The sequence below is a fragment of the Winogradskyella psychrotolerans genome, from assembly GCF_018860565.1.
GTDB lineage: Bacteria > Bacteroidota > Bacteroidia > Flavobacteriales > Flavobacteriaceae > Winogradskyella > Winogradskyella damuponensis.
Genome location: NZ_JAHKPS010000007.1, coordinates 1 through 57,671, shown reverse-complemented (window position 1 = coordinate 57,671; position 57,671 = coordinate 1). Strand labels below are relative to the sequence as shown.

The window sequence follows — 57,671 nt, the reverse complement described above, 5'->3', positions numbered from 1 at the left end:
TGTTAACACCCAAAGCTCTACTTCTTCAGTCTCTCTATACTGTAAGCTACGCTTTGTTTTTTCTGATCCTTTTTTAACGTTTTTCTTATAACACTTTTCTAACTGAAACCGTCCACCCTTAGCTATTTCTTGTTCAATAGGATTGGATTTGGCTACACCTGTAATTTGTGCAAAATTAGAGAAGATAAGTACCAACTTTCCATCTGGCAATAACATTTGCTTTGCGGCTTGAAAAAAGTCTAAAACAAAGTATCATTATAATAAATAGCTGCATCTAAATTATTTAAACCTCGTGTTTCGGCTAACCAAGGCGGATTAAAAACAATGAGTTCTGTTTTATTTTTCCATTTGCCAAAAAGCGATCCAAAGTCGAGTTCTATTTTTCGAGACAGTTTGGTATCTCCCATCATTTCTGTTAAACCAATTATAGCATTAGGATTTGTATCTGTTGCAAAAACCTTTTGAAATCCATGCTTTACCATTTGTAATGCTAAAATACCACTACCAACTCCAACATCTATTGCAGATTTTTTAGGACCACTGTAACGTTTTAACCAATTATCAAACAATTCTAAATGTTCAAAGCGTGTTGGAAAATACGTTCCATAATACGGATGAATTTTATTTCGCAATCCTGGTATTGTTATCCCGTTTGTGTACCACTGCCAAGCACTGTTTAAACCTTGTACTTGTGGAAGGGTTAATAAAAAATCGCTCGTTTCTGGATATAATTTTTTAAACCAGCCAACAACAGGAGCCTTCTTTGCTACTAGTTTATGATTTTCAATTTCTACAATTATAAGATTGGAAAGCTTATGATAAACTGCACGATATGCACGTTGCTCCTTAAATGATGTATTAGGTAATGTTCTGTTTAGATGTTCTTGTAAACCACTTAGCAATACAGATCCGTTATTATAAAACTCGGTAATTAAAACAGGATTACCTGCTTCTAGTACATTAATAATACTTTTTATGTCTTCTCCTCTATTATTATATATAGTGACATCTTTTAGCGGTAAAAATGGTTATGGTTTATTTATTTTAAGATCTATCATTATAGTTGGTTTCCCTTTTGGGTGAAGGTAGGTAAATGCTTCTGCCAACTATGATGAATTAAGAAGGAAATAACATTGAATCAATTACTATTAAATTGAAAATAAAGCAAATAGTGATGATTAGCCCTTTCAAAAGGGGGTTAAACAAAAAAATCCTGATAATGAAATCAGGATTTTTTTTATATAATGAGATTCCTGTCTTCGCAGGAATTTGTTAATCGATGTAACCCATCTCACGCATCCAATCGTCATTAAACATTTTACCAACATAACGACTTCCATGATCATGAAATAAAACCACAACAACATCGTCTGGTTTAAAATGCTCTTTTAATTGCAATACTCCTTTTATAGCAGAACCTGCAGAATTCCCTAAAAACATCCCTTCTTCCTTAGCTAAACGTTGTGTGTAAACACAAGCATCTTTATCGGTTACCTTAGTAAAGCCATCAATAATATCAAAATCCACATTTTTTGGTAAGATATCTTCTCCTATACCTTCGGTAACGTAAGGATAGATTTCATTTTCATCAAAAATTCCGGTTTCATGGTATTTTTTAAATACCGAACCATAAGTATCTACTCCCCAAACTTTAATATTTGGGTTTTGTTCTTTTAGGTATTTTCCAACACCAGAAATAGTTCCACCAGTACCAACACCAACCACAAAATGAGTGATCTTGCCATCTGTTTGTTTCCAGATTTCTGGGCCTGTACTTTCGTAATGCGCTTTGGCATTACTTGGATTGTCATATTGGTTTACATACCAAGAATTTGGTGTTTCTTCTCCTAATCGTTTTGATACAGAATAATAACTTCTTGGATCATCTGGTTCTACTGCAGTTGGACATACTATAACTTCTGCTCCAACAGCACGCATAATATCTACTTTTTCTTTAGATTGTTTATCTGCCATTACAAAAATACATTTGTAACCTTTTACTATAGCAGCTAAAGCCAATCCCATGCCTGTGTTTCCAGATGTCCCTTCAATGATTGTTCCTCCAGGCTTTAATCGTCCATCTGCTTCTGCATCTTCAATCATCTGCAAAGCCATACGGTCTTTAACTGAATTTCCTGGGTTAAAAGTTTCGTATTTAGCAAGTACTAAACAAGGTAAATCTTTCACTAGTTTATTCATTTTAACTAATGGTGTATTTCCTATTGTACCTAATATATTTTCTGCGTAGTCCATAGTAATTTTTCAGATTGCAAAAATAAGTGAAAAGTTAAAAGTATAAAGTTAAAAGTTCGTTATTATAGTGATTAGTCTTTAATAAAACAATTATAGCTGTACCTCTCTAATGCTTATAACTGAATATTAATCGAATCGTATAGCTTTAACTGGCGAAATCTTAGAAATAATTACTGAAGGAATTAATAGCATTAATAAACAGACTATAAATGTGCCAATATTAAGTAGTATAATATAATCCCAACCAATATAAACAGGAGCAGTACTTACATAGTATGTGTCTGGATTTAGAGGAAATAATTTTAAATACTTCTGAGCAAATAACACTCCTAAACCAATAATATTTCCCCAAAGTAAACCTAAACCAATTAAGTAAGACGCGTTATAAAGAAACACCTTTCTAATTGTCCAATTTGAACTTCCTAAAGCTTTTAAAATCCCTATCATGGCTGTACGTTCTAAGATTAGAACTAATAAGGCTGTAATCATATTTATACCAGCAACAACAATCATAATAACTATGATACCGTAGGTATTGTTATCAAAAATCTTAATCCATTCAAAAACGGTATAATATTTTCGTGTAATAGATGTTGCATTCAATACTGAAGGAACCGATTTAAATACCTCAATTGCTTTTTCTTCGACTTGAGAAAAATCATCAATAAAAACTTCAAAACTTCCTATTTCGTCAGCTTTCCATTTATTAATACGCTGTATGTGTCTTAAATCTGCAATACAAAATTTGGCATCTAATTCTTGAAATCCAGAATTATATATGCCCACAATTTCATAATTAATAATACGTGGTCTATCATTTAATGGGTTTCCAAATAAGGTTTGAAATTTATCTCCAACTTTAAATTCTAAACGATTTGCTAGGTATTTAGAGATTAAAATTTCCTCATTTTGCTTTTGTGTAAAATCAGGTAATCGTCCTTCAACTAAAAATTCTTTAAAATAGTCCCAATTATAGTCGGCCCCTACTCCTTTTACAACAACACCTTCAAAATTGGTTTCAGTTCTAATTACAGCAAATTTTGTAGCGACTCCTTGTATATGTTTTACTCCTTCTACATCATCAAAATTAGGATAAAACTCTTGGTTAATTGAAATTGGTACTTGAGATTCGTCCGAAGCGTTTGTATCATAATTAGTAATTTCTATATGGCCGTTAAAAGCCACAACTTTATCTCTAATTTTTTGCTGTAAACCCAAACCTGTTGCAATAGCAATAAGCATTACAATAATACCAATAGCAATTGCTGCGATACCAATTTTAATTATTGGTGCCGAAACACTACTTTTATACGTTTTATTACCAATTATACGTTTAGCTATAAATAACTCAAAATTCAAACCTACTCTATGCTTTTAAAGGATGTCAAAAATACAGTTTTATTCTCGATAATTATTGGGATATGCTTCCTTACATTTTCTTGTGGAAATAGAATTAAGTCTGAAGCAGGCGACTCTAAAGGTAAAATGTCAGTAAACACAGATACTTTAACTGCCTTTACTCAAGCTCAGCATGGCACATTCAATACAACAATGCAGGAGGAAAACATTATTGTAGCAGCAAATAGAACTGAGTTATACCTACCTTTATTAAAAGATAAACGCGTAGCTGTAGTTGCAAATCAGACAAGTGTTATTTTTAAAAATATTGAAACTCCCCATGATTTTTCTTATACTCATATTGTAGATTCTTTACTACATTTAAATATTAATATCAAAAACGTTTTTGCTCCAGAGCATGGTTTTAGAGGCACAGCAGATGCTGGTGAATTAGTAAAAGATGGTATGGACACCAAAACAGGGCTACCTGTTTATTCGTTACATGGCAAACATAAAAAACCAACGACGTCACATCTTAAAGATGTAGATATTTTGGTTTTTGACATACAAGATGTTGGAGTACGTTTTTACACTTATATTTCTACATTACACTATATAATGGAAGCTTGTGCCGAGCAAAATATTCCATTATTAATTTTAGATCGGCCTAATCCAAATGGCAATTATATAGATGGTCCTGTTTTAGAAAAAAAGCACAGTAGCTTTTTAGGAATGCACCCTATTCCTTTAATTCATGGTATGACCATTGGGGAATACGCAAAAATGATTAATGGTGAAGCTTGGCTTACTAACGGTAAAACTTGTGACATTACAATTATTGAAATGAAAAATTACAAACATGATAGCACATATAGCTTACCTATAAGACCTTCACCAAATTTACCTAACGACCAATCAATAGTATTATATCCTAGTTTAGGTTTGTTTGAAGGCACAAATATTAATGCAGGAAGAGGTACAGAATTTCAGTTTCAACGTTTTGGCGCACCATTTTTAGACAAAAATCATTTTAAATTTAGCTATACACCTGTTGCAAATTTTGGTTCTAAGTACCCAAAGCACCAGAATGAAACTTGTTATGGTGTTGATTTATCTGAAATAAAAGTAGAGCGCAGTTTTACTTTAAAATATGTTATAGATGCTTTTAACCATGCTTTAGATAAGTCAAAAGTTTTTAATACCTCTAACTTCACTACGCATGCAGGAACCGATAAATTACAACAACAAATTGAATCTGGCTTAACAGAAGATGAAATTAAAGCCACTTGGAAAGACGACATAAATGCTTACAAAAAAATGCGCCGTAATTATTTGATATATAATTAAACGAACTATTAATTAGTTGCAAATACAATCTTTTTGGGCTTTAAGTTAACAATACCTTCTGGCTCTTTTTTAGGAATATCCTTTAGTATTTTAACAACAAATACAATTCGCTTTGGAGATTGTATTGCTACAAAAACATGCTTCCCTTTAGATAATTTATTTAGTGGTAATCTATACTCCGTTGTATCAATTTCAAAATCGAGTTCACGTGTGTAATTTTGATTTATAGTATAAAGTGAATTTATGATTTTATCACTTCTTAAAATCAGAGTATCTTTAGTTGTATTTAATTGATGAATGAAATCTTTAGCTTGAATATTTCTATTTTTTTCAAGCTTGGCATAAGATTCTTGCGCTTGTAGTGTAAAACCTAATAAAAATAAAAGAATGAGGACGAGGCAAATGCGGATAAAATTTTTCAAAATAGAACTTACTTTAAGTTATAAAAAAGCATGTGTTAACTCAATAGTAATTAATTAATCCGCTTTAAACATAGGTGGTTTTAGGATTAAATGCCATATAACTTACATTATCTGCTCTAAATACTCGACGAACTGCATTGTAAAGACATTTTCTGCTTTAAAAGTTTAATTAAACGATCTGGATAATCTGTAATAATGCCATCTACATTAAAAGATAACATTTGTTCCATAGCTTGATCTTCGTTAATTGTCCAAGGAATAACATAAAAACCTTTATTTTGATACCTTCTAACAGATTCTGCCGTTACTAATTTAAAGTACGGACTTATAATCTCTGGTTTATAAGACAATGCTTCTAATTTGTCTTCAATTGTTTCATTCTCATCAATAAGTAAAGCCACTTTCATATTTGGTAATTGCTTTTTGACCTCTTCAAGAATTGCTAGATCAAACGATTGAAGATTAACACGATTAAGCATGTGGTTGTCTTTAATTTCATCTAAAACCAATTTCACATAAGGTTTTGGTTTTGGTGTAAAAATCGCATAATACTGAGGTTCCGATTTAATTTCGATATTAAATTTAACATTTGATTGTTTTGCTTTTACTAAATCAAATACTTCAGACAATAAAGGCTTATATGTTTTTATCTTTGTTTGATTTGGAAAGCTTGGATGAAATTTTGATCCACAGTCAAACTGTATAATTTCATTATAATTCATCTTAAACAAATTAAATTTTGTTTTTAATGCATCTGGAATATCCATTCCTTCAGTATCATAACAAATGTTCGGATTCATATAGGCTTCATGAGAAACAACCACCTTTTTATCTTGAGAGATAACAATGTCTAACTCTAAAGTGGTTACACCTAAATCAATAGCTTTTTCAAAAGCAAGCAAGGAATTTTCTGGAAATAAACCTCTACATCCTCTATGACCTTGTATGTCTAATTGTTTTTGTATTGGATTGCAACTCACGCTACATAAAATTAAAAATACAACTATACTAGTTTTCGAGATCTGCTGAAAGCGTAGGTTTTTCATAAACTTCAAATGGTTGTTTAAGTAAATCTTTGATATTACTATTCTTAACTTCATCTGGAAAAACATCTACTCCATAAACTAACTTTTCACGCTCCATATATAAGAAGGTTCCAAACATACGATCCCAAATACTAAAAATATTTCCGTAATTAGAATCTGTATATGGTAATCTATAATGATGGTGAATTTTATGCATATCTGGCGAGACAATTACACAACTCAATGCTTTATCTAAGCCTTTTGGCATTTTAATATTGGCATGTGTAAACTGTGTAAAAATTAAAGACATCGCTTGATAAATCATCACCAAAGCAATAGGTGTACCAACCACAAATACACCTACAAGCGTAAACACAAATCGAATTAAACTTTCAATAGGATGATGTCTATTAGCCGTTGTTGTGTCTACTTTGTGATCTGTATGATGTACTAAATGTACCATCCAAAGCGGTTTTACCTTGTGCTCAACAAAATGTGCTAAATAGGCCCCAAAAAAATCGAGTAACAATACTCCAAGAAAAGCATACAATCCCAATGGCATGTCTGGTAACCAATTAATGATACCAAAATCGTTGACTTTTACCCAGTCTGCAGCACCTAAAAGTAAAAAGGCTAAAGCAAAATTGATAACAACTGTTGTTAACGTAAAAAAAAGATTTGGAATGGCATGTTGCCATTTATTATATTTAAACTTAAATAATGGCAAACCACTTTCTAGCAGCCAAAAAAAAGTGAGACCTCCAACTAAAATAAGACTTCTATGTAAAGATGGGATGGTTTCAAAATAACTAATGATGGTTTCCAATACCTTTAAGAATTAAGATTAATAATCATCTGTGCTTTCTTCAAATTTACAGAAGATATTTGAGATTCCCATAATGCGGCATTAGTTTCGTCATTTAAAACCCTATAAGCTGTGTAATACAAAAAAGCTACAAATGCTTTGTTATTAATTTCAATATCTTCTGCATCTATCCTTTTTAATTTTCTTAGTACTTTTTTGGGAGACTTTGTAATTAGAAGTTGTTGCATCTTTAAAAGCTCTACTCGCTGTGATAATGTGAGCTGCTCTTCAACAGGATTTGTACTTATAAATTCAGAAGCTTCATCTAAATAAATATTACCAAGTTTAAGCAGCTCTTCTCTAATATCTGCTTTCATATACATTGAAAAATCAACATATTTTGAAGCTAAATAATAAGCGGAATAAAAATCCTTTTTATTTTTATAGCCTTTTAATTCAGGCGCTATAAATTCGGTATTTAAGGCGTAATTTTCAATTAACTGCGAAATGTTCTCATAATTATTAGGATTGCCAGAAAGGTTTAAGATATTACCATTGACATCCATAATTTTAATAGAGTCTTCGTTGAACTTATCTATATATGCTTGGGTGCGCTTTCCCTTAATTTGCATATATAAATCTGCATACTTATTTTCATTAACAATTACAGGTACAAAATACTCCCAAATTAAAGGGCTTACAGTTTCGTCTTCAAACAAGTTTTCAATAAAAATAGTCTTACCATCATCTGTATTAACTAAAACCGGATAAGGATATTTTGTTGTTTCTTCCCATACCATCAGTACCATTTTATTTTGTACTGTAGCTAAGCTTTTAGCGATATCCAAATTAGTCATCCACGGCTGAGCGTTAGATAGATTCACAGTAAAAAAAAACAATAACGCTACTATAATTAACTTTTTCATATTATAATTTTAAACAATTGGATATCAAAAACTATTCCGAAGCACAATACGATTACAACTGAATTCGTTTTTTCATTGCTTCAACAATATTATAAGCTGCAGGACAAATGGCGACATTCTTCATTGTTAAATTAGAGATTTGCTGAAACTTTTTTCGATCGGTATGTGGAAATTCTCGACACGCTTTAGGTCGTACCTCATAAATAGAACAATAATTATCTTCACCTAAAAATGTACACGGAACCGACTGCAACACATAATCGTTTTCTTCATCTAATCGCAAATAAGTATCAATAAATTGTTGCGCTTTCATTTTAAAAGATTTCGAAATTCTTTGAATATCTTTATCTGTAAATAGAGGGCCTGTGGTTTTACAGCAATTGGCACACGTTAAACAGTCGGTTCGTTCAAACTCTGTTTCGTGCAACTCTTGCATCAAATAGTCCAATTGCTTTGGTGGTTTCTTTTTTAGCTTTGTAAAAAAGGTTTTATTTTCCTTATGCTTATCTTTGGCGAGCTTTGGAAGATTATTAATTTGGTCTTGCATAAAACAAATTTAACTAAAGTTATCTTTACATTTTCTATAAAAATAAAAATCACTCGAACCCACAAAAAAATATGACTAAAGATCTCTTCGGAAAAGCATTATTAGATTACCAGAATGGAAATTATTCTGAAGACATTATCACTTCTACTCATATTTCGGATGCAGACCCTTTACCACTTCCCTATTTATTTAGAGATTATTCTGAAATGCCAACATTGGAACAAAAAGCACTTCAACTTAGTAAAGGTAATATTTTAGATGTTGGCTGTGGCTCTGGCAGTCATTCGTTGTGGTTACAAGAAAAAGGCTTTCATGTAAAAGCCATTGACAGCTCTGAAGGTGCCATTAAAGTAGCAAAAAAGCGCGGTGTTTTAAATGCTGAATTAAAACCACTTTTACAAGAAACTCAAACTTTTGACACCATCTTGTTATTAATGAATGGTACAGGAATTTTCCAAGAGTTAACGCATGTTTCTAGGTATTTGAAACATTTAAAGTCGCTTTTAAATCCCAATGGACAAATTCTAATTGATTCTTCTGACATTTCATACATGTACAAAGATGAAGATGGAGGTCTATGGTTAGACCTTAACCAAGGCTATCTTGGAGAATTGGATTATTTTCTGTCTTACAAAGGAGAAAAAGAAACACCAATGAAATGGTTATATCTTGATTTTGAAACCTTAAAAACAGCCTGTATAACGGTTGGTCTAAAATGTGAGAAGGTAAAGGATGGCGAGCATTTTGATTATTTGGCTCGTATATTTTAAGTTACTTATCACACAGAAACACTGACAAAATTTATAAAAAAACAATTAGAGTTATACTTTTTTTTAGTGTTAAAGCTTTTGCGTGGTAGACCATTAATTTACTGCACTTCTCCGCCAACCACAGTTTTTAATACTTTAATATTAGGAATTTCATTAGCATCTACCGTCATAATATCGTTGTCTAGAATAATAAAATCAGCAAATTTGCCAACTTCAATACTTCCTTTTTCATGATCTTCAAAATTAGAATAAGCAGCCCAAATAGTCATTCCTTTTAATGCGTCTTCCCTACTTAAAGCATTTTCCATTTGAAAACCACCTTCAGGGTATTGTTCTAAATCTTGTCTGGCAACGGCAGCATAAAATGTTAAAAACGGACTAACACGCTCTACAGGGAAATCGGTTCCTAATGCAACTTTTCCATACGCGTTTAATAATTGTTTGTATGCATAAGCTCCTTTTATACGTTCTGATCCTATTCTATCTTCTGCCCAATACATATCGCTTGTTGCATGTGTTGGTTGAATAGACGGCATAATATTTTTATAAAAATCGAAATCTTCTGGAGACACAATTTGTGCATGTTCTACTCTCCAACGTCTATCGTTCTTTCCTTTAAGAACTTTATTGTACGTTTCTAAAACAGCTCTATTAGCAGAATCACCAATGGCATGAGTATTCATTTGAAACTCTGAGTTTGCTATACGTTCTGCAGCTGTTTTTAAGGTTTCTAGATCTGTTACCATTAAACCTGAATGCTTAGGTTTATCTGAATATGGTGCTTTTAACATTGCTCCTCTAGATCCTAAAGCTCCATCGGCATAAAACTTAAACGAACGTACATTAAGTTGGTCAGTTTTTGTAATACCTTTATTTAAGAAGTAATCTAAATTTTCTTCAGAATGAGAAACCATAGCATAAATACGCATTTTTAACTCTCCTGAATTTTGAAGGCTTTCTATTAATTCTATTTCATCTTTATTTAATCCTGCATCATCAACCGTTGTTAGACCTAAATCAAAGCATACTTTTTGAGCGTCCAACAATGCTTTTGTTTTTTCCATTTTGGTTGGACTAGGCCAATGGCTCATTACTAAACCTATAGCATTATCGATTAAGATTCCTGTAAGCTCTCCGTTTTCAATAACAACTTCTCCTCCTTCAATCTTGCTATTCTTTGTCACATTCCCTAAATCTAAAGCGGCTTGATTGGCTAATATGGCATGTCCATCAATACGAGATAGAGCAATTGGTGTATTAGGATATAATTTATCTAAAAGTTTTTTGTTTGGAAATTGTTGATCTTCCCAATCATTCTGGTCCCAACCTCTACCTAAAATGAATTTCTTATTATTTTCATTTTGAAAATCCAACACACGTTTCATTAGCTCTTCAAAACTCGTTGTACCAACTAAATTTACCGTTTGTTTATTAAAACCCAAGCCTAAAAAGTGACAATGAGCATCAATAAAACCAGGAACAATAGTTTTTCCATTTGCATTAATAGTGTCAACAGCTTTGTATTTATTATCAATTTCTGAAGTTGAACCAACAGCAATAATTTTTCCGTCTTTTACAGCAAACGATTCTGCTTTATTGAAGTTTTCATCTACGGTATAAATATTCGCATTTGTAACGATTAAGTCTGCTTGTTGTTTGTCTTTTTGACAAGCAAAGATTGTAAGCAACGTTAGAATAGGTAATAATTTCTTCATATTAATTGGTTTATAAGCATTGTAAAAATAAGAAAAGCGTTCCAAATTGGAACGCTTTATTATATAACCTCTTAAAACTCGTACTTATGTAAGAATTTTAAAAGTCGAATTGATATGTTGCGCCAGCCAAAAACTGAATGCCTTGGATTGGAATGTTTAACCAGCGTTCGTAATTTTGATTTGCAATATTGTTTGCTTTAGCAAAAACAGATAATTGTTCGTTTATTTTGTAACCAACATGGGCATTTAAATCAAAATAACTATCTAAAGTTACTGTTTTTATTGTGGTAGCTATAGGATCTGAAATTTCATCGGTAAAAATATCTTGATCTTTACGTTCGCCTACAAAATAAGCACTTGCTCCTGCAAACCACTGTTCTGAAATCTGATAGTCCATAAATACTGACGCTTCTATATCTGGTAAGTTCCATGCGTGTGCTTGGTCGTCTGTATTGTAGGCAAAATATTCTCCTTTAACTCCTAAAGTAAAATTTCTATTAAAATCTACATTTAATTCACCTGCAATAGAAAACGTTGTCACGTCATCGTAAACCATACCAAACGAGTTTCCGTATTGGTAATCTTCTGGCAGAAATGTTAATGCTTCGTTAGCTTTAAATAGGGCCTTTTCTTGTTCTGACGTATAGTTTCCGCTCACATTATAACTAATATTATTAGTTAACTTCCCCTTGACACCTACAAAAGCTCTAAACTGTTGATCTGTTGGTGCAATAAAAAGTGTTGGAGACACAAAAGGATTTACATTAGCAAAATCGTAATATGAGTTCTGAACTAATCCACCTGTTAAACCTCCATAAGCGATTAAAAGTTCATCTACTAAACGGTAAGACGCTTCTATATTTGGGTGGATAAAGAATTCACTCTCGCTTAACTCGGTGTCATTATAATACGTTAACCTTAGACCTAAGTTTATTGTTAAGTCATCTCTATTTAATTGGTAAGACGGTAAAACACCAAACATAAAATTACCGTAATTAATTTCGCCAGATCTGGTATAATCAGTATCAAAACTTCCTCCTAAATAATCTACAAACACCTCAGTATCTATATAAGCATCTCGTACAGGTACATCAAAACTGGTTTCTGCCATAAAACGATTTTCTCCTGAATCTTGATCATCACCAAAGCGTCTAAAGCGAACACTTGCATCTTTAACAATGGCATCATCAAAATTAATTTTACCGCCAACATTAAAGCTATGAAAACTATGCTTTGGATTTATAGTATCTGCTGTCGTTTGTCCATAATATTGTTGTGGCAAACCATACCAATTATACGTTTGTAAATCGATACCTCCATCTACTTTCCAAGTAAAGTCTCTTAAATTTTTAGAATAATGTGCATTCAATTTAGTCTTTGAAAAATTATCATCTAATAACAATTTATCAATACCTCCTTGTGAGGAATGATGACTAAAATAACCACCAACATTTTCGTCTTTACTCAGCTCATGATTCAAATACACTTCTCCCAAAATGGTTGTGTATGTTCCTACGCCTAGTGATGCGTAATTATCGTATAATTTTACTGCTTTTGCTCTATCAACTGTTGCTGCCTTTCCTTTTGCAGGTGTAAACGTTGAAGCTACAGGAATAGAAAAAATGTTGTATTTTATTTCTTTTTTCTTAACTGTATTTGAGTCTCCTAATTTTGGATTATCTTTAATTTTAAAGGCATCTGATATTGTAGGAGTATATGGTTTTATAACGTTAACCGTTTGGTCACCAATAGTATCTTTTGTGCGTTCTTGAGCAACAACAAATGTCCAACTGCTTGCTATGGTTATTATAAAAATTAAAAACTTGATTTTCATTTTATGTGTTTTGATTTGATGTATCTAATTATTTTAGTTGTCATCAGTTTCAACGGATGAATTCGTCTTCGCTTCCTCTGCTTTTATTTTATTCAATTCTGCTTGTGCTTCAGTAACTACATCTGTAAAATCCGGAAAATTACTAATTACACTTTCTAAAATATAAGTAGCCTGAAATGCATCTCCTAAAGCGTAAAAGTTCTTTGCCATAACCACCAAGCCTTTGGCGCTATACAATTTATAACTACCGTAATCCTTTGCCAATTGTTGAATAACAGTGTTTGAGGCTTCGTACTGACCTTCTTTATTTTTAAAATACCCATTATAGAATAAGGCTTCTGCAGCGACGCTTCCGGTTGCTAATTTTTCAACTTCGGCATAAGCTGTTTTTGCTTTAGCTTCGTTTCCTGTTTTAATGGCTGAACGTGCAATAATTAATTTGGCATCACTCTTAACTTTGTTGTCTAGTTTTAAATTGCTTAAAACTTTTTCAGCATAGCTTTCTGCTTTAACGTAATCTTCAGTTTGATAATAGGCATTCATTAAGTTAGATTGCGCGTAAACCACATTCTGAGGATAGTCTGCTTCTAGCTCTAAATCTTTTAACTCAAGAATAGCTTGTTCCCAATTAGATTTGCTCAAATAAATCTCACAAAGCTTAACCGTTGCTTGTTCTGTGTATTCCGATTTTGAGGCGTCTACAACAGCTTTATAATGTGGTTGTGCATTATCAAACAACTCTTTTTTATAATACAATTGTGCTAAATAGAAATGTGCTTTTTGATTGTGAAGTCCCTTTGGAAACTCGTTCAAGTATTTATTAAACTGACGAATAGCTTTATCGGTTTCGTTATCTAGATATGGTTTCTCTGCTGCTAAATAAGTAGCATTATCTAAATCCACATCAGTAACCTGAACATAATCTAAAGTTCTTACCCAATTTGCGTACTCATCTACACGACCTAAATCGATATAAATTAATCGTACTGTAGAAACCGCTTGAACCGCTTCTCCTGAGCCAGGAAAATCTGTTGCTACTTTTTTAAATTTCGTTAATGCACGATTGTTATCATTTCCGTTATAATACACCAAACCTTGACGTAATAAGGCTTTTGATGTAAACGCACTTGTTTTGTATTCTGAATTTAAACGGTCATACATTTGCATCGCTTTATCCGACTCGTTGGATTTTACATAAGAATTTGCCAACTCATACATGGCATCGTCACGTAAAGCTGATTTTGGATAATCGTCTATAAACGATTTTAACTCTGAAATTTTAGCTGAACCTTTACCTAAATATCCTTGGCTCATTGCTTTTTGAAAGGCTGCATAATCCGTTTCAATCTCATTTATTTGAATCGCTTTATTGTAAGCATCAATAGCATCTTTGTAGTTACTAGAAACAAAATAGCCATCTGCTAATCTTAAATAGGCATCGTTTTGACGTAAGTTGTCATTTTTTGGTTGAGCTATAAATTTCTCAAAATAGTTAGATGCATTATTATAATCTTTAAGCTTAAAATATGTGTATGCTAAATTGTAATTAAGATTTTCGTTTTCTGGTAAATTTGAAGACTCGCTAAACCCATTAAATTGTTTGAAGTCAATTAAAGCATCGTTATAATTGGTTAGATTATATTCTGTTTCTGCTTTCCAAAATGTTGCTTTTGCTACAAAAACAGGATCTCTTGGTTCTTTTAAAGAACTCTTAAATAAGTTTAAAGCGTCGTTGTATTTGTTTTCGTTATACAATTCTACGGCTCTAAAAAAAGCTACTTTTTGGTAAGCGGCTTTATGCTCAAAACTATTTTTACCCTTTAACAATTCTAGAGCTTCCTTGTAGTTTTTAGAGGTGATATATGAATCAATTAATAAAGTTTCAACTTCATTTTTAAAACCTGAATTAGGATATTGCTTTAAATACCCTGTTAATACTTGTGGTACGGATTGGTATGGGTTTCCTATTTCGTAACTAATTTTTGCGTAATTTAACCAAGCATCTTCCTGAATTTTTAAATCAAAATCCATTTGTGACGCATTTCTAAAAGCGTTTAAAGCTTCTTGTTTTTTATCTAAATTAATACAACTTTCTCCTAAATGGTAATACGCATTTTGTGCTACAGAATTATCTCCTCCAATAATTTTATTGAATTCTGAAATGGCACTGTTGTAATCGTTTTGTTTGTAATACGCATAACCTAATTGGTAATAATCTGTATTGTTCCACTTTCTGTTTTTGCCTTTGTATGCTTTTAAGTATGGTATGGCTTCAGCATATTTTTCAAGATTAAAATAACTCTCGCCAATGATTTTTGATAATTCAGATTTTTCTGCTGCATTACTCTTTGGTAATTGTTCTTGGGCAAGTTCTATTGCCTTTTCAAACTTTCCTAGTTTAAAATTTAAATCGGCTTGATAATACGATAACTTTTCTTTGTACTTTTCGTTATCACTAACTTGGTCAAAATACTCATTTGCCGTATCGTAATCATCTCCTTGATACGCCAAGAAACCAATATAATATTTAGCTTGCGAACCGTATTCTTCAGAATTTACAACTCTATTTAAATATTTGGTTGCTTGCTTTTCATCTTTAGTAGAATACAAAGAATAGCCGTAATTAAAATTGTAACGTTCTTTTTCTGATCGCGCAATACTTCTTTCATCTACTTTCTCATACCATTTACGAGAATAAGCATATTTCCCATTATCAAAATAATAGTCGGCAACATCTAAAAAAGCCGTATTTCTTTTGGTACTTGTTGGATACTCTTCAACAAACGCTGTAATTAAATCGTCTGCATTTTTCTGATTTAAACGCACAGCACAATTAGCGATATAATACGCACAATCGGATTGTATGGTAACGTCGTTTGTTTCATCTTTAACATCGTCAAACAAAGACTGAGCAGCCTTATATTGCTTATTATTATATAAAGCCAAAGCCTTTTGATAGTCTTGTAAATCGCTGGTATAAATGGCAGATTTTTGTGCCATTACTACTGAAGAAAAAACTAGAAAAACGATGATTAACTGTTTTTTGAATAACATCATTTAGTTATGTGTTTAATTGATGATTTAATTTCGGTTCAAATATAATTCAATACCAAATCTATAACGATAGAATTTGTTTATAATTATAAACGGAGTTATTAAAAAATAGTTTTTAGTTCTTAAAACAACCATCCGAATAAACGTTTAAATAAACTTTCTTTTTTTGGTTGCTCAAATTCAATTCTAAAGACTCCAAAATTATTAGCAGATTTTGTAGCTGTATTGTTGTGTAATGGTTTTTCAAATCTTGTTAATGCCAATGGGAATTCTATTTTTAAATTTTTTGAGATTTCACCAGATGTAATAACAACAGTTCTGTTTTCTATATCATATATTTTGAAAGTTGAGCCTTCTTCAATTTCAAATTCATTAAAATTGACTTGAACAGCCGTTCCATTTTTATTTAAAATAGCAATATTAAATTCTGTCCCATCATTATTAAGTTTATACACTTTTATAACAGGAGTTGTTTTAAAATCTTTGAGTTGTTTTAATTCACTTTTAGATTCAATTTTAAATTCATTTTGCCAAGCTTTAATATTATAATCTTGCTGCTTCAAAATTCTAAACCCTTTGAGTGATCTTGTATAGTATGAATTATTATCCATTTGTAACCCATTATTATTTAAAGCTAATAATACTGAAGAATTAAAATGAATATAACCAGTGTAAATAATGTTGTTTTTAAAAACTAGAGACTTTGTATGCAATATATTTAAGGCATTATTTTTTCCGATAATAATATTATTTTGAACCGAAACATCTTCAACGGGTGCATTAGCATTAAAACCTAAAGCTAAAGATGTACCATAACCATAATTTTTGCTATCGTTAAAGTCTACATTATGATAAAGGACATTATTTAATACGTTAATGTGCTTGGCTACGTTAATCCCTTCTGCATCTTTGGATGCTATAATAACATTATCTACATGCTTTCCTGCAGGAGAACCATTATTAAAAATGATGTTGTTAGTGAGATTAACATACTTCACAAACTCTAATTTAGAGCCTGAAGTCGCTGACCAAACCTCAATACCTTTATAGTAATTATTAAAAATAATATTATTATTTATCTGTCTGATTTTATCACTTTGATTTTGAATATAGATACCAACTCCATGACCTCTTTTACCTTGATAACCGTTGTTGTAAATCATACAATTTTCAATTACTGTACCTCCTGTCGCTTTCCACGACCCAATTCCTGAACCTGGTATATTGTGTATAATTAAGTTTTGAAACATACAGTCTTCACCTTTTTGATGATTAATCCCAACTGCAGCTTTAAAATCTGCATCAGAGTCTAAACGCGAAAAATCTCCTAAATATGTGACTTCAAAATTTTTGTAAATCACATGACTACCATTAACCTGTAAAACATAATTTACTTTGCCTTCTGTATTTCCATTGAGAATAACCTTATCGTTCTTAAAAGCAGAAACTATAATCTTTTTATTAGTTTTTGTAGATTCTAATACGCTTCTATAACGACCTGTATATATACCTTCATGAATCCATATAACATCACCTCCATTAACCTTTTCTGAAGATTGAGACAATGCTGTTTGTAAATCCCATGGGCGCTCAATACTACCATTACCATTTGGTGTCCCGACAGTTGTACTGCCATTTACAGGAAAAACATGAAACTCTTTTTGAGCGAATGAAATTGCTGAAATAAATATTAATAATAAGCTTATAGAATACTTCATAAAAGTAAAAATTCAATTATTGTGCCAATGTTATTTTTAGTTTAAAAAACTAAAATCAATTACAAATATCGAACATTCAAGTGCTGTAAAAGAAAAAAATAAGCTAATTACATAATAGTAAACTTTCGTTTTTAAGTTATATTTTTACAGTAAAATTTCCAAAATACAATTAAGACAACATATCTATTTTGAACAGAATAAACGAAAAACTAAAAGAAGACAAAAAACTATTGTCAATCTATTTTACAGCAGGTTATCCTAACACTAATGACACGGTTACTATTATTGAAAATCTCGAAAAAAGTGGTGTAGATATGTTGGAAATAGGATTACCATTTAGTGATCCATTAGCAGATGGCCCAACCATACAAGCCAGTTCTACGGAAGCTTTAAAAAATGGAATGACTAGCGCATTGTTATTTGAACAACTTAAAGACATTAGAAAAACGGTTTCTATTCCGTTAATTATAATGGGTTACTTTAATCCGATGTTACAGTATGGTGTTGAAGCCTTTTGCAAAAAATGCCAAGAGGTTGGAATTGACGGACTCATAATTCCTGATTTACCTGTCGATGTCTATCATTCAGAATACAAATCAACTTTTGAAAAGTATGGTCTAATAAACGTGTTTTTAATTACACCACAAACATCAGATGAACGCATTCGTTATATCGATTCTGTATCTAACGGTTTTATTTATATGGTAAGTTCTGCAAGTGTAACAGGAAGTAATTCTGGTTTCGGTGAGGAGCAAACCAATTATTTTAAACGTATTGCAGACATGAAATTAAAAAACCCTCAAATTGTAGGTTTTGGCATTTCAAATAATAAAACCTTTAAACAAGCTACAGCATATGGAAAAGGTGCTATTATTGGTAGTGCTTTTATCAAACATTTAACTGAAAACGGAATAGATACTATTGATGATTTTGTAAGCTCAATCTTATAATATGAAATTGCTCAACGACTGGAAAATAATACTCTTACTTTGCTTAACCTTAGGCTTAGCTCCATTTTTTCCTGAACCACATCTTTTAGGTAAAATACGATGGATTGCAGGAGGAGCAAACGGAATGGCTTTAAAAGATTGGTTTGATGTGGTCTTCCACGGCTTTCCTTTTGTATTATTAATACGATTAATTCTTATTAAACTAACACGAAAAAATGCCGCTTAACATCGTACTCATAGAACCTGAAATACCAAATAACACTGGTAATATTGGTCGTTTAGCCTTAGCTTCAGGCTCAAAACTACATTTAGTAAAACCATTTGGATTTGAAATTGATGACAAACGTTTAAAACGTGCAGGACTCGATTATTGGCAACATTTAGAAGTTATATATTATGATAACACCGAAGACTTCTTCTTAAAAAATAAAGATGCTAAAATGGTGTTTTTATCCAGTCATGGCACAAAATCCCATTGGGATATTAACTTTACAGATGATCTATTTTTGGTTTTTGGAAAAGAATCTGTTGGATTACCAAAACCATTAGTCAAAAAATATGACACTCAATTATTTAAAATTCCGCTATACAGTAAATCCATTAGAAGTCTAAATTTAGCAAATGCCGTAAGCATTATTGTTTATGAAGGATTACGACAAATCAAATAATTTTATGGAGATTAAACTTTTTCGCTTATATTGGTCTAAATTTTAAACAATACCTAAATCGTAATACAATGATTACTAAAACATTAAAAATAGGTTTTTTTATTATTACCATTGCTTCATTTTCATTGGTAAGTGCTCAAGAAAAGCTTAATACAAAGAAAGATAGATCAGTAAAAATGTTTAATTATCTTGACACCAATACGGATGACAAGATTAACCTTGAAGAGTTCAAAGTGCGCTATGAAAAAGAATCTACAGAAAAAATAACAGTTGAAAAACTTTTTGCTAGTGCAGACACTGACGCAAATGAAACATTAGATAGAGCCGAATTTAAAATCTTTTACGAACAAACTCAAAAACCTAAAAGAATAGAAAACCAGGTACATAGACCTAAAAAAAAGGTTGAAAAAAAAGGATAACCCTATTAAAAAGAAAAAAAGATTTTAAAGCTTACAAAAAAACCTCTAGATATTCTAGAGGATTTTTTTTGTCTAATTGATAAATAAATGATTTTGGTTTTGTAACTTTTCCTCAAATAAAAACAAAACTTGAAACACTCAAAAACACACAATTTTTTATCAGAATATGGTCAGATTGCAATAGGTATAGGATTAGCCAGCATTGGATTGAAAGCATTTTTACTTCCTAACGGATTTATGGACGGAGGAGTTACTGGCATTGCCCTATTGGCTAACAGACTTATTGGTGTAGATATTTCATTGTTGCTAGTTATATTTAGTTTACCATTTTTAATTCTAGGCTATTATACCGTTTCTAAACGTATTGTTATAAAGTCTATTCTTAGTATTCTCGCCTTTGCTTCATTAATTCATTTTGGAAATTATGGAACAATTACAGAAGACAAACTACTAATTTCCATCTTTGGAGGCTTATGTTTAGGAGCAGGAATTGGTATTGCGATTAGAAATGGATCCGTTTTAGATGGGTCAGAAATTTTAGGAATCTATCTCAATGACCGTTTTGGATTTAGTATCGGTCAAGTTATACTGCTTTTTAATGTTGTATTATTTAGTATTACGGCCTATGTCGTCTCTGTTGAAGTTGCGCTCTATTCTATCTTAACCTATATTATTACAGCAAAAGTCACAGACATGACTATTGAAGGTTTTGAGGATTTTATTGGTGTCACTATTGTGTCTAATGACTATGCCGCAATTAAGCATGCCATTATGATTGAATTGGGAGTAGGCCTAACCACCTATAAAGGCTCTAAAGGATTTGGAAGCAATGGACCTCAGCAGGATTTTGATATTATTCACACCATTATTAATCGTATAGACATCAAAAAAATGCATCGTATTATTGAAGAAATAGACGAAAATGCTTTTATCGTTGAGTTTGATGTAAACAATGTTAAAGGTGGTGTATTACGACATTATCTCGATAAGAAAAAAGGTAAAACATTACCTAAAATCTAAGGTTTGATGCTACCATTTTAACTTTAATATATAGAAGAATTATTTTTTATTCTTTTTTAAATAGTCCAAATACATATTTTCTACCTTGGTTCTTGCCCAAGGTGTACGTCTTAAAAACTTTAAACTCGATTTTACTGAAGGATTATCCGTAAAACAGCGAATATTAATTTGATAGCCCATGTATTCCCAGCCATAATGTGCTTGCAGTTCTACTATGATCTGTTCTAATTTTATTCCGTGAAGTGGATTATTAGGTTGCGTTGACATAATTCTGTCATTCCTGCAAAAGCAGGAATCTAATATTATTTATAATTAAAATGGATTCCTGCCTACGCAGGAATGACAACAAATGTACAATTTTATCAATACTATTGTGATAGTAAAAGATAGGAGTTACTTCTATTATATATCTTTAATCAGAGCCTTTATCTTAACCGCTTTTTCAAAATGATCTAATTGGTGCGTTTGAATCCACCACGTTGCAGCTTCCATTAATAACTCTGGATTATCATTTTTATTTTTAAAAAATGCATAGAATGAAATACCCACATTGGTCCCTTTTTGCGCAATCTTTATATCGCAAACCGCTATGATTTTATCTTTTAATGCTGAAGTCATTACTTAAGGTCTACTATCATTATTACGATTGCGGCTTCTGCTTTTGTTTCGGTCTGAATTTCTATTATTAGACTTTCCTGAATTTCTATTATTAGAATTCTTACGACGACCTTGGTTTCTATTCTGACCTGGTTTAATTGGTTCTGTTGAAGCATTAGGGTCTGGCTCAAAACCTTCAAGGATTTCAACTTCAATCTTCATCGCAATCAACTTCTCAATACCGCGCAAATACGTTGTTTCATCTGCACTTACTAAAGAAATCGCTTCTCCACTGGCTCCTGCTCTACCTGTTCTACCAATTCTATGCACGTAATCTTCGGAAATATTAGGCAATTCAAAATTAATAACATGTGGCAACAAAGGTATATCTAAACCTCTTGCCGCAATATCTGTAGCGACTAAAACTCTAACAGCCCCATTTTTAAATCCCGCTAATGCCTTGGTTCTTGCTCCTTGACTTTTATTTCCATGAATCGCTGCGGCTGTAATGCCTTGGCTAATCATCTTTTTACAAAGTTTATTGGCTCCATGTTTAGTTCTTGTAAACACTAAAACTTGTTTCCAGTTTCCTTCAGAAATTAACTTTATAATCAGTCCTGTTTTTTTTCCTTTCGCCACACGATAGACTTTTTGCTGTATAACCTCTACAGCTGTGTTTTCTGGTGTGGCTTCAACTTGAACAGGATTATTTAAAATAGAATACGCTAATTTCTTAATATCTTTAGAAAAGGTTGCCGAAAACATAAGGTTTTGACGTTTTGCTGGAATCAACTTCATAACGCGCTCTATATCGCGTAAAAAGCCCATATCTAACATACGATCAGCTTCATCTAAAACAAATATTTCTACTTTGCTTAAAGATAACAGACCTTGGTTTTCTAAATCGATTAAACGTCCTGGTGTTGCCACCAAAACATCGACTCCTTGACTCAATTTATTAACTTGTGGTTTCTGATTGACTCCACCAAAAATAACCGTACTTCTAATATTTAAAAACTCACTGTACTCTTTAACATTGGCATAAACTTGCGCTGCTAGCTCACGTGTTGGAGTTAATATTAAAGCTCTAATTGGTCTGTGCCTTTGCTGAGAACCATTAGATAATAGGTGAAGCAACGGCAATGTAAAACCTGCTGTTTTTCCTGTTCCGGTTTGTGCTGATGCTAAAACGTCCTTTCCTTCTAATACAGGAGGAATGGCTTTTGCTTGAATTGGCGAAGGTGTTTCGTATCCTTTTTTCTGGATAGCTTGAAGTAAAGGCTCAGATAGCCCCAATGATTTAAATGACATAAATAGTGTTTATGAAGCAAACTCTATTTATTTAGGTCACTCCTTTAATTTTGCGCGAAGTTACAGCTATTTTATGCCTGACTCTAAAAAAATGCCTATAATCTTCTAAATACTATGAATTCTTTCCTTCTTTAAGCTTTACTAGCGGACTGGTATCGCGGTTTTTAAAACCATGTATCGAACTGCTTATTATTAATATAGCCGCACTTATAAAGGCAATATACATTAGTGTTTCGTTGTTTAATTTATTAGCATTTCCTATACCAATTAAGGCCCAAGCTCCTACAAGTGCAAACTCTCTCATATTACGTTTCCAGGTAATTATGACATTTATAAACACGGCAATAGCGATGAGTATAATAGCCCAAGTCAAATCAGACAGCCCTATACCACCCCAATCAATTTTCACTAAATACGTTGAAACATTAGCAATACTAGCCACGGTTACCCAACCCGAATAGATCACAAAAGGCCACCAAACAAAAGCAATAATGGGTAAGGGCTCATCGTCTAATTCCATTCTGTTGTTGAGTACAATTTTTAATAATGAAAACAGTAATAAGAAAATAAAAATACAAGACACTCCTGTATATTCATAGATCCAAGCAAATATCCAAAGCGAATTAAATAAACATGAGAGTATAAACCACCAACCCGTTTTTAGGACAACATCGTCATTTTTAACGTCTTTAAACAAACCGCGCCCTTGATAAATAACAAAACCTATCAGCAGTAAATAAATAACTCCCCAAATGGCAAACGTATAACCTGCAGGTGTAAATAAAGACCTATAACTATTGGAAACTTCACCAATAGTGGTATTATTTAAGGTTCCTGTATTAGAAAGATAATTGATGAATATCGTTATAAGTAAAGCTATTATATTTCCTATTTGAAGCGTCTTTTTCATGGTTTAATTTTTCTCTAATTTAAGACTTATAACGCATAAGATTAACTTATTCTCGCCATTCTTTAACCTAAATGAAAATATATAAAGCTTGTTAAGTGCTCTTTTTCAAGTTTAAGATCTACTAAACTATGAGATACTCTATCAATCCGTCATGGTTTTAGAAATTATTTAACTTCAAGAATTCATGTATATTAGCTGTTAGAGAAACGCACATTAACAAAATTCAACTATGAAAGCACTACTCTTTTTTTTACTTGTATTACCACTACACCTTTTTGCACAAGAACAAACGAGTTCAGAGAAGTTTTGGGAACAACTCAAAGCACATTGTGGTAATGCTTACGAAGGCGAAATTATTGAAGGTGGAAAAGCAGGTGATGGCTTTACAGGTGAAAAATTAGTCATGCATGTGCGTTCTTGTGATACTAATGATATTAGAATTCCATTCTTTGTAGGTGACAACAAATCGCGTACTTGGGTGTTACATATGAATGACGAAAAAATAATACGATTAAAGCACGATCATAGACATGAAGACGGATCGGAAGAAGATTTAACCCAATATGGCGGCACAAGTGCTAATCAAGGTTTAGCCAATTTACAAATGTTTCCTGCCGATGCTCATACGGCAAAAATATTACCGGCGGCCTCAACCAACATTTGGTGGTTTACCATAGACGAAACAAGTCTAACCTATAACTTACGTCGTTTAGGTACTGATCGTTTATTTACAGTGCGTTTTGATTTAACTAAAACTATTGAAACACCAGATGCTCCTTGGGGAACTGAAGATTGAATAAAACGACCTTAGTGAGTATTATAAATCGTTGGTTTAGATTTTAAAATAAAACCTTATAATGCAGACAACATACGTTCAACCTCAGCAATGGTTGCGCCGTAAAGTTTTCTGTTGGGTTTTGTTAAACGTTTAGATTCTGTTGCGATTTCTTCTAATAGCTCCTTCCCTTCTGACGTCCTATTGTTTTCTAAATAAAATTTAGCCAGCGCTAAACGTTCTGCATAATTTGAGTATGGCCTGTCTATTTGTATTAATTGGGCTTCGGCTTCATCCGTTCTTCCTAGTGCATTTAAAGCTAAACCATAACAGAATTGTTGTTTTGAACCTTTAAATTCTGATTTTTCTTTTATCCGTTCTGCCTGCTCAATTACACCTGCATAATCCTTAAGTTGAAAATAACACAATATCAAATTCTGCCTTGCATACAAATCATCTTGAACTGTATCTTCTAGCGTTTTCTTATAATTGATAATCGCATTAGGAATATCTCCATTTATAAAATAAGCATCAGCTAATTCAATTCTGTTAGTGTAGGTATCAACAAATTCAAGCTTCTTTTCTAAATCTTTTATTTTTTTAGTCGGATTAAGAACCGTTGTGATTTCCTCTTGAATTTTTTCTGCATCACTTTTGTTAAACATCTGAGTCACGATATAAATCAAAGATCCAATGGCAGGAATAAAAAAGATGAGAAAATACCAGTAAAAAGGTTTATTGTTTTTATAGACGTGATATAAACAATACACCTGAACAACTATAAGTAAGTAATACATATATTGAGTTTAAGGCACTACGGATTTATTTATCTTGTAAACACCAATTCATTCTCTGAAGATAATGTTTCGCTAAAACCATAGTTTTCATAATTAAAACCTTTAATATCATCAATGGTTTTTGCATCCGTATCAATAATATATCTCGTCATTAATCCTCTAGCTAATTTTGCAAAGATGGCTATGATTTTATATTTATCGTTTTTAAACTCTTTGAAGGCTACATTTACAACAGGCACTTTTAAAGCTTTGGTATCTATCGCTTTAAAATACTCGTTACTTGCCAAGTTAAGAAAGAGCTCATCATCCTCTAGCTCTTCGTTTAAAGCTTTCGTCACTTTCTTCTGCCAAAATTCATAAAGGTTTTTGTTTTTACCAACTGGCATTTTTGTTCCCATTTCCAATCGGTAAGGCTGAATTAAATCGAAGGGCTTTAAAACACCATATAATCCTGATAAAATCCGAACAGTGTCTTCAACCTTATCAAGTTTACTAGAGTCTATAGAATAAGCATCTAATCCTCGATATACATCACCACTGAATGCATAGATTGCTTGTCTTGCATTATCTTTTGTAAAGGGTAATTTCCATTCTTGATTACGCTCGTAATTCAGTTGCCCCAAATTATCTGAGATATGCATCAGTTGAGATAAGCTCTTAGCCGATTTCTTTTTTAATACCTTATTTAAACGCTCTGCGTCACCTAAGAAAAGACCCTGACTTGATTTTGTTGTTGGCAATTTGGTTTCGTAATCTAAAGATTTTGCTGGTGATAGTACTAGTTTCATAACTCGTGCCCGTGAAAATGGGTGTCTCTTTAATTTAAATCAACACTTACAAGAGTAAGAGTATCATTAAAGGTTAAACATTTTTTTTCTTTCTAATGTAAAAGTACAATGGAAATAAAAGAGTTTCAAATATTAGTGAGAACTAATCTTGATAGTGATATAACGAAAGTCTATTTAAAATTTTGGTTAAGATATTAATCCATGTGCTTAGCGTAATGCCTCCATTTTTCTACACATTTCGCAATATCTTCAGGAATTTTAGATTCAAACCTCATAAACTCACCTGTCGTTGGATGAACAAAACCTAACGTTTTGGCATGCAAGGCTTGTCGTGGTAAGATCTTAAAACAATTATCTACAAACTGCTTGTATTTTGTAAATGTTGTACCTTTTAAGATGCGTTCTCCACCATAACGTTCGTCATTAAAAAGCGTATGGCCAATATGCTTCATATGCACACGGATTTGGTGTGTACGACCAGTTTCAAGCTTACAACTCACTAAAGTAACATAACCTAAACGCTCTATCACTTTATAATGTGTTACAGCTGGTTTACCTTGTGCTTCTTCATCATCTAAAAATACCGTGTTTTGTAATCTATTTTTTGGGTGGCGACCAATGTTACCTTCAATAGTGCCTTCATCTTCTTCCATGTTTCCCCAAACAAGAGCAACATACTCGCGCTCACTTGTTTTTTTAGCAAACTGATTTGAAAGGTGTGCCATGGCATGTTCGGTCTTTGCCACCACTAATAAACCACTAGTATCTTTATCTATTCTATGAACCAAACCTGGTCTCTCACTTGAGTTATTTGGTAGGTTTTCGAAATGAAAAATAAGTCCATTTATTAAAGTCCCTGAATAATTACCATGTCCTGGATGCACTACCATACCTGCTGGTTTATTAACAACTAGCAAGTCATCATCTTCGTACACCACATCTATAGGAAGATCTTCAGCAATTAAAAGATTCTCATGAGGTGGGTGCTCAAATTTAACGGTAATATAATCATTGGGTTTTACCTTGTAATTAGATTTTACAGGAACATCATTTACAAAGATGCTACCATCTTTTGCAGCCGCTTGAATTTTATTACGCGTGGCGTTTTCAATAAAATTCATTAAGTATTTATCGATTCGTAGTGGTTGTTGACCAGCAACAACTCTAAACGCGTGATGTTCATATAATTCGTTTTGTTCTTCGTCTGAAATATCAGGAATATTAGCCATATCTTAATTGCGCTTACCGTTACCTAAAACCAAATCTATTGTAGATGTTAGTGGTAAAAGTGTTCCTGATTTTAGAGTTTCGCCATTATGCCTCATACCTAAAACTACATCCTTTCCGATATTGTCTATATATGTAATCTCACCTACCTTAAATTCTAAGGCTTCTAATTGAGGTTTAGCTTGTCTAAAAGTACGTTTTAAGATGTTTGGCACTTGTACTTTTCTATAACCAGAAGGGTTTAGTATTAAATAAATTTTTCGATTTTCCTTAACCTTTGATCCTGCTATTGGGTTTTGTTCAATTACAGAATACTTAGGATATTTAGGATTATAATTCGCAGAATCTTGTATTTCCATTGCTAAATCATGATCCTTAAGCTCAATCCCTACCGTTTCTAAAGATTTACCTTTTAAATCTGGTACAATTACAAATTCTCCATGATTGGTAGATATGTTTAGCCATTTTAGCACAATAAAACATAATACGACTACAGCAACAATGGCTAATGCCAATTGTTTAAAAAACACTTTACTGGTAAGAAACTTCACAAAACTCATAAGCAAATAATTGTTGGCAAAATTAAGAAATTCTAATGGTATAATAACGTTGTACTAATAAAATACGTATCATTTCTGAATATAGATTATTAAAAATAAATGATACTTTTACGCTATGGCTTTTTAAACTTAAAAGATACCCGCTTTTGTGGGCGTTAAAGATGAAGAAAAATATTGCAATTATAATGGGCGGTTATTCTAGTGAATATAAGATCTCCCTTAAAAGTGGCAACGTGGTTTACAACACGTTAGACAAAGAAAAATATAATGCTTATCGCATTCATATTTTTAAAGACAAATGGGTTTTTGTTAATGATATGGAAGAAGAATTCTTAATAGACAAAAACAATTTTTCGGTATTAGTAAATGAAACTACAATAACTTTTGATTGCGTTTTTAATGCCATTCATGGGTCTCCTGGCGAAGATGGATTTATGCAAGCCTACTTTGAATTGCTAAATCTACCCCAAACTAGTTGTAGTATGTACCAAGCTGCGCTGACTTTTAACAAACGTGATTTACTAGCCACCTTAAAACCTTATGGTATTAAAACCGCTGAGAGTTACCCTCTTAATCTTGGAGATGTAGTAGATGAAGATGCCATTATTGCCAAAGTAGGCTTACCGTGTTTTGTAAAAGCAAATAAAGCTGGAAGCAGTTTTGGAATATCTAAAGTCTATAAAAAAGAAGATTTACAAGCTGCAATAGACAATTCTTTTAAAGAAGACAATGAAATTATAATCGAACAGTTTTTAGATGGTGTCGAAGTTTCTGTTGGTGTCATCTCTTATAAAGGCGAAACGCTTGTTTTACCAATTACAGAAATCATCTCTGAAAATGATTTCTTTGATTACGAAGCTAAATACGAAGGAAAATCACAAGAAATTACTCCAGCTCGAATTTCTGAAGATTACGCAACCAAAGTGAGAACAGAAGCAAAAAAAATATATGAAATCCTTGGAATGAAAGGTTTTTCACGAAGTGAATTTATCGCTAAAAATAATGAGCCTTATTTACTAGAAGTAAACACAGTTCCAGGTTTAACTAAGGAAAGTATTTTACCTCAACAAGCCGCCGAAGCTGGAATAAGTTTACAAGATTTGTTTAGCAATGCTATTGAAGAAGCCTTGAAAAATTAATAGTTATATTTGAAATTAATACGTTTTCCTATTCTGTGGAAAAAACAAAAATTAGTCAATGAAAAGAGCACTATTTCCTGGGTCATTTGATCCCATAACAAACGGTCACTACGATATTATAATGCGTGGCATTAAACTTTTTGACGAAGTGGTTGTGGCTATTGGTATCAATGCTGAAAAAAAATATATGTTCTCTTTAGAAGAACGAAAAGCTTTTATAGAAGAAACATTTAAAAACGAACCTAAAGTAAAAGTGGTAACCTACAAAGGCTTAACTATCGATTTCTGTAAAGACATTGATGCACAATTTATCTTAAGAGGTTTAAGGAATCCTGCTGATTTTGAATTTGAAAAAGCCATAGCACATACCAATAGAAAATTATCAAAAATTGAAACCGTATTTTTATTAACAGCTGCTCGAACATCTTTTATTTCATCTTCTATTGTAAGAGATGTTATTAGAAATAATGGTGACTATACCGTTTTAGTTCCAGATAGTGTTAGAGTTGATGATAAGTAAATTGAATTTTATCATAACCAATGTCACAAATCTATTATAAATGGAAGACGATTACTCTATATTTAGAAAATTCCCAAGTTTAGAACAGGCTACAGAACTAAAAACATTACTAAACAACAATGGTATTGAAACCGTTCTTGGTGACAATGTGCCACCTGTTGATGTTACCTTCTCTGGAAATACTTTACAAAACGAAATTGAAGTTAGAATTAAACAAACGGACTTTAAAAAAGCGGAACTTCTTCTCGAAAAAGATGCAGAAGATTTAATTGAAAACATTGATAAAAATTATTACTTATTTGATTTTACAAACAAAGAGCTTTATGAGATTTTATTAAAATCTGATGAATGGAATGCCTTTGACTATACACTTGCCCAAAAAATATTAATACAAAGAGGAAAATCTATAGATAAAGATTTACTCAATTCTTTAAAAGAGGAACGATTAAAACAATTAGCAAAACCTGAAGGAAACCAAAAACTTTGGATTATTGCGGGTTACTTTTTTATGCTTTTAGGTGGTTTTTTAGGATTAATAATAGGTTATTTTTTGTGGACATCTAAAAAGACCTTACCAAACGGTCAAAAAGTTTATTCCTATGCTGAGAGTGATAGAACACACGGAAAATATATCTTCATTATAAGCTTAATAATTGCACCTACTTCAATACTTTTTAGAGTAGTGAGTCAAATTTTAAATTAACTAAAAAAGCCTTATCGCATAAAAAAACTCAAACCTATAAGATTTGAGTTTTTTTATTTTTAAAATTTATCTATTCTATTAATAGTACGACAATTCTACAAAAATATCTTCTTCATAATCTGTACCTGGTACATATGTAATAGTACTACTTGTTGGGTAATCTGCATTATTATAAGAATATGAGCTGGTATATGCATCAGAAATATCAGATGATACTCCACTAGTATTAACGTATGTTAGCACATTATTTTTATAAGTACTGTGTCCCATTAATTCAAAAACTTCACTTTGATGAATGTTTTTAAAAGGGTTATTCTTAGTATCATAAGTATAAACATAGTCTTGATTTCCATTAACATCCTCCTCTTCAATACGGTTACCTAGGGTATCGTAGGTATATATATACGTGTTCACTCCAGCTTCAAGCATAGTAACAGTACCATCAGCGTTATAAGTATAGGTATTAACCTCTCCAGGACCAAAATCATACATGTAAGTCTCAGTAACTAAACGATTATTACTATCGTATTCTAATTCTATTTCCGTATCTAATTCACCATCTATATATTCTTTAATAGAAGTTAAAAGATTATTGGTATAGTTAAAAACTTCATTGTCTCCACCAGAATAAGAGATACCAACTAACTTATTATCAGAATAGGTATAATTAGTTACAAAAACGCCATCTTCATAAGTTTCAGTAGTTGATTTCAACAAAACAGTATCTGGATCTCCAGTATCATCAGTAGAATCATCGCTTGAACACGAGTTAAATGTTAAGCCAAAGGCGCAAAAAATAAAAATTAGTTTTTTCATGTTTGTTTTTTTAGATTACGAATGTAGTACTATTTTTCCTATCATTATTAACATTTAGACAAACTCAACCTTCTCATAAAGTTTTAAACCTACTAAATAAGATTATTCCGTCTCGCTTTTTGAACCGCTTCGAGTTTATTGTGCACTTGTAATTTTCTGTAGATATGCTCAATATGTTTTCTAATTGTTCCTGTAGAAAGTATAAGATTATCCGCAATGGCATTGTAGCTCAACCCCTTGCTCAATTGTTCTAAAACATCGACTTCACGGTCTGTTAACTTTATAGTTTCTATAGCTTTCTTATCTTCTGCAACAAACGGGTTTCGCAATAATTTTAAGGTTTTTAGTGCAATTGATGGATTCATTGCAGCTCCACCATTTAAGGTTTCTAGGATCCCTGAATGTAAATCACCAGCATTAATTTCTTTTAGTAAATACCCATCGGCACCTGCTTTTATGGCGTTAAAAATATTCTCGTCATTATCAAAAACAGTAAGCATTATAATTTTAACGTGTGGATATTTTTGCTTTACTTTTTCAGTAGCTTCAATACCATTCATTATTGGCATTTCTATATCCATCAAGATTAAATCGAGATTATGATTATTCTCTAATCTCTCTAAAGCATCAGCGCCATTTATGGCACTAAATTTCACTTCTAAATCTTCAAAGAAGGACAGCTTCTCTTCTACCGCTTTTATTAGAAACGTATTATCATCTACTATAGCAATTTTTATTTTCATAGGTTTAATATCATTCATTAATAAAAAAGGTAAACAGTTTATTCTTAATTAGAGAAAAAGCGTAATCGATGTACCTTCATCCGGCGCAGACTCTATACTCAAATTTCCTCCAAGATCATGAGCACGTTTTTTCATATTTCTAAGCCCATTGCCTAAGACTGTATGGGTTATATCAAATCCTTTTCCATCATCTTTTATCAAAACTCTGATATGGTTATTAACCTCATATATTTCTACGTTAATATGAGATGCTTCTGCATATTTTAAGGTATTGTGTATGGCTTCTTGTGTTATTCTATAAATATTCATGCCTTCTACTGAAGTAAAAACAGTAGCATTATTAATTGTTCTATCTACATTAAATTGAAACGTTATATTTTGTGCTGCTAGATTGGCTTTTTCTATAAAATTTGAAATTCTGATTTCTAAATCTTCAAATGTAATTTCGCTTTTATTCATGGCCCAAATTGTGTCTCTAAGCTCATAAATTGTACTAGACGCAAAGTCATTAATGGTATCAAGCTTTGCCGTTAATTTTTCGTCTTTAATTTTAAATGCATATTTCAAATTATCTATAGACGAAATTATAAAAGTAAGTTGAGCACCAATATTATCGTGTAAATCTCTACTAATTCTTAAACGTTGTTCTTGTAGCTTATTCTGTGTTTCAATTTTTATTAAAGCACTTTTTAATTCGTTTTCTTTTTGAAGTTGTTTGTTCTTTAACTTTTGCTGATTATAAATGAAATATCCTAAAACACTTAATACGATGGCCAAACCTATAAGTCCAAGTATTTGGTAGTTTCGTCTTTGAATGACAAGGTCACTTTCCGCAATTTTTGCACGATGCAATAGTAACTCTGTTTCTTTTTTCTCCGTTTCGTATTTAATTTCTAAATCCGCAATTTTTTCGGCATTAGTTTCCGAAAAGATCGAATCTTTTAAGCGGATAAATTTAATTTTATGTGCTCTTGCGGTTTCAAAATCATTGAGCATATAATGACTTTCTGCACTTGTTAAATAAAGGTCAGCCGCAATTAGTTCAATTTCTGGATACTTGTCCACTAAGGCCAACCCTTTATTGAGATATTTTAGGGCCTGTTTTGGAGCATCAGTTTCGTTATATAGAGTTGCAATATTATTATAATTTGACACCAACCTTTTCTCATCTGCATTGTAGTTCTCTGGTCTTTCTAAAGCAGCCAAATACGTTTTTAAAGCCAATTTAATATTTCCTTTTGTATTATAGGCATTTGCCAAATTGTCTAAAATCCTATAATAATCAAGTAAATTGTTTTTACGTTTAGCTAAATCTAAACCTTTCTTATATATAGTAATAGCTTCATCTACTCTACCCAAGTCTTTTAAATTGATACCAATATTATTTAATGAGGCTATTTGGTCGTTCTCTAAGTTATATTTTTCACGAACCACTAATGCTTTTTTATGATATTCCAATGCCTTTTCACTAAGGTTCATCTCTTGGTAAATAAGACCGATATTATTTAATGGGGTCGCAGACGAGCGCTCATTTTTTAGATCATCCACTTTTTTTAAGGACTGAAAAAAGTAGTCTAAGGCATTATCATAGTTACCTCTGTTCCAATTAAACATACCAAGGTTATTGAGGCACATGTTTTCAATAGTTTTAAAACCATATTGATGACTTAATTTTAGCGCTTTTTCAAAATAATATTTAGCAGAATCGGTTTTTCCCATAACATCCATATAAATGCCATGAGTATTGGTAAGTTCTGTTAATCCGAATTGAAAGTTTGAAGCCTCCGCTAGCTGCTTACCTTCTTTAATAACTTGGATGGCTTTTTTTGAGTCATTAAAAATATAGCCGAAGCCTATTTTATTATACATTCTAATTTTAACAGAATCATTAGATGTATTTTTTGCTACTACTAATAAGCTGTCTAAATTTTGAGCGCATAAAATACTTGAAAAGAAGCCGAAAATAAAAAGTCCTATAATTTTATTCATATAGTAGAGTCTATCCGCGATATTGTCGCTATTTAAAATATCATTGTAGTATCTTAATTAATACTGTGTTAGTTAAAGGTAATATTAATTACCATGAAACTAATTTTCTTTTCGATAAATCAAATTGATAAAAAGATTAAGCGTAATTTTTCATTACGCTTAATCTGCTATACATATATCTGTTTTTGATTATTTTAAATTATATGTATGAATAGATTTATCAGAAGCTTTATAAAACAAATAGCCACCATAATCATCCACCTTATATTCTGGCTTTTTATTATTTAGCACGATTTCCGTTACCACTTCTCCTGAATCCTTGTTCACTTTTACCAAACCAACGTTTTTGTCTATTTTGGTTAAAATAAACTGTGCATTTTCGGTAGCGGAAGAAGCTTTAAAACGCTCAGACATCATTTTAAAAGATGCGTCACTAATAGAAGCAAACATCTCTGAGGCACGTTTAGCTTCCTTACCATAATCATTATAATTACGTAAATTATTGGCACCAATACCTCTATTATTAGCACCTGCAGCTAATGAAGTAGAAGCTGTAGCGACTAAAGATGCTGCTGCAACCACACCGCCTACGACTTTCATAAAACCACTTTTTCCTGGTGATTTATAATAACTGTGATATAGTTCATTGCCTTCTTTGTCTAAAAGCATCATGTTCTGAGAGGCTGCTAAAAAGATATTTTCTCCACGCATACCAAGTGTAGTTGCGGTCTCTTTTTCTTCAAACTTTACTTTTGCCAATTCTGATACATCTCCAGAATTAGCATCAATAGCGTAAATTTCATTAGCTGCCGCTATTAAATAGCGGTTATTTCCAGCATCAAAAGTAGAAGCAACCGAAACAGAGTTTTTATATTTTAATGGTTTTTCCCATACCGATTCACCAGTATCTAAATTTACAATATTAGCATCCTCACTAGTAATATATATTAGGCCTTGAGGCGAATGCGCCATGGTTAAGATATTTTCTCCTGTTTTTAACGGTTTTTTAAATAGTGGTTTACCATCGAACGAAATTTTATTAATTCCTCCAGATTGAATTCCGAATAAAATACCATCTTCCATAACATAAAAATGCTGCACATAGCCTTTGGTCTTAGGTGCCTTTTCCCACAGATCTTCACCCGAAGTTGCACTTAAAAAAGCAATTACAGATTCATCTTTAGTTGCAAATACACTTGTATCTCCTCCACTGCTCTTATTGCTCACTACAGCTAACCCTTGAGGTAAAATTTCAAATTTAGATATCTTACCTTTTATTTTTCTATCGTCTTGCCATAAAGCTTTACCATTTTTATCAATTTTATGAATTCGAGTGTTTTTTCCCGAATTAACGGCCTCAAAACCATAAATTTCGTTTTCAGAAGCATCAGCTATCATCTTACTCACATTTTTTATTTTAGTGGTCCATAATTCCTTTCCATCATGTGATTTGGCAATTAAACCTTGTGCGGTTGGAATAATTAAAAACTCTTTTAACAGAAGTGGTGTTCCGGTTACACTAAAATCTTTTGCGACTCCTACGCGCCCTGGTTTATCTAAAAAGAAACTATAATCTAAACTAGAAATTGATAAATCGTAAACGGCTACTTTGGGAGTCATCTTTTCAAATTTATCTCCCACTTTTTGAATACCACTAATTATTAGTTTGTTCTGCGGTAAAATGACATTGCAGGTATAGACTTGATTCCATTTATCGTCTTCCGAATTGAAAATAACACGGCCTCTAACATAATCTATAACTGCACGTTTTGTTTTAGCAATACCAGCCAATTTAGATCCAGCACCTTGAGAAACTATGACGTAAGGTGAACCTGGAATAAATTCTGTTTCTTCTGGTTTTAATCTTCCAAAATTATTAAACGTAAAAACAGGCTTATCTTCAGTAGGTTTTATACCTATAAGACCATCATTAGTCGCCACTACTAAAACACCTCCAATTGTCAGTGTCATTTCATTGATTTTAGCATCCAACTCATAGCGCTGTTCTGGTTCTACATTTTGCTGTCCATATATTGGCTGCAATAAAAAGACTAAAGCAACCCAAACTAGATGACTTATGTGGTTACGTCGTTTTTTCATATTAGAAATCTTAATTGATTTGTTTACTTAGGTTAAACGAACCATCCGTAATATTTTTTATAGATTGATCGCCTCCTACATTTTTACAATCAAACTCAAAAGTTCCAATTATTTTAGTATCCGTTTCTTCAGAAATACTAATAGAACCAACAGATAGATTCTCGTATGGAGCCTGCCACATTTCAGTAACAGAATTTACAGGGTTATTTAAATCTACTTCTGTTTCAGAGTAAGATGCCACATTAACACCTGTACTAATAGAACCATCAAAATTATATGTTCCCACACCATCGTAGCCAAAAATTGTAAATGAAAAGGCGTTACCATCGCTATTTGAGGCTATGATAATAAGACTTTGACCAGAAGGATTGTTTGCAACAGTAGCAGAAGAAGAGATTTCCATTGACTCATAATTTGTACCATCTACTTTGGCAACTAAAGTTCCAGAAGGAGCATTTCCTCCACTTCCTCCATCGTCATCTTTAGAACATGATGTGAATGTTACTAATAAAACTGTCATTAAAAGTAACATGATTTGGTTTAATTTTCTCATTGTGAATTAATTTATTGGTTAATAATGAGACAAATTTGCACAATAAGACAAAGCCAAACCATACGACGAATTGCGTATATTTAAGAAAACTGTCGTTTTAAGCTAATGATATATTAAAATGAAATATGAGGAAATTGCTTGTGCAAATTCTCAATTTCTAATTGAAGTTTTGAAAGAAAAGCTTGATGTGCATCAGAATTTGGATTAAAGGGACGATGTGCTTTTTTAGCTTGAATAGCGGCAACGGTTTCTAAAACTTTTAATGCATCTTCAGTTAACCAAACTGTTTTAAATTTTTCCCAAATATAATTTATCGCCACCTCATTTGGATGAAGCATATCTGAATTATAGAAACGATAATCTCGTAATTCATCCATCATAATTTCATAAGAAGGAAAATAATAACGTTGCGCTCTAGGTTCTATAACCTGATGGATTGCCGCTAACAAATGTGATTTACTACGCGTATTTTCAATAAAACCATCTTTAATATGCCTAACGGGAGACACGGTAAAAAGAAATGTAATATTAGGATTAACACTTTTTACCAAGCTAAAAATAGCCTCTAGAGACTCCGTTATTTGAGCTACAGAAAGTAGTTCTTTTAAAAATTGTTTTTGTGGAATTTTATGGCAATTGGCTACGATTTTATCAGAAGCAATATGTCTATACACCCAACTTGTTCCTAAAGTAATTATAATATGACTTGCGTTAAGCAAATCATTGTGTGCCTTTTCAATTTGTCTATTTAAAACCTCTAATAACGCAGCACTTGAAGTTGTACTTAACTTTGAATGTACCTCTAAGCAACACCACTGCTCATTGTGAAACTCTAAATCTTCTTTAGAGTAATAATCCTTATTAATTGCCTTAGTTATGAGGTTTTCAATTGCTAAAGGATGAAATAATATTCCGAAAGGATTAACTGTAGTTTGAAACTTATAATAGTTAAACGTCTCACCTATATTCTCTGAAAAGCATGAGCCAAACAGCATAATCTTAGAGTTGTAATCTAATTGATGATGCTGCTGTGGTTTTAGTGGTATTTTTGTTAGTAGATTCATATTTTTCTCGCAAAGGCGCAGAGTCGCAAAGATTTTTCTGAACGCATAACCTATAAATTGTTAACTATTCTCGTTATACCTGACTTAATTAATGGACTATTAAAATTAATCAATAAGCCTAACTTTATTCCTGAAAGTTTCAAGTATGTTAATAATTGCTTGGATGAACAGGATGAATTTCTTGAACAGATTTAACCTCTATAATAACTTTATTCTCAACTATTAAATCGGTTCTATAATTTAAATCTAACTGCGTTCCTCTCCAAGTTACAGGAAAAGGTTTTTGTCGATCAACCTTAAAACCTTCATTTTTTTATTCCTGATATAAAATTTCTTCATAAATAGATTCTAATAAACCTGGACCAAGTTCAACATGAATGTGGTAACAAACATCGACTATAATTCTATATATATCGTTTTCAGTCATTCTATATACATTTTCTCGCAAAACCGCAGAGACGCAAAGATTTACATGAACTCAATATAACTTTTTTTAATTACGCCAGACAGTCTTCTCCCGAAATACTTTTTGACTTTATATGCTCACGCAAAGTCACTAAGACGCAAAATCTCACTCCTATCAATAAATACAATTCCTTATTTTCTTTGCGCCTCTGTGTCTTTGCGAGAAATATTTTTTACACTAAATATACCTTAGCAGCCTCCAGAGCAGCTGTAATCCCATCAGGATTTTTACCACCAGCAGTTGCAAAGAACGGCTGTCCTCCACCTCCACCTTGGATATGTTTACCTAATTCTCTAACAATTGTACCAGCATTTAAACCTTTACTTGCCACTAATTCCTTAGAGATATAACAAGACAAAATTGCCTTTCCATCATTTTCTGCTCCAAATAACAAGAATAAATTTTCAAACTGACTTCCCAATTCAAAACAAACATCTTTTATACCAGAAGCATCTAAATCCAGTTTTTTAGCTAAAAACTGAATTCCATTAATTTCGGTTAATTCGTTTTTTAATTCACCTTTAATATTTTTGGCTTTATCTTTTAATAGTACTTCAATTTGCTTTTTTAAATCATTATTTTCATGTTGAAGATTTTCTAATGCTTTTACAGGTTCTTTAGCATTATTTAGCATGCCTTTCATTTCAAGGTATGCTGTATTATTCTCAGAAAAATAATCTCTAACGGCTTTATTTGTAATGGCTTCAATGCGTCGTATTCCTGCCGCAACTGCGCCTTCAGACACAATTTTAAAATGCCAAATATCAGACGTGTTTTTCACATGAATTCCGCCACATAATTCCATTGACTTTCCAAAACGAATCGTTCTCACCGTATCTCCATATTTTTCACCAAATAATGCCATAGCTCCTTCTTCAAGCGCTTTTTCCATTGGGATATTACGTTGTTCTTCTAAAGGTAATTTACCTTCAATTCTGGCATTTACAAAATCTTCTATTTCTTGTAGTTGCTCTGGTGTTACTTTTGAAAAATGAGAAAAGTCAAAACGTAATGATTTTGGTTTTACCAAAGAGCCTTTTTGCTCTACATGCTCTCCTAAAATAGCTCTTAAAGCCTGATGTAATAAATGTGTTGCTGTATGATTACTAGACGACAATGCTCTGTGCTCACTACTTACAACAGCTTTAAAGTTTTCGTTTATATGCTTTGGTAAGTTTTTACACAAATGAATAATAACATTATTCTCTTTTTTTGTATCTACGATATAAACCACATCTCCATGCACATCTTGTAACACGCCTTTGTCTCCAACTTGCCCACCTCCTTCAGGATAAAATGGTGTTAAATTGAAAACTAACTGATACATTTCTCCATCTTTTTTAGAGGTTACTTTTCGGTATCTAGCAATTTTTACATTGGCTTCTAAAGCATCATAACCTATAAATTCTTGTACGTCGTCTTCAAATAAAATCGTCCAATCTTCAGTAGATGTTTCACTAGCAGATCGTGATCTGTCTTTTTGCTTTTGCAGTTCTTCATTAAACCCTTTTTCGTCTAATTTCAAATCCTTTTCGGATAGAATTAAAGCTGTCAAATCAATAGGAAAACCGTAAGTATCATACAATTCAAAAGCTTTTTCACCAGAAACGGTATCACCTTTTGTTTCTTCAACTATACGATTAAGCAATACTAAACCTTGATCTAATGTTCTTAAAAAAGAGGCTTCTTCTTCTTTAATTACATTTTCAATTAATACTTTTTGTGCTCGCAATTCTGGAAATGCATCTCCCATTTTTTTGCTCAGCACATCTACTAAACGATATATAAAAGGTTCCTTTTTATCTAAAAATGTAAAACCATAACGTACAGCTCTTCGTAAAATTCTACGAATAACATAGCCAGCACCTGTATTACTTGGTAATTGTCCATCTGCTATAGAAAAGGCAACAGCTCTTACATGGTCTGAAATAACACGAATAGCAACATCAACCTCTTCATTCTTATTATAGTCTTTATTTGTAATAGCCTCAACCTCTCTAATAATTGGTGTAAAAACATCCGTATCATAATTAGATTGCACACCTTGCAATACCATACACAAACGTTCAAACCCCATTCCTGTATCTATATGCTTATTTGGCAACACCTCTAACTCACCATTTGCTTTTCGGTTGTATTCCATAAAAACCAAATTCCATACTTCAACCACATGTGGATGATCCATGTTTATTAAAGTCTTTCCATCCACCTTTGCTTTTTCTTCAGCAGATCTAATGTCTACATGGATTTCACTACAAGGCCCACAAGGTCCTTGGTCTCCCATTTCCCAAAAATTGTCTTTCTTATTACCTTTTAGAATTCGGTCTTCAGAAATATATTGCTTCCAAATATCGTAAGCTTCCGTGTCCATTTTAAGCTTATCAGCGTCATCACTACCCTCAAAAACAGTAACATAAAGTATGTCTTTATCAATACCATAAACTTCAGTTAGCAACTCCCAAGCCCAAGCAATGGCTTCTTTTTTAAAGTAATCACCAAAACTCCAATTACCCAACATTTCAAACAATGTATGATGATAGGTATCGTAACCAACTTCTTCCAAATCATTATGTTTACCAGAAACACGCAAACATTTTTGAGAATCTGTAATCCTATTTTTCTTCGGTTCAGTATTCCCTAAAAAGTATTCTTTAAAAGGTACCATACCAGCATTCACAAACATTAAAGTTGGATCTTCCTTTAATACCATTGGTGCAGAAGGAACGACAAGGTGTTGTTTTCCTTCAAAGAAATTTAAAAATTTAGATCGTATATCTTGAGACTTCATATATAAAAATTAGAGCTTGCTTTATTAAATTAGTACAAATGCAAAACATTTTTTTATCTTTACTCACCAATTTTTTATTTTAAATTTTGGTGTTTGTGAACCTACAAAATATTCACAATAAAATACAATGTAATATTATTTTTGTAGGTTTGAACGTTACGCTAATATAAGATGCTTGCTTTATGTGCTTATTAGCTGCAAAAATAGCATAAATTCAAACATGGCTAAAGTAAAATATTATTATGATTCTGAAACGCTTTCTTACCGTAAAATAAAGCGGAAAAAAGCTACCACTATAAAATACGCTTCAGTGTTTTTAACTGCTGCTGCTCTTTTTGGGTTTCTAGCATTTTTTATTGCAAGTCAATATATTGAATCTCCTAAAGAACGACAGTTAGCAAGAGAGTTACAAAACATGGAACTGCAATACGAGTTAATTAACAAACGTATGGACGATGCTATAGCTGCTTTAGAAAATGTAGAAGAGCGCGATAATGCCATTTACAGACTCTATTTTGAAGCCAACCCCATACCTACAGAACAACGTAGAGCAGGATTTGGAGGCATTAACCGTTATAAAAAATATGAAGGTTATAACAATTCGCAATTAATTGCAGAAAGCAATAAGCGAATGGATATTTTAGAAAAGGCAATCGTTGTACAATCCAAATCCTTAGATGAAATTGCAAAACTGGCAGAAGACAAAGAAAAATTTTTAGAGGCTATACCTGCAATTCAACCTATAAGTAATGAAAACATGACACGTATGGCTTCTGGATATGGCTACAGAACCGATCCATTTACCAAGGTTAGAAAATTCCATTTTGGCATGGATTTTACAGCACCACGTGGCACTCCTATTTATGCCTCTGGTGACGGTGTTGTAAAACGTGCTGATAATGCCTCTACAGGTTATGGTAACCACATACGAATAGATCATGGCTATGGCTATGTTTCCTTGTATGCGCACTTATACAAATACAATGTTAAAGTAAATCAACGTGTAAAACGTGGCGATTTAATTGGCTATGTTGGAAGTACAGGGCGTTCTGAAGCACCACATTTACACTATGAAATTTTTAAAGATGGGGAACGTATAAATCCTATCAATTTTTATTATGGTAACTTATCTGCCGAAGAATACGATATACTGCTGAAAAAAGCTTCATTAGAAAACCAATCTCTCGATTAAGATGCATATAGACTTACCAGAAAAACGTTATTACGGTATTGGCGAAGTTGCCAAGGCCTTTAAAGTAAATGCTTCTCTAATTCGTTTTTGGGAAAAAGAATTTGATGTTTTAAAACCGAAAAAAAACGCAAAAGGCAACCGTAAATTTACTCCTGAAGATATTAAAAACCTCAAGTTTATTTACCATTTAGTAAAAGAAAGAGGCTTTACACTTGAAGGTGCAAAAACACATCTTAAAGAAGAAAAAAAACAAGCTTTAGAGAAATTTGAAATTATCGAAAAACTCGAAAGCATAAAAGCACAACTTAACAAAATTAAAACACAACTTTAAAACTAAACTATTATGAAAAAATGGCTAATTCCAGTTATTATTATTGCACTATTAGCGTTTGCAATTTATCAATGGGCTGTAGGGTTTAATAATACTGCTGTAGAATATGAAGCTAATGCTAAAACAGCCTGGTCTAATGTTGAAAGTTCTTACCAAAGACGAAATGACCTTATAGGTAACTTAGTTAAAACAGTACAAGGAGCGGCTGATTTTGAAAAATCAACTTTAACAGCTGTAATTGAAGCTAGAGCAAAAGCAACGTCAACAACAATTGATGCAAGCAATTTAACAGCTGATAACATGGCACAATTTCAACAAGCGCAAAGTGGCTTAAGTGGAGCATTATCAAAATTATTAGTGTCTGTGGAGCGTTATCCTGAATTAAAAGCGAATCAAAATTTCTTAGAGCTTCAAAGTCAACTAGAAGGCACTGAAAACCGAATTAATATCGCTAGAGATCGCTACAACGAAAAAGTAAATATTTATGACATACATACTTCAAAATTCCCAGGATCGGTATTAGCTGGTTGGTTTGGTTTTGAAGAAATGCCTAGATATAAAGCAGATGCTGGAAGTGAAAATGCACCAGATGTTGATTTCGACTTTAAATAAAATTTAATTATGCCAAATATTGAACAGTTCCTTACTTCTAACGAAGAAGCGGAAATTGTTGAAGCGATTAGAATTGCTGAATGTGATACTTCTGGTGAAATCCGAGTGCATATAGAACAGAAATGTGACAGTGATGTCTACGAGCATGCTTTAGAGGTTTTCCATTTTTTAAAAATGGATAATACTGCCCAACGAAATGGTGTGCTCATCTATGTTGCCGTAGATAATAAATCATTTGTCATTTTTGGAGACCAAGGCATAAACAATATTGTAGGTGCAAATTTTTGGAATTCTACACGTGATAAAATTGCGACTCAATTTAAATCAGGAAACTTTAAGCAAGGTATAATTGATGGCGTTAGAGAAGCAGGAAAAGCATTGTCGCAACATTTCCCCTGGGATCATAACGATAAAAACGAGCTGGACAATACAATCTCAAAAGGATAATGCAAAACATCAAACACATAGCATTTAAGGTTTTAGTGCTACTACTTTTAACTAGCCCACTAATAGGACTAGCACAATATAATATTCCTGAAAAACCTAAATTTCAAACTAGTGTTTACGATGATGATATTAATTTATTATCGGCATCAGAAAAAAACAGTTTAGAACAAAAACTAATACGCTATTCTGACTCTACCTCAACGCAAATTGTTATTGCTATTATTGGTTCAACCAATGGTGAATATATCAATTATTTAGGCGCACAATGGGGTGAAAAATGGGGAATTGGACAAGCAGACAAGGACAATGGTATTTTTATTCTTTTAGCAAGAAACGATCGAAAAATAAACATTAGTACAGGTAAAGGTGTTGAGCATTTACTTACAGATGCTTTAAGTAAGCGCATTATAAATAATGATATTATTCCTTACTTTAAAAAAAATGATTATTACGGCGGATTAAACCGTGCTACTGACGTCATTTTTGAAGTGATGACTGGCGAATATAAAGGCACAAGACAAACAGAAAATGAATTCCCTTTTGAAGTCCTCTTTTTTCTATTCATCATTTTTGTAATATTTATCATAGCAATTTCCAAAAGTCGTGGTGGCGGAAGTGGTGGCAATGGAGGGAACCACTCAGATAGCAGAAGCTTATTAGAAGCCATTATTTTAAGCAATATGGGACGTGGTAGCTATTCTAAAGGTTCATCGTCTGGCGGATTTGGAGGCTTTGGTGGCAACTCTGGAGGTGGAAGCTTTGGCGGAGGTGGTTTTGGTGGAGGCTTTGGAGGCGGAAGCTTTGGAGGCGGAGGTGCTTCTGGTGGCTGGTAAATTTAGCCACGGTTTTTAGTTGCAGTAATCAGTATTTTTTTTCTATTCAAAAATTTATTTATGCGATTCAAATTTGCCTTTCAAATTACACTTGTCTTCTTTTTGTTTTTTAATTGTAAAGAAAAGCAGGCTGATGTTGAAACGATACCATCGTATATTCCATTAAACGCATCTCAAAAACGAGTTGTAGATTTAGCCAATTTATTTTCAAACGTTGAAAGCGACTCTTTAACTTATAAAATCATTGGGTACGAAAAACGCACCACAAATCAAATTGCTATTCTTACCATAGACTCCTTACCTAATACTACAAACATTCAGAAATTTGGAACTGAAGTTGGTCAAAAATGGGGAGTTGGTACAAAAGAAAAGAACAATGGTTTACTCATAACAATTTCTAATTACGATAGAAAAGTTGCCATTTCAACAGGATCTGGCACAGAACAAACCATTTCTGATTACGACTGTAAAGTTATAATTGACAATATTATGATTCCGGAATTTAGAACACGTAATTATTATGATGGCGTCACTAAAGCTCTAGACTCTTTAATTATGCTTTGGGATTAATCAAAATAGATCATATCGTTACCTCTTGTTTCTCCTTTGCTTCCTAAACTATTAAACTTGTAACTTAAGCTTAGCATAAAATACTGCCTTAAAACAGTACTCTGTCTATCTTCAATATAATCTTGAGTGGCTATACGTCTTGCATTAGTGTTTTGATTTAACAAATCGTACACCTTTAATGTTATAATGGCTTTATCTTTAAACATACTATAGGCTAATGTTGAGTTCCAAAACCAAGCACTTTTCTGAAAACCATCTGCCACATTAGGATTATAATTAAAGTTCACATCATTTCTCCACTCAAAGTTTTTAGGTAAAAAAGTAGCTGTTCTTACTCCTGCATTATGACTTGTAAATTGCCTATCGTCAAACGCCTCAATATCATAGGCCGTATTAGTATAACTGATCTGGTAATATGGCTTAAACTCTAAAACTTTATCCCATATAAAATCTATACCAAGTCTAGGTGATATCCTATCAGACGTACTTGCGTATTTTACATCATTATTAAAATTAAGTGTTTTTGAAGAATTATAACTCGCTCTAAACTTTAGTTTAATAGTTCTTAAGGTATCAATCTTAAAATCTTTATTATAATTTGCCCAAGCACCAATATTATAATTACCGTCAACGTTTACATACGTCGTTGTTCGCTTAAGCGTTTCCGGATCTACAATCGTTTTAGATACTACTTGATTATCTGAAACACTCGCATTAATACCCACATAAAACCCTGTACGCTTTTGCCAATCAAATCCATTATAACCAACATAAAAACTATGTCTATTTGAAGGTTCTAAATTAGGATTACCAATTACTGTCTGTAGCGGATTTGATACATCTTCAAATGCTTGAAGTTGTCTTAATCCTGGAGGTTCATTTTCTAACCAATAATTTATATAAATAGAAGATTTTGGACTAAACGTATAGCTGATATAAGAATTAGCTTCTATGTTTTCAAAATCGCGTTCGACATTAAATTGCGGTCTTAATAAATCTTCATTTTTTAAGGTTCTCATGTTGTAACCTAAATTAAAACTTGTAGACAATTTTTCACCTCTATACGATAATCCAACTGATGGAATACTTCTATAATCTGTGTATTGAAAATCCGTACTTAAATCTGTATTAAAATCCGTAAAACTCTGTGTTCCATCATTAAAATCGAAGGTACTTTCTCTATTTTTATCTTTATCTCTAACATATTTATATTCTAAATTCAAGAAAAACTTTTTAGTTATTATTGGTAATCTATAGGATAATTCTGTAGAAATACCATAACTATTTTTTTCACCATCCGTAAATTGATTTCTGACTATGTTTTCTGGATTACTACCAAAAACTTCTGTATTTGAATCTAAATAATCATCACTATCTTGTTGATTGATACTCGTTTCTAATTCGGCTTTAATAAAAGCACCTTTGTTCCCCAAACGCTTAGTCACAGAAATTTGATTCGAAAATCGTCTTACTGCACTCTCTACATTGGAATTCACATTAGATTGATTGGTTAGTAATAAATCTTCATCTAAGGTTTCTTCATAACTACGATATCTCGTTCGCGATGTTGAATATCCAAACGAAGGTTCTATATTAATCTGAAAAGTAGAATCTGTTTCAATTTCAAATTCCAAATTAAAAGAATGATTATCGGTATCGTTATCAGATTTAGAATTTGAATTGGTAAAAAACCGTGAATCCGATAAAATAGTTTCGCGCTCAGATGACGTTTCATTTTCAGAATTACTTGAAGAGAAAAAATAATCGGCAGACACATCTGTTTTTTCACCTATAATATCGGCATAATTAACCCCTGCATTTTCTGACGTTGTAATCCCTTCTCCTCCGCCAAAAGATCGACCACCTAAAGTAAAAGAACCATTACTACTAAACGAAACACCGCCTCCACGACCAAACATTTTAGAAATCTCGCCAAAACTAAAACCTGGTGTGTTAGTATTATTACCTCCTGCAAGCACACTTATACGCCTATCATTATCAAATAAGTTTATCATACCAGCAAGCTCATAACGCTCATCGGTTCCTGCTCCTGTAGAGACACGCCCAAAAACTCCCTTATTGTTTTCTTCTTTAATGGTAAGATTTATGGTTTTATTTTCTTTATCACCTTCTTCTCCCGTAAAGGCTTCCGATTTTGTCTTTGTATCTACAACCTGAATTTTTTCAATTATATCCTTAGTTAAATTCTTAGTTGTAATAGTTGGATCGTCACCAAAAAAGGGCTTGCCATTCACCAAAATTTTATTGACACTTTTACCATTAACTGTAATGTTACCTTCTTCATCAACTTCTACTCCTGGTAATTGCTTTAATAAATCTTCAACGTTGGCGTCTTTTTTTGTTTTAAACGATTTTACATTAAACTCTAAGGTGTCTTTTTTAATCGTTATCGGAGCTGTAGACTTTATTAGTACTTCACCTAACTGATTATCTAAAGGCATTACTATTGTCCCTAAATCTATCTTGTCTTTATCTATTACGATTTCCTTAAAATACGTTTTGTAACCTACATAAGACACGTAAAAATTTAAACTTTTATCGTAGGTTGAATTTTCAATTTTAAATTTCCCATTTTTATCTGTAATTGTATAAGTCACTACCGAACTGTCTTTTACACGTTCTAAATAAACTGTTGCAGACTCTAAAGGCAACTCTGTATCTTCTGCTTTTAGTGTTCCTGTAATTTCGAATGATTTTTCTTGAGAAAATGATTGTAGTGCAAGTAAAATTGCAAAAACTAAACTAAGTTTTTTCATGTGATTGATTGGTTGATTGATGGTTAGCCGATTTAAAAACGCAAGAAAGTTAGAAATCGTATGAAATTTCTTAAAATTTTGATAAAATTACCGTTTCAGCGTCAAATGACCTTTAATAATTCTGCCATCTGCAAACTCTGCCACAAACCAATAATCATCCGTAGGTAATAATTTTCCATTATAAGTCCCCTCCCATTTTGGTTGATTTCTATTTAATGTACCAACTCGTTTCCCATACCGATTAAAAATATCTACGCGAGCCATAATTTCAAATTCTGAAGAGAATCCTTTAATCTGCCAGGTATCATTTACAGTATCTCCATTTGGTGTAAAGAATTTTGGAAATCCTAAAACAGAAATATCTGTTGATACAATTCCGCAATTGGCTTTGAGGTCTTTAACATATACAGTATGAATTCCTGAGGCCACATTTTCAAAACTATTAGAATCTTGATATGGGCCATTTTCACTATCTAAAGCATACATATAATCCCCATCTCCTGAAACGCTAACAGAAATAGTATTGTTCCCTGACAAATCGGTAACATCAATAATTTCAAAAGTTGCAGTATTTGAAGGTAAAACCGTAATAGTTCTAGTATTAGAACAGCCAAAGGGCTTGGTAACTTCTACAGTGTAACTTCCGGGCTCATTAATCGCAATGTTAATCGTTGTTTCTCCTGTAGACCAATTGTAATAATAATTGTTAGGAATATCACCAACAACACCAGCAGTCAGTGAAATAGTATCCGGAAATGTATTTGTACAATAAAACACCGTCTCATCTTCAAGAAGACTTGGCAAACGCTCTACACTTAAGTTAACTTCCGCAATACTATAACAACTACCATTTTGTTCTAATCTTGCAAAAATCGTTTGGTTATATGCTTGTGTATTGGTATAGTTCGTTGTTAGTTGATTCGCTTGAAGCAAGGCATCGTTATGAGTTGCGTAGTAACCTAAAATTGTAATATCAGCACTCTCTGTATTCAAAATTTGACTTTCGGCCAATGATAAATCAAAGCTCACCAAACCTGTCTCATCTAGATTATCGCAAACTGATATTGCAGCACTATTTACGGCATATGTATTTACAGACAAAAGCAGCTCTGCAATAGCTACACAACCTGTTAAGGTATTAGTAACTTGAGCATACACCGTCTGATTATTATATAGATTGGTATAATCGTCAGTATTTATTGGAATGGACAAGGCCATGGTTTCAAAAAAATGAACTTCAAGATTATCTAAACTACCATTAACTATGACATCACGATATTCATTAAGGTTAAAATTAGAAATTCCGTCCATTATAGCATCTTCACATTGGCTAATAGTCATATTATTAACACTTGGTATCTCACTAATAGTTACCGTTAAAGGATATCTTACTACATTGGTTAGACAAGCATTTACAACAGGTAACAACCAATAGGTTGTTGTCGTTGTTATATTAACATCATAACTTAATCCTGTGTGAATTGGAGTGGTAGAAGTTGAAGTTTCAAACCACAACACACCAGTGGTTGATGCCTCAGCCATTAAGATAAAAGTATTGGCAGCACAAACTGTAATATCATTATCTAAAACTCTAGGCATTATAAGCGTTGTGCTTGCTGATAAATTAATTTCTGGTTCATTTGGCAAACCTCCGTATTCGACAATATAACCCTGAGGGTGATAAGCGCTATTAACATTTAAGTCTCCTGTATTTTCTAAATCATTCCAAGCTCCTAAAATACCAATAGACGGATCTGTGATATGAGCATAATCTTCATTACCCACATTATTAGGTTCATTAGTGTTCCAAAACGAAAAGGCACCATTAGGCGCACTTCCATTAACATTACCTTCCCAAAATACGGTACCTGCCTCTGGTCCTGTTACCCATTTCCAGACACCTTCAGTTTCGGCATCAGATCCTCCAATCCACCCCGTTCCTGCACTTTGCTCACCTGCCAATTGTGATTCTTCTTGCGATGTTAATGTGGCCAAATAACCTTGTAATCCATAATAAGTTTGTTGTGCTGCTGCATCTCTTGCTTCCGTCCAAGTAACACCAGAATCCGCAACATAAAAATAATAGTGCCCTGTACTAGGTAAGTAATTCGCATCTCCTAAGTTGATTGAAAACTGTCGGTCTTGAGTAAATACAACTTGAGTGGTTTGAAAAACCACATTTTCAATAGCATTATTAAACTCATCAAAAGTAGCTGGTCCGGTTAATGTTAAAAGTCCTTCTGTAGCATTCCAACTTGATGTAATACTAGGATTGCTTCCCATAAGTTCTAAAGTATCTTGACCGTTTTGATATCCTTCTGCGATTTGTACAAAAATTTCAGATAATGCTGTATCTTCAGGATTGGGATCAGTAATAGAGACAGAAGTCACTATGGGCACTTGTGATTGAGGACAATATACCTGTCCGCCTGAAACAATTATTTCAGGAGGAAGGTTTTGTGAAAATCCATAGAAATGACAGATCCAAAAGCATAAGAGCAAAATGAAGCTTTTAATTTTTTTCATAAAAAAAATTAAAGCTATTATTTTTTTCTCATATAAACACTTACTGGAACACCATTAAAATCGAACTGTTCTCTTAATTTATTTTCCAAAAATCGTCTATACGGATCCTTAACGTATTGCGGTAAATTACAGAAAAATGCAAATTGAGGTTGCGGAGTTGGCAACTGCATAATGTACTTTATTTTAACAAACTTACCTTTGTAAGCTGGAGGTGGCTGATGCTCTATTATAGGCAACAACGCTTCGTTAAGTACACTTGTTTTAATACGTTTAGTTCTATTTTTATAAACCTCAACCGCAGTTTCAATAGCCTTAAAAATACGTTGCTTGTTTAATACCGAAATAAAAACAATTGGCACATCTGTAAACGGGGCAATTTCTTTTCTAATATGCTGCTCAAACTCTTTTGCTGTTTTAGTATTTTTCTCTACTAAATCCCATTTATTAACGAGAATAACAATACCTTTTCTATTGCGTTCTGCTAACCAAAAAATATTTTGAACTTGACCATCAAATCCACGCGTTGCATCTAAAACAACTAAACAAACATCACAATGTTCTATTGCTCTTACGCTTCGCATAACAGAATAAAACTCTAAATCTTCTTTCACTTTAGATTTACGACGTATACCTGCCGTATCAACCAAATTAAATTCAAATCCAAAACGATTGTATTTTGTATCTATCGAATCTCGTGTGGTCCCTGCAATATCAGTAACAATATAACGCTCCTCACCAATTAATGCATTAATGAATGACGATTTTCCAGCGTTTGGTCTTCCAACCACAGCAAAGCGCGGCAATTCATCTTCCTCTACCTCTACTTTTTCTGGTAACGCTTCAACTACAGCATCTAATAAATCTCCTGTTCCACTGCCATTAATACTTGCAATAGCAAAATATTCACCTAAACCAAGTGAATAAAATTCAACAGCATCTTCTAAACGCTTATTATTATCAACCTTATTAACAACTAAAAAAACAGGTTTCTTAACTTTTCTTAATAATTGAGCTACATCTTCATCCATACCAGTAACACCAGATTCAACATCAACCATAAAAATAATGGCGTCTGCTTCCTCTATAGCTAATTCTACTTGCTTATCTATTTCGGCTTCAAAAACGTCATCACTTCCAACGACATATCCACCTGTATCAATCAAAGAAAATTCTTTACCATTCCAATCTGTTTTACCGTAATGACGATCTCTTGTGACACCACTAACAGCATCAACAATAGCTTCACGTCTTTTTATTAGACGGTTAAAAAATGTCGATTTCCCTACATTAGGACGACCTACTACAGCTACTATATTGCTCATTGATTTTTATTTAAGGCTACAAAGATACTATATACTTACTAGTTATGACTTACGATTATAGACTTTTCGTTCATTAATATTAAAACTATTTGATCTTAAAAATAACCTAAAAAATTAAACAAAAAAACATTGTTAACATCCTGTTGATAACAAGTATTTATTTAAGACATTAAACGTAATTTTTTAGTAATTTTATTGCGCGTGTTGAGAAGTAATTTTCACACAAAAAATAACGAACAAAAATTTTCAAGAAACAGCCCTTTTCTTGCACACCTATTGTTGGTTTAACACAAAATATAATGTACTTGAAAACCTGTATCAATTACGACATATTCTAATTAAATTTCTAAAAAGAATGGGGAGATATTTTACGCTTATCTTAGTTTTATTTTTAAGCTTTGAATTTGCAATGGCTCAAGAAAAACACATTGAACATGCTATTCAAAAGGGTGAAAGTGTTTATATGATTTCTAGAAAATATGGAGTTAGTATCAATGCTATTTTTGAACTTAATCCTGGTTCTAAAGATGTTATTTATGCAGGCAATACTTTAAAAATCCCTAATTCTAACAATACAACTGTTTCTTCAGCAAGTAATACAATTATTAACGACACACAAATTAGCAATTACGAAGTAAAACGCGGAGATACAAAATCTGGTCTTTCGAGACGTTTTGGTGTTAGTATTGCGATGTTAGAACAGCAAAACCCTCATATTGTAAGAATGCTTCAAGCTGGTCATATCATTAATTTAGATAAATCCATTAAAGAAGAAGAACGTGTTGCTGCAGAAGGAGAACATATTGTAGTTAAGGGTGAAACATTATGGGGAATTGCTAGAGAAAACGGAATAAGTGTGGCTCAATTAGAAGCTGCAAACTCTGGTCGTTTATCTGAATTTTTACAGATAGGACAAACGTTAATCATTCCTGATAAGAATTCTGAAATCATCATCGATGGCGAATATTTAGTAAAACCAGGAGATACAAAATTTCAATTAGCAAAGCGTTTTAATATGACTATTGCAGAACTTGAAAATAAAAATCCGCATATTATAGATATGTTAATGGCTGGCCATAGACTGAATATTGACAATACTGTTTCTAACACCCAAGAAGAAATAGCTAACAATACCGAAAGCACTGCTACAGAAATAGAAGCTACAATTTCAGAAGACGGCTATAAAGACTACATTATACAACCTAAAGAAACCCTTTACGGCTTAGCCAAAAAAGCAGGCATGACAATTGATGCTTTTACAACTTTAAACCCTAAATTACTTACTTCTGTAAACACTGGTGATATCATAAAAATGCCTGTAAATGTTGTGCAAAACGCAACAATTACAACTCCTCAAAATACAACAGTTACAGCTCCCCAAAATTCAGCAGAAGCAGTAGCTATTAATAAAAATGAAGCTTTATTAGACAACTTAGTTACAGAAACTGCAAGTGGTATTTATTTTTATACTCCTTTTTCTAGTGAAGAATTGAGTTCACCAGAACTAAGAGATAAATTGATTAACCTAAATGCTGATCTTCAAAAATATATAGATTTTTTCCAAGGTGCACAGATCGCTATAGATTCTGCAAAAACTTTAAATCTAAATTTTGATGTCACATTAATTAAAAAGAACATTGCAAAATCTCAATTAACAATTGAAAGTCCACATAAGAAAAATGCAATGTTAGTGCCATTTTTAGATAATTCTTCAAATTATCCTAGTATTAATTCTAATGAAAATATGTCTATTATTGACATAGAATCTAACATCAGCCCTAAAGACAGTGTTAAAGTCTATCAGTCAATTCCTTCTGAAGATTTACAAAAAACAAAAACATTAAACTACCTCGCAAAACAGAATGCTCATGTCGTTGTTGTTAGTGATCTTGATGAGGCTAGAAATAAAGATGTAATCTTAACTACGATTCCTGATGCTAAATTCTTAAAAGTTGACAAAGCAGGTTTTTTTGAATCTAATGCATTAGAAAACACACTAAGTAAAACCAAACTCAATTATATAGTCCTAGATAGTGAAAAAACTATTGTTTTCATTAACTCTACAACAGCATTAATGAGCAAACTATCTGACTACAATATTCAAATTGTAATGCTTAAATCTTCATTATTGCCTAATCAAAATGAAGTTTCCGATATGAGATATCGCGTTTTAAAACTCATATTTCCAACAGTTACAGATCCTAGAAACAAAAAAGGTGTCAATGACTTCAGAAGCAATTACGAGGATGTCTTTGGATCACAGCCATCAAGAGAATCAGAACTAGGCTTTGATGTTACTCTAGATATATTACTAAGACTTTCTCAAAGTGCTTCTTTTGAAGATACTGTAAGTACTATCGTTTCTGAACACCCTCACTTTAAATTCGATTATCAAAAAACAACAGATGATAGCTATTCTAATTCTGGTGGTATTCGCATAATGCAATACCTCTCTGATGAAGGCATAACTGAACTTGAATAATGTATTTGATTAAATAAATAAAAAAACTATAAAACTGTTATATTTTAATTTTGTTAAGTAGGTGCTATTTACATATATTTGTTTCCCCCTTAATCTTACAAATTAGCAAGACAACGATTATATTTTGAACTTGCTGTTCTTAATCCATGGCATCGATTTCAACAAAAGTAATTATTCTAAATTTTTTTAATGAAAGCCAAGCAGCAAAGTCTTAAGTGTTATTATATATATGTAACATTTCTATTAATATCAATTACCTCTGGATTAACTTATGTTAATGCACAATGTCCAACAGTAACAAATAGTTCACAAGTTTTATGTGACGTTCAATCTCTATTGGTCGGAGATTTACAAGCCATAGACAATGGTGGTGGTGTTGTTTGGTACGAAACCGCTGACTCAACCATTCCATTATCAAATACTGAAAGTCTAATAAATGGTGAGGATTATTATGCAGATGATAGTACAGGCTCATGTGGATCAAGAGCTCGTGTAGATATCACTATATACGGACCACCTGTAGGTAATAATTTCCAAGGAGTTTGTATAGACGATCCTACAATGGCTACTGTTAGTAGCTTAATCGCCACTGGTAATGATGTTCAATGGTATTTAACACCTTCTGGAGGTTTACCTTTAGATGACTCAACCATACTAATTGATGATACATTGTATTATGCAGATCAAGCAAGCCCTGACGGAAGCTGTAGAACATCTAGGCTAACAGTTTTGGTTAAGGTTGGCTCTACTTCCATGCCTACAGGAGATATGATTCAAGAATTTTGTGTTTCTCCAACCTCTACTCCAACTGTAGGGGATTTAGTAGCTAGTGGCAACAATAATTGGTACATATCAATATTTTCAGCTTTACCATTACCTTTAAATACTCCATTATTAAATGGACAAACATATTATGGAACAACAATAGATCCTCCATGTGAAAGTGCAGGTAGGTTAGCTGTTACTACAATTTTAGTTACAGGTCCTGATCCTGGCGAGGATGGTATTTTAGAAATTTGTGATAATGATTTAAATTCTACATTCGACTTATTTTCATCATTACAAGGCTCTCCTGATACAGGAGGTACTTGGACACCAACTTTAAATAGCGGGTCAGGTATTTTCGACCCTAATGTTGATCCTGTTGGTGAGTATACATATACTGTTAACTCCAATAATAGCTGCCCTAATGAATCTGCTACAGTTACAGTTTCTATAACTCCTGAACCAAATGCAGGTACAAATGGAACAATAGATTTATGTAGTAATGATGCACCTATTGATTTATTTTCTATAATAGGTAGCACACCTGAAGTTGGAGGCACTTGGTCGCCTGCACTAACAAGTGGAACAGGTGTTTTTGATCCAGCGACAGACTCAGATGGCTTATACACCTATACTGTAAGTGGAACAGGTCCATGTGCTGATGCAACAGCAACAGTGAATGTTTCAGTAACACCCTATAAAAATGCCGGTGAAAATGGAACTATTGACATTTGTGATAATATTGGTACTATAGATTTATTTGATAGCCTTGGTGGCACTCCTGACCTCGGCGGAGTTTGGACTCCTGCATTAAATAGCGGAACAAGCATTTTTGATCCATTAATTGATACTGCAGGTATTTATACCTATTCTTTTACAGGAAACGATCCTTGTCCAAACGAATCGGCAACAATTACTGTATCTGTAGTTCCATTACCAATTGCAGGTAGCAATGCTACACTCACAATTTGCAGTAATGATTTAGCAACAGTAGATTTATTTGATAGTCTTGGAGGTACTCCTCAAGTTGGCGGAACTTGGTCGCCTGCACTAGCTAGTAACACTGGTGTTTTTGATCCTTCAGTAGATAATCCAGGTGTTTACACCTATACCTTGGCCGGTACACCGCCATGTACAGATGTTACTGCGGAAGTTAATGTTATAATTATTCAAGAGCCAGATGCCGGTGAAAATGCTACAATAAATCTTTGTAGTAACAATGGAATAATTGACTTGTTCGATACTCTTGAAGGTACTCCTGAAATTGGAGGTACATGGACACCTTCACTTTCTAGCGGAACAGGCCTTTTTGACCCTTTAGTTGATCCTATTGGCACATACACATATACAGTTACAGGAACAGATCCTTGTGCTGATGCAACTGCAACAGTAACAATTTCAATAACTCCATTTCAAAATGCAGGCTTAGATGGCTCCATAAACATTTGTAGTAATGGAGGTACAGTTGACCTTTTCGATAGTTTAGGCGGTAGCCCTGAAGTTGGAGGCGTTTGGACTCCAACACTTAATAGCGGAACTGGGGTTTTTGACCCAACAATAGATGTCGCTGGTACCTATACATATACAACTTCTAGCACAGGACCTTGCTCAGATGACACTGCTACAGTTGAAGTTTCTATAGAAACAGCACCAGATGCTGGTATAGACACTACAATAAATATTTGTAGCAATGATGGAACTATTAATTTATTTGACAACTTAGGAGGAACACCAGATGTAGGTGGAACTTGGTCTCCTGCCCTAGCTAGTGGAACAAATATCTTTGATCCTTTGGTTGATGCAGTAGGTGATTATATGTACACTGTCCCTGGAACAGGCCCTTGCGCAGATGCTACTGCTACAGTTTTAATAACTGTTGTGCCTTTTCAAAATGCAGGTATAGATGGTTCTGTTACGGCTTGTACCAATGATGGCACTATTGATCTTTTTGATAGTCTAGGAGGTTCTCCAGATACTGGAGGAGTTTGGACTCCATCACTTAATAGTGGAACAGGAATTTTGGACCCTTTAATTGACTCTGCAGGCATATACACCTATACAACGCCTAGTTCAGGGCCTTGTTCTGGCGATGATGCTATTGTTGAAGTATCAATTGAAATATCTCCAGACGCTGGAGAGGATAATTCCTTAAACATATGTAGCCTAGCAAATTCAGTAGATTTATTTAATAATCTTTCTGGCACACCACAATCAGGTGGTACATGGTCTCCAACACTAACAAGTGGAACTGGAGTTTTTGACCCTAATACTGATCCTGAAGGTATATACACCTACACTATAAGTTCACCTGCATGTGGCAACAGTTCTGCTTCTATTACAGTTTCGGTTACAGATGCTAATAATGCAGGAAATGATAGCATTGTAGAACTTTGTTTTAATGATGGTCCTGTGGATTTATTTGATAGCTTAGGAGGAACACCTGATGTAGGAGGAACATGGACACCTGCCTTAGCAAGTGGCACTGGAATGTTTGATCCTATGGTAGATGCTGCCGACATATACACATACACCGTTTCCAATAGCACTAATTTATGTCCTGATGACTCGGCTACAATAACGGTTACTGTTTTACAAGCACCTAATGCTGGAAATAACGGAACACTTAATTTATGTGACGCTACAAGTACGGTTAATTTATTTGATGGCCTTTCTGGCACACCTGAAACTGGTGGTACTTGGTCCCCTGCACTAACTAGCGGAACCGGAATATTTGACCCTAATACAGATCCTGAAGGTGTTTATACATATACTTTAAACAATTCATGTGGAACTAATTCTGCAACTGTCACTGTTTCTTTATCTGATGTAAATGATGCTGGAACTGATGGTACTTTAGAACTTTGTAGTACAGATACTGCCGTAGACTTATTTGACAGTTTAGGTGGTACGCCTGATATTGGTGGTACTTGGTCCCCTGCACTTGCTAGTGGAACAGGAATGTTTGACCCAATGGTTGATGCTGCTGACACCTATACCTATACTGTTTCTAGCGGAACAGTTACTTGTCCTGATGCTACGGCAACAGTTACTGTTTCTATTTTACAAGCACCTAATGCAGGGAATGACGGAACACTTAATTTATGTGACGCTACAAGTACGGTTAATTTATTTGATAGTCTTTCTGGCACACCTGAAA

Annotated in this window: 50 protein-coding genes and 1 pseudogene (1 of these 51 running past the window's edge); 19 read left to right on the top strand and 32 right to left on the bottom strand. The window is 32.9% G+C overall.

Translation table 11 applies throughout. The annotated features are described in order from the left end of the window. The 4 genes from KO504_RS17310 to KO504_RS02340 all read right to left on the bottom strand — a co-directional run. Positions 1-216, bottom strand: partial view of a hypothetical protein gene (locus KO504_RS17310; protein WP_252723601.1) — the 5' portion only. It extends 9 nt beyond the left edge of the window; 216 of the gene's 225 nt are visible here — the first part of the coding sequence; it begins with the start codon at positions 214-216; its stop codon lies beyond the left edge, outside the window. A gap of 23 nt (positions 217-239) precedes the next feature. Further along, positions 240-902 (bottom strand): 50S ribosomal protein L11 methyltransferase, encoded by a 663-nt coding sequence (locus tag KO504_RS17305; protein WP_252723600.1) that lies wholly within the window; start codon positions 900-902, stop codon positions 240-242. Between the two features lie 370 nt (positions 903-1,272). Next, positions 1,273-2,253, bottom strand: a complete 981-nt coding sequence (locus KO504_RS02345; protein WP_215924726.1) for a PLP-dependent cysteine synthase family protein — start codon at positions 2,251-2,253, stop codon at positions 1,273-1,275. Positions 2,254-2,379: 126 nt separating this feature from the next. Continuing rightward, a complete protein-coding gene (locus KO504_RS02340; protein ID WP_215924725.1) occupies positions 2,380-3,612 on the bottom strand; it encodes an ABC transporter permease in 1,233 nt (410 codons plus the stop codon). A 9-nt stretch (positions 3,613-3,621) separates the two neighbouring features. Here KO504_RS02340 and KO504_RS02335 point away from each other — a divergent pair, with 9 nt between their 5' ends. Continuing rightward, on the top strand, positions 3,622-4,938 hold the full coding sequence (locus KO504_RS02335; RefSeq protein WP_215924724.1) for an exo-beta-N-acetylmuramidase NamZ family protein: 1,317 nt from the start codon (positions 3,622-3,624) through the stop codon (positions 4,936-4,938). An 8-nt stretch (positions 4,939-4,946) separates the two neighbouring features. Here KO504_RS02335 and KO504_RS02330 read toward each other — a convergent pair whose 3' ends face one another. The 5 genes from KO504_RS02330 to KO504_RS02310 all read right to left on the bottom strand — a co-directional run bounded on the left by KO504_RS02330 (position 4,947) and on the right by KO504_RS02310 (position 8,663). Continuing rightward, positions 4,947-5,360, bottom strand: coding sequence for a hypothetical protein (locus KO504_RS02330; RefSeq protein ID WP_215924723.1), 414 nt, complete (start codon positions 5,358-5,360; stop codon positions 4,947-4,949). A gap of 116 nt (positions 5,361-5,476) precedes the next feature. Continuing rightward, positions 5,477-6,340, bottom strand: coding sequence for a glycerophosphodiester phosphodiesterase family protein (locus KO504_RS02325; protein WP_354667376.1), 864 nt, complete (start codon positions 6,338-6,340; stop codon positions 5,477-5,479). 28 nt (positions 6,341-6,368) lie between these two features. Further along, positions 6,369-7,211, bottom strand: coding sequence for a sterol desaturase family protein (locus KO504_RS02320; RefSeq protein WP_215924721.1), 843 nt, complete (start codon positions 7,209-7,211; stop codon positions 6,369-6,371). Positions 7,212-7,216: 5 nt separating this feature from the next. After that, positions 7,217-8,116, bottom strand: a complete 900-nt coding sequence (locus tag KO504_RS02315) for a hypothetical protein (protein WP_215924720.1) — start codon at positions 8,114-8,116, stop codon at positions 7,217-7,219. A gap of 52 nt (positions 8,117-8,168) precedes the next feature. After that, on the bottom strand, positions 8,169-8,663 hold the full coding sequence (locus KO504_RS02310) for a YkgJ family cysteine cluster protein (protein ID WP_215924719.1): 495 nt from the start codon (positions 8,661-8,663) through the stop codon (positions 8,169-8,171). 71 nt (positions 8,664-8,734) lie between these two features. Between KO504_RS02310 and KO504_RS02305 the strand changes: the two genes are divergently transcribed. After that, positions 8,735-9,433, top strand: a complete 699-nt coding sequence (locus KO504_RS02305; protein WP_215924718.1) for a class I SAM-dependent methyltransferase — start codon at positions 8,735-8,737, stop codon at positions 9,431-9,433. Between the two features lie 98 nt (positions 9,434-9,531). Here KO504_RS02305 and KO504_RS02300 read toward each other — a convergent pair whose 3' ends face one another. The 4 genes from KO504_RS02300 to KO504_RS02285 form a co-directional block, all read right to left on the bottom strand. Beyond that, on the bottom strand, positions 9,532-11,148 hold the full coding sequence (locus KO504_RS02300; protein WP_215924717.1) for an amidohydrolase: 1,617 nt from the start codon (positions 11,146-11,148) through the stop codon (positions 9,532-9,534). Between the two features lie 97 nt (positions 11,149-11,245). Continuing rightward, positions 11,246-12,982: a TonB-dependent receptor gene (locus tag KO504_RS02295; protein WP_215924716.1), complete on the bottom strand. Its 1,737-nt coding sequence runs from the start codon at positions 12,980-12,982 to the stop codon at positions 11,246-11,248. Between the two features lie 33 nt (positions 12,983-13,015). Continuing rightward, positions 13,016-16,039: a tetratricopeptide repeat protein gene (locus KO504_RS02290; protein WP_215924715.1), complete on the bottom strand. Its 3,024-nt coding sequence runs from the start codon at positions 16,037-16,039 to the stop codon at positions 13,016-13,018. A gap of 119 nt (positions 16,040-16,158) precedes the next feature. Continuing rightward, positions 16,159-17,754 (bottom strand): right-handed parallel beta-helix repeat-containing protein, encoded by a 1,596-nt coding sequence (locus tag KO504_RS02285; protein ID WP_215924714.1) that lies wholly within the window; start codon positions 17,752-17,754, stop codon positions 16,159-16,161. A 188-nt stretch (positions 17,755-17,942) separates the two neighbouring features. On the opposite strand from KO504_RS02285, the gene trpA reads away from it, so the two are divergent. The 5 genes from trpA (at position 17,943) to KO504_RS02260 (ending at position 20,811) form a co-directional block, all read left to right on the top strand. After that, the gene (gene trpA, locus KO504_RS02280; RefSeq protein ID WP_215924713.1) at positions 17,943-18,704 is read left to right on the top strand and encodes a tryptophan synthase subunit alpha; all 762 of its coding nucleotides are present in this window, start codon (positions 17,943-17,945) and stop codon (positions 18,702-18,704) included. 1 nt (position 18,705) lies between these two features. Beyond that, positions 18,706-18,930, top strand: a complete 225-nt coding sequence (locus tag KO504_RS02275) for a hypothetical protein (protein WP_215924712.1) — start codon at positions 18,706-18,708, stop codon at positions 18,928-18,930. Then, entirely contained in the window at positions 18,920-19,372 is a 453-nt protein-coding gene (locus tag KO504_RS02270; protein WP_215924711.1) for a tRNA (cytidine(34)-2'-O)-methyltransferase, read from the top strand. Before KO504_RS02275 ends, KO504_RS02270 begins: the two co-directional genes overlap by 11 nt. Positions 19,373-19,440: 68 nt before the next feature. Beyond that, a complete protein-coding gene (locus KO504_RS02265) occupies positions 19,441-19,791 on the top strand; it encodes an EF-hand domain-containing protein (protein WP_215924710.1) in 351 nt (116 codons plus the stop codon). 129 nt (positions 19,792-19,920) lie between these two features. Then, on the top strand, positions 19,921-20,811 hold the full coding sequence (locus tag KO504_RS02260; protein ID WP_252723599.1) for a YitT family protein: 891 nt from the start codon (positions 19,921-19,923) through the stop codon (positions 20,809-20,811). 39 nt (positions 20,812-20,850) lie between these two features. Here the strand turns inward: KO504_RS02260 and KO504_RS02255 are convergent, their stop codons facing one another. The 4 genes from KO504_RS02255 to KO504_RS02240 form a co-directional block, all read right to left on the bottom strand. Next, positions 20,851-21,078: a VF530 family DNA-binding protein gene (locus tag KO504_RS02255; RefSeq protein WP_215924709.1), complete on the bottom strand. Its 228-nt coding sequence runs from the start codon at positions 21,076-21,078 to the stop codon at positions 20,851-20,853. 135 nt (positions 21,079-21,213) lie between these two features. Beyond that, a complete protein-coding gene (locus KO504_RS02250) occupies positions 21,214-21,429 on the bottom strand; it encodes a DUF6500 family protein (RefSeq protein WP_215924708.1) in 216 nt (71 codons plus the stop codon). A gap of 3 nt (positions 21,430-21,432) precedes the next feature. Next, entirely contained in the window at positions 21,433-22,719 is a 1,287-nt protein-coding gene (locus KO504_RS02245) for a DEAD/DEAH box helicase (RefSeq protein ID WP_215924707.1), read from the bottom strand. Positions 22,720-22,831: 112 nt separating this feature from the next. Further along, on the bottom strand, positions 22,832-23,629 hold the full coding sequence (locus KO504_RS02240; RefSeq protein ID WP_215924706.1) for a tryptophan-rich sensory protein: 798 nt from the start codon (positions 23,627-23,629) through the stop codon (positions 22,832-22,834). 229 nt (positions 23,630-23,858) lie between these two features. Here KO504_RS02240 and KO504_RS02235 point away from each other — a divergent pair, with 229 nt between their 5' ends. Further along, complete coding sequence (locus KO504_RS02235; protein WP_215924705.1) at positions 23,859-24,425, top strand: hypothetical protein; 567 nt, start codon at positions 23,859-23,861, stop codon at positions 24,423-24,425. Positions 24,426-24,481: 56 nt separating this feature from the next. On the opposite strand, the gene KO504_RS02230 is transcribed toward KO504_RS02235, so the two are convergent. The 4 genes from KO504_RS02230 to KO504_RS02215 form a co-directional block, all read right to left on the bottom strand. Next, positions 24,482-25,069 carry a hypothetical protein gene (locus KO504_RS02230; protein WP_215924704.1) on the bottom strand — a complete coding sequence of 196 codons (588 nt, stop codon included), beginning with the start codon at positions 25,067-25,069 and terminating at the stop codon, positions 24,482-24,484. Between the two features lie 161 nt (positions 25,070-25,230). Then, on the bottom strand, positions 25,231-25,989 hold the full coding sequence (gene yaaA / locus KO504_RS02225) for a peroxide stress protein YaaA (protein WP_215924703.1): 759 nt from the start codon (positions 25,987-25,989) through the stop codon (positions 25,231-25,233). A 194-nt stretch (positions 25,990-26,183) separates the two neighbouring features. After that, positions 26,184-27,218 carry an RluA family pseudouridine synthase gene (locus KO504_RS02220; RefSeq protein ID WP_215924702.1) on the bottom strand — a complete coding sequence of 345 codons (1,035 nt, stop codon included), beginning with the start codon at positions 27,216-27,218 and terminating at the stop codon, positions 26,184-26,186. Positions 27,219-27,221: 3 nt separating this feature from the next. Continuing rightward, positions 27,222-27,776 (bottom strand): PASTA domain-containing protein, encoded by a 555-nt coding sequence (locus KO504_RS02215; protein ID WP_215924701.1) that lies wholly within the window; start codon positions 27,774-27,776, stop codon positions 27,222-27,224. A gap of 161 nt (positions 27,777-27,937) precedes the next feature. Here KO504_RS02215 and KO504_RS02210 point away from each other — a divergent pair, with 161 nt between their 5' ends. Genes KO504_RS02210 through KO504_RS02200 form a run of 3 tightly spaced genes read left to right on the top strand, consistent with a single transcriptional unit; the run spans position 27,938 to position 30,138 of the window. Continuing rightward, positions 27,938-28,915 carry a D-alanine--D-alanine ligase gene (locus KO504_RS02210; RefSeq protein ID WP_215924700.1) on the top strand — a complete coding sequence of 326 codons (978 nt, stop codon included), beginning with the start codon at positions 27,938-27,940 and terminating at the stop codon, positions 28,913-28,915. Positions 28,916-28,973: 58 nt separating this feature from the next. Beyond that, on the top strand, positions 28,974-29,435 hold the full coding sequence (coaD, locus tag KO504_RS02205; protein WP_215924699.1) for a pantetheine-phosphate adenylyltransferase: 462 nt from the start codon (positions 28,974-28,976) through the stop codon (positions 29,433-29,435). 40 nt (positions 29,436-29,475) lie between these two features. Next, positions 29,476-30,138, top strand: coding sequence for a hypothetical protein (locus KO504_RS02200; RefSeq protein ID WP_215924698.1), 663 nt, complete (start codon positions 29,476-29,478; stop codon positions 30,136-30,138). Between the two features lie 78 nt (positions 30,139-30,216). Here KO504_RS02200 and KO504_RS02195 read toward each other — a convergent pair whose 3' ends face one another. The 8 genes and pseudogenes from KO504_RS02195 to alaS form a co-directional block, all read right to left on the bottom strand. Continuing rightward, on the bottom strand, positions 30,217-30,954 hold the full coding sequence (locus tag KO504_RS02195) for a hypothetical protein (protein ID WP_215924697.1): 738 nt from the start codon (positions 30,952-30,954) through the stop codon (positions 30,217-30,219). A gap of 92 nt (positions 30,955-31,046) precedes the next feature. After that, on the bottom strand, positions 31,047-31,697 hold the full coding sequence (locus tag KO504_RS02190; RefSeq protein ID WP_215924696.1) for a response regulator: 651 nt from the start codon (positions 31,695-31,697) through the stop codon (positions 31,047-31,049). Between the two features lie 48 nt (positions 31,698-31,745). Further along, positions 31,746-33,686 (bottom strand): tetratricopeptide repeat-containing sensor histidine kinase, encoded by a 1,941-nt coding sequence (locus tag KO504_RS02185; RefSeq protein ID WP_215924695.1) that lies wholly within the window; start codon positions 33,684-33,686, stop codon positions 31,746-31,748. Between the two features lie 189 nt (positions 33,687-33,875). Further along, positions 33,876-35,786, bottom strand: coding sequence for an outer membrane protein assembly factor BamB family protein (locus KO504_RS02180; protein WP_215924694.1), 1,911 nt, complete (start codon positions 35,784-35,786; stop codon positions 33,876-33,878). Between the two features lie 10 nt (positions 35,787-35,796). Further along, the gene (locus KO504_RS02175) at positions 35,797-36,339 is read right to left on the bottom strand and encodes a DUF6252 family protein (protein WP_215924693.1); all 543 of its coding nucleotides are present in this window, start codon (positions 36,337-36,339) and stop codon (positions 35,797-35,799) included. A gap of 113 nt (positions 36,340-36,452) precedes the next feature. Then, entirely contained in the window at positions 36,453-37,403 is a 951-nt protein-coding gene (locus KO504_RS02170; RefSeq protein WP_215924692.1) for a GSCFA domain-containing protein, read from the bottom strand. Between the two features lie 50 nt (positions 37,404-37,453). Then, a pseudogene (locus KO504_RS02165) lies at positions 37,454-37,830 on the bottom strand (GxxExxY protein). A 211-nt stretch (positions 37,831-38,041) separates the two neighbouring features. Further along, the gene (gene alaS, locus KO504_RS02160) at positions 38,042-40,657 is read right to left on the bottom strand and encodes an alanine--tRNA ligase (protein WP_215924691.1); all 2,616 of its coding nucleotides are present in this window, start codon (positions 40,655-40,657) and stop codon (positions 38,042-38,044) included. A 220-nt stretch (positions 40,658-40,877) separates the two neighbouring features. Here alaS and KO504_RS02155 point away from each other — a divergent pair, with 220 nt between their 5' ends. The 6 genes from KO504_RS02155 to KO504_RS02130 are packed head-to-tail and all read left to right on the top strand — an operon-like array spanning position 40,878 to position 44,642. Further along, positions 40,878-41,849: a M23 family metallopeptidase gene (locus tag KO504_RS02155; protein ID WP_215924690.1), complete on the top strand. Its 972-nt coding sequence runs from the start codon at positions 40,878-40,880 to the stop codon at positions 41,847-41,849. Position 41,850: 1 nt separating this feature from the next. Next, positions 41,851-42,180 (top strand): MerR family transcriptional regulator, encoded by a 330-nt coding sequence (locus tag KO504_RS02150; protein WP_215924689.1) that lies wholly within the window; start codon positions 41,851-41,853, stop codon positions 42,178-42,180. A 12-nt stretch (positions 42,181-42,192) separates the two neighbouring features. Beyond that, positions 42,193-42,792, top strand: a complete 600-nt coding sequence (locus KO504_RS02145) for a LemA family protein (protein ID WP_215924688.1) — start codon at positions 42,193-42,195, stop codon at positions 42,790-42,792. Between the two features lie 9 nt (positions 42,793-42,801). Then, entirely contained in the window at positions 42,802-43,239 is a 438-nt protein-coding gene (locus tag KO504_RS02140) for a TPM domain-containing protein (protein WP_215924687.1), read from the top strand. Continuing rightward, on the top strand, positions 43,239-44,072 hold the full coding sequence (locus KO504_RS02135) for a TPM domain-containing protein (RefSeq protein WP_215924686.1): 834 nt from the start codon (positions 43,239-43,241) through the stop codon (positions 44,070-44,072). Before KO504_RS02140 ends, KO504_RS02135 begins: the two co-directional genes overlap by 1 nt. Before the next feature lie 60 nt (positions 44,073-44,132). Further along, positions 44,133-44,642, top strand: a complete 510-nt coding sequence (locus KO504_RS02130) for a TPM domain-containing protein (RefSeq protein ID WP_215924685.1) — start codon at positions 44,133-44,135, stop codon at positions 44,640-44,642. Here KO504_RS02130 and KO504_RS02125 read toward each other — a convergent pair. From KO504_RS02125 to der, 3 genes are all read right to left on the bottom strand, one after another. After that, a complete protein-coding gene (locus KO504_RS02125) occupies positions 44,639-47,419 on the bottom strand; it encodes an outer membrane beta-barrel protein (RefSeq protein ID WP_215924684.1) in 2,781 nt (926 codons plus the stop codon). The two genes, KO504_RS02130 and KO504_RS02125, sit on opposite strands and share 4 nt — an antisense overlap. Positions 47,420-47,506: 87 nt before the next feature. Continuing rightward, the gene (locus KO504_RS02120; protein WP_215924683.1) at positions 47,507-49,945 is read right to left on the bottom strand and encodes a T9SS type B sorting domain-containing protein; all 2,439 of its coding nucleotides are present in this window, start codon (positions 49,943-49,945) and stop codon (positions 47,507-47,509) included. Between the two features lie 17 nt (positions 49,946-49,962). Next, positions 49,963-51,267 carry a ribosome biogenesis GTPase Der gene (der, locus tag KO504_RS02115; RefSeq protein ID WP_215924682.1) on the bottom strand — a complete coding sequence of 435 codons (1,305 nt, stop codon included), beginning with the start codon at positions 51,265-51,267 and terminating at the stop codon, positions 49,963-49,965. A 355-nt stretch (positions 51,268-51,622) separates the two neighbouring features. Between der and KO504_RS02110 the strand changes: the two genes are divergently transcribed. Both KO504_RS02110 and KO504_RS02105 read left to right on the top strand, forming a co-directional pair. After that, positions 51,623-53,749 (top strand): LysM peptidoglycan-binding domain-containing protein, encoded by a 2,127-nt coding sequence (locus KO504_RS02110; protein WP_215924681.1) that lies wholly within the window; start codon positions 51,623-51,625, stop codon positions 53,747-53,749. A gap of 189 nt (positions 53,750-53,938) precedes the next feature. Next, on the top strand, positions 53,939-57,671 hold a 3,733-nt coding region (locus KO504_RS02105; protein WP_215924680.1), incomplete at its 3' end, for a hypothetical protein.

Bases quoted from the DNA above. Each gene is read 5' to 3' on its own strand.
- KO504_RS02130 (WP_215924685.1), top strand. From the start codon at position 44,133: ATGCGATTCAAATTTGCCTTTCAAATTACACTTGTCTTCTTTTTGTTT.
- KO504_RS02295 (WP_215924716.1), bottom strand. From the start codon at position 12,982: ATGAAAATCAAGTTTTTAATTTTTATAATAACCATAGCAAGCAGTTGG.
- KO504_RS02140 (WP_215924687.1), top strand. From the start codon at position 42,802: ATGCCAAATATTGAACAGTTCCTTACTTCTAACGAAGAAGCGGAAATT.
- KO504_RS02220 (WP_215924702.1), bottom strand. From the start codon at position 27,218: ATGGCTAATATTCCTGATATTTCAGACGAAGAACAAAACGAATTATAT.
- KO504_RS02185 (WP_215924695.1), bottom strand. From the start codon at position 33,686: ATGAATAAAATTATAGGACTTTTTATTTTCGGCTTCTTTTCAAGTATT.
- der (WP_215924682.1), bottom strand. From the start codon at position 51,267: ATGAGCAATATAGTAGCTGTAGTAGGTCGTCCTAATGTAGGGAAATCG.
- KO504_RS02170 (WP_215924692.1), bottom strand. From the start codon at position 37,403: ATGAATCTACTAACAAAAATACCACTAAAACCACAGCAGCATCATCAA.
- coaD (WP_215924699.1), top strand. From the start codon at position 28,974: ATGAAAAGAGCACTATTTCCTGGGTCATTTGATCCCATAACAAACGGT.
- KO504_RS02190 (WP_215924696.1), bottom strand. From the start codon at position 31,697: ATGAAAATAAAAATTGCTATAGTAGATGATAATACGTTTCTAATAAAA.
- KO504_RS02145 (WP_215924688.1), top strand. From the start codon at position 42,193: ATGAAAAAATGGCTAATTCCAGTTATTATTATTGCACTATTAGCGTTT.
- KO504_RS02110 (WP_215924681.1), top strand. From the start codon at position 51,623: ATGGGGAGATATTTTACGCTTATCTTAGTTTTATTTTTAAGCTTTGAA.
- alaS (WP_215924691.1), bottom strand. From the start codon at position 40,657: ATGAAGTCTCAAGATATACGATCTAAATTTTTAAATTTCTTTGAAGGA.
- KO504_RS02305 (WP_215924718.1), top strand. From the start codon at position 8,735: ATGACTAAAGATCTCTTCGGAAAAGCATTATTAGATTACCAGAATGGA.
- KO504_RS02300 (WP_215924717.1), bottom strand. From the start codon at position 11,148: ATGAAGAAATTATTACCTATTCTAACGTTGCTTACAATCTTTGCTTGT.
- KO504_RS02345 (WP_215924726.1), bottom strand. From the start codon at position 2,253: ATGGACTACGCAGAAAATATATTAGGTACAATAGGAAATACACCATTA.
- KO504_RS02235 (WP_215924705.1), top strand. From the start codon at position 23,859: ATGAAAGCACTACTCTTTTTTTTACTTGTATTACCACTACACCTTTTT.
- KO504_RS02310 (WP_215924719.1), bottom strand. From the start codon at position 8,663: ATGCAAGACCAAATTAATAATCTTCCAAAGCTCGCCAAAGATAAGCAT.
- KO504_RS02230 (WP_215924704.1), bottom strand. From the start codon at position 25,069: ATGTTTAACAAAAGTGATGCAGAAAAAATTCAAGAGGAAATCACAACG.
- KO504_RS02285 (WP_215924714.1), bottom strand. From the start codon at position 17,754: ATGAAGTATTCTATAAGCTTATTATTAATATTTATTTCAGCAATTTCA.
- KO504_RS02135 (WP_215924686.1), top strand. From the start codon at position 43,239: ATGCAAAACATCAAACACATAGCATTTAAGGTTTTAGTGCTACTACTT.
- KO504_RS02290 (WP_215924715.1), bottom strand. From the start codon at position 16,039: ATGATGTTATTCAAAAAACAGTTAATCATCGTTTTTCTAGTTTTTTCT.
- KO504_RS02250 (WP_215924708.1), bottom strand. From the start codon at position 21,429: ATGACTTCAGCATTAAAAGATAAAATCATAGCGGTTTGCGATATAAAG.
- KO504_RS02255 (WP_215924709.1), bottom strand. From the start codon at position 21,078: ATGTCAACGCAACCTAATAATCCACTTCACGGAATAAAATTAGAACAG.
- KO504_RS02270 (WP_215924711.1), top strand. From the start codon at position 18,920: ATGCCGCTTAACATCGTACTCATAGAACCTGAAATACCAAATAACACT.
- KO504_RS02155 (WP_215924690.1), top strand. From the start codon at position 40,878: ATGGCTAAAGTAAAATATTATTATGATTCTGAAACGCTTTCTTACCGT.
- KO504_RS02245 (WP_215924707.1), bottom strand. From the start codon at position 22,719: ATGTCATTTAAATCATTGGGGCTATCTGAGCCTTTACTTCAAGCTATC.
- KO504_RS02200 (WP_215924698.1), top strand. From the start codon at position 29,476: ATGGAAGACGATTACTCTATATTTAGAAAATTCCCAAGTTTAGAACAG.
- KO504_RS02265 (WP_215924710.1), top strand. From the start codon at position 19,441: ATGATTACTAAAACATTAAAAATAGGTTTTTTTATTATTACCATTGCT.
- KO504_RS02180 (WP_215924694.1), bottom strand. From the start codon at position 35,786: ATGAAAAAACGACGTAACCACATAAGTCATCTAGTTTGGGTTGCTTTA.
- KO504_RS02195 (WP_215924697.1), bottom strand. From the start codon at position 30,954: ATGAAAAAACTAATTTTTATTTTTTGCGCCTTTGGCTTAACATTTAAC.
- KO504_RS02210 (WP_215924700.1), top strand. From the start codon at position 27,938: ATGAAGAAAAATATTGCAATTATAATGGGCGGTTATTCTAGTGAATAT.
- KO504_RS02335 (WP_215924724.1), top strand. From the start codon at position 3,622: ATGCTTTTAAAGGATGTCAAAAATACAGTTTTATTCTCGATAATTATT.
- yaaA (WP_215924703.1), bottom strand. From the start codon at position 25,989: ATGAAACTAGTACTATCACCAGCAAAATCTTTAGATTACGAAACCAAA.
- KO504_RS02240 (WP_215924706.1), bottom strand. From the start codon at position 23,629: ATGAAAAAGACGCTTCAAATAGGAAATATAATAGCTTTACTTATAACG.
- KO504_RS02120 (WP_215924683.1), bottom strand. From the start codon at position 49,945: ATGAAAAAAATTAAAAGCTTCATTTTGCTCTTATGCTTTTGGATCTGT.
- KO504_RS02175 (WP_215924693.1), bottom strand. From the start codon at position 36,339: ATGAGAAAATTAAACCAAATCATGTTACTTTTAATGACAGTTTTATTA.
- KO504_RS02315 (WP_215924720.1), bottom strand. From the start codon at position 8,116: ATGAAAAAGTTAATTATAGTAGCGTTATTGTTTTTTTTTACTGTGAAT.
- KO504_RS02150 (WP_215924689.1), top strand. From the start codon at position 41,851: ATGCATATAGACTTACCAGAAAAACGTTATTACGGTATTGGCGAAGTT.
- KO504_RS02275 (WP_215924712.1), top strand. From the start codon at position 18,706: ATGAAATTGCTCAACGACTGGAAAATAATACTCTTACTTTGCTTAACC.
- KO504_RS02125 (WP_215924684.1), bottom strand. From the start codon at position 47,419: ATGAAAAAACTTAGTTTAGTTTTTGCAATTTTACTTGCACTACAATCA.
- KO504_RS02215 (WP_215924701.1), bottom strand. From the start codon at position 27,776: ATGAGTTTTGTGAAGTTTCTTACCAGTAAAGTGTTTTTTAAACAATTG.